Here is a 57,671-nt window from a genome sequence, read left to right on the forward strand (position 1 = left end):
GGCCCGGGCGGAGACCGGTGGCCGGACCGCGTGAGCTGAGCCCGAGGCCGTGGCCGGACCACGTAAACCGGGCCGCGGACCGGAGGCCGGGGCCGCTAGCCGGGCCGGGCCGGAAGCCGGCGGCATGGCGGCCCGGTATCCGGGCGGCCTGCGACCCAGTGGCCGAACCGGACGTCCGGCCCGGGCGGAGACCGGTGGCCGGACCGCGTGAGCTGAGCCCGAGGCCGTGGCCGGACCACGTAAACCGGGCCGCGGACCGGAGGCCGGGGCCGCGAGCCGGGCCGGGCCGGGCCGGGCCGGGTCATGGCGAGGCCGGGGGCGGGAGACGTGGGGCGGGGCTGAAGAGTGGGAGGAACCCGCCGTGCGGGGCCGTTTAGCACTGGTGGCACCCCGCGTGCGGGCGGCGCGCCGGGAGCCCCGGAACGGAACCCGCACGGACGATCAAAGCTCGCAAATACCCCGTAGGGAACGCACAGTTCGGGGTGTGACCCACCCGAGTACCCTCGCTCGCCCCGCTCTCACGGAGCCCGGCGACCGTGCCGTCCGCCCGTCCCGCGCCGCGCGCAGCCTGCCGTACGCCGCGATCACGGCGCTCGGGCTGTTCGCCGCCGCGCGCCTGGCCGGGCTCCTCGTGCTCGCCGGGACCGCCTGGGCCACCGGGGGGCACCCCGTCGCCCTGCTCGCGCGGTCCTGGGACTCGGCCTGGTATCTGGGGATCGCCGCGCACGGCTACGGCCGGACGCTCCACTTCCACCCCACGGTCGTCCACAGCGACCTCGCGTTCTTCCCGCTCTACCCGGCCCTCGTCCGGGCCGTCACCACGCTGACCCCGCTGACCGGGGGCTCGGCGGGCCTGCTGGTCTCCTGGCTCGCGGCGGCGGCCGCCGTGTGCGGCGTGTACGCGATCGGGGCCCGCCTGCACGGCCGCGCGGTCGGTACCGCGCTGGTACTGCTGTGGGGTCTGCTGCCGCACTCGGTGGTGCTGACGATGGCGTACACCGAGCCGGTGCTGACCGCGTTCGCCGCCTGGTCGCTGTACGCCGTGCTCGACCGGCGCTGGCTGTGGGCGGGCTCGCTGGCCGCGCTCGCGGGACTGGCCAGGCCGAACGGCTTCACGGTGGCCGCGGCGGTCCTCGCGGCGGCGGCGCACGAGATCTGGCGGAGCCGCGGAAAAGTTTCCCACAGGCTGTGGACGGGCGCCGCGCTCGCGCCGGTCGGCTGGGCCGGCTACGTGCTGTGGGTGGGACACCGCGAGGGCGACTGGCTCGGCGGCTACTTCCAGGTGCAGCGCCTGTGGGGCTCGCGCTTCGACCTCGGCGCGGGGTCGCTCCATTTCGTCAAGCACCTGCTACTGCACGGGGACCGGTTCGTGTTCCCCATGACGATGGTGATCGTCGCCGCGGCCGTCCTGCTGTACGCGCTGCTGATCGCGGACCGGGCGCCGCTGCCGCTGCTGGTCTACAGCGGCGTCCTGCTGCTGATCGCGCTGGGCGGCTCGGGGTTCTTCGAGTCGAAGCCGCGTTTCCTGCTTCCGGCGTTCCCGCTGCTGCTGCCGCTGGCGCGCGCGCTGGTGCGAACGGCGAGAGCCCGCCCCTGGCACGCGACCCTGGTGGTCGGTGCCCTGGCCGGGCTCTCGTTCGCCTACGGCGCGTATCTGGTCGTGATCGCGCACACCCCGCTCTAGGACCTGTCCCAGGGGCCGGTGCGCCGTGAGGAGCGCCGCTGCGAGGACGGGCCTACTCGTCTTCGGCTTCGCCGTCGTCCTCGGGCTTCTCCGCCTCGTTGATCTCCTGCTCCAGGCCGAGCTGCTCGACGAGCCACTTGTCGAACTCGATGGCGGCGCGCACCCAGCTGACCGTGGAGGACACGAAGTGCTCCAGGCTGACGCCGGTGCCGATCAGCATCTGCGCCTCACCGATCAGGCGGACGGTGCCGTCGTCGTGCGTGTGGCTGTAGACCTTGGGCCACAGGGTGCGGCGGTTCCAGTCGTCGATCGACTCGAGGAGCGCGTGCTTCTCGTCGAGCTGGTGCGGCCGGTCGTAGAACGTCCGCACCGAGAAGACCTGCTGGTCACCCTCGCCGCGGAACATGAAGTAGGTACGGAACTCCTCCCACGGCGCCGCGAGGTCACCCTCGTCGTCGACGACGTACTTCAGCTCCATCTGGTCAAGGAGCTGCTTCACGAGGTCCTGATCCGGGACCACGGGGCCCGCGGGGCCGCCGGACTGCGGCTCGGGCTGGCCCCCGAAGTTCGGAATCGAGGACGGGTCGATGCTCACCGTGTATTTCCCTTCGTACGGATGGTGCCATCCTCCCCCATGCGGGGAGGGGAGCGGCAACCCCTGACGGGGCCTGTCCGCCGGGGGCTGACAAGATCCGGTCACGTAGAGGCATCGGGCCTGGCGGGGACGGTCCGCACGGGCACGCCGGGAGTCGCCCGCACAGCGGTGGCATGAACACGCGAAGAACCCGCGGCGGGTGTGCCACGGGTCCTTCGCTCGCCGGGTTTCGGTACACCCGGTACGGGCACGGAGCTCCGGCACTCACACCAGGGGCTCCGGACTCCGGGTTACAGCGTCTTGCCCGTCGCCGGGCCCACGATCAGGCCGTCTCCGAAGGCGTCCACGCGGACCGTGTCGCCGTCCTTGACCTCGCCCGCCAGGATCTCCTTGGCCAGCCGGTCGCCGATGGCGGTCTGGACGAGGCGCCGCAGCGGGCGCGCTCCGTACGCCGGGTCGTTGCCCTCCGCCGCCAGCCAGGCCAGCGCCGCGTCGGTGACCTCCAGGGTGAGCCGGCGCTCGGCGAGCCGCTTCGCGAGGCGGTCGATCTGGAGCCTGGCGATGCGCTCCAGCTCCCCCTGGTCGAGCGCGGAGAAGACGACGAGGTCGTCCAGCCGGTTCAGGAACTCCGGCTTGAAGGAGGCTCGGACGACCTCCAGGACCTGCCGCTTCCGCTCCTCTTCCGAACTCATCGGATCGGCGAGGCTCTGCCCGCTCAGGAACTGGCTGCCCAGGTTCGAGGTGAGGATCAGGATGGTGTTGCGGAAGTCGACCGTCCGTCCCTGACCGTCCGTCAGCCGCCCGTCGTCCAGCACCTGGAGCAGGATGTCGAAGACCTCGGGGTGCGCCTTCTCCACCTCGTCGAGCAGGATCACGCTGTACGGGCGACGGCGTACGGCCTCGGTGAGCTGGCCGCCCTCCTCGTAGCCGATGTACCCGGGCGGCGCGCCGACCAGCCGGGCCACGCTGTGCTTCTCGCCGTACTCCGACATGTCGATGCGGATCATCGCCCGCTCGTCGTCGAAGAGGAAGTCGGCGAGCGCCTTGGCGAGTTCGGTCTTGCCGACGCCCGTCGGGCCGAGGAAGAGGAAGGAGCCGGTGGGCCGGTCCGGGTCGGCGATGCCGGCGCGGGTGCGGCGCACGGCGTCGGACACCGCCCCCACGGCCTCGGTCTGGCCGATCAGACGGCGGCCCAACTCCGCCTCCATGCGCAGGAGTTTCTGCGTCTCGCCCTCCAGGAGACGGCCGGCCGGGATGCCGGTCCAGGCGCCGACGACGTCCGCGATGTCGTCCGGCCCGACCTCCTCCTTGACCATGGTGCCCTTGGAGACCTCCTCCTCGGCCTGCGAGGCCTCCTCCAAGTCCCTTTCCAGGGTGGGGATCTCGCCGTAGAGCAGTTTGGAGGCGGTGTCGAAGTCGCCGTCGCGCTGAGCGCGTTCGGCCTGGCCGCGCAGCTCGTCGAGCTTCTCCTTCAGTTCACCGACGCGGTTGAGGGACTCCTTCTCCTTCTCCCAGCGGGCGGTGAGACCGCGCAGCTCCTCCTCCTTGTCGGCGAGGTCGCGGCGCAGCTTGTCCAGGCGCTCCCGGCTGGCGGCGTCCGTCTCCTTGCCGATCGCCAGCTCCTCCATCTTCAGCCGGTCGACGACCCGCTGGAGCTCGTCGATCTCGACCGGGGAGGAGTCGATCTCCATGCGGAGCCGTGAGGCCGCCTCGTCGACGAGGTCGATGGCCTTGTCGGGAAGGAAGCGGGAGGTGATGTAGCGGTCGGACAGGGTCGCGGCGGCCACCAGCGCCCTGTCGGCGATCTGGACCTTGTGGTGGGCCTCGTAGCGGCCCTTGAGACCGCGCAGGATGGCGATGGTGTCCTCGACGCTCGGCTCGGCGACCAGCACCTGCTGGAAGCGCCGCTCCAGCGCCGGGTCCTTCTCGATCCGCTCGCGGTACTCGTCGAGGGTGGTGGCGCCGACCATGCGCAGCTCACCGCGGGCGAGCATGGGCTTGAGCATGTTGCCGGCGTCCATGGCGGAGTCGCCGCCCGCGCCGGCGCCCACGACCGTGTGCAGTTCGTCGATGAAGGTGATGACCTGCCCGTCGGAGTCCTTGATCTCCGCGAGCACGGTCTTCAGGCGCTCCTCGAACTCGCCCCGGTACTTCGCACCGGCGACCATCGCACCGAGGTCCAGCGAGACGAGCCGCTTGTTCTTGAGGGACTCGGGTACGTCGCCCTTCACGATCCGCTGGGCGAGCCCCTCGACGACGGCGGTCTTGCCGACGCCGGGCTCGCCGATGAGGACGGGGTTGTTCTTCGTGCGGCGGGACAGGACCTGCACCACCCGGCGGATCTCGTGGTCCCGGCCGATGACGGGGTCGAGCTTGCCCTCACGTGCCGCGGCGGTGAAGTCCGTACCGAACTTTTCGAGTGCCTTGTACTGGCCCTCGGGATCCGGGGTCGTCACCCGGCGCCCTCCCCTGGTCTTCTGGAACGCGTCCAGCAGCTTTTTCGCACTGGCGCCCTGCTGGGAGAGTACGTCGGCGATCTGACCGCCCTTCGCGGCGATCCCGACGAGCAGGTGCTCGGTGGAGATGAACTCGTCGCCGAGCTCCTTGGCGCGCTCGGCGGCGTCGGCGATGACGGCGAGCGCCTCACGGTTGGGCTGCGGGGGCGCGACGGTGGAGCCGGTCACGCTGGGCAGGCCGGCGAGCACTCGCTCGGTGGCGGCGCGCACGGAGGCCTGATCGGCGTCCACGGCTGCCAGCAGATCGATGATGTTCTCGTTGTCCTGCCCCTCCAGCAGAGCGAGCAGCAGGTGGGCGGGGGTGAGGTCCGGGTGCCCCTCCTTCACGGCGCGGTTGCTGGCCGCGTTGATCGCGTCCCGGCTCCTGTTGGTCAGCTCGGCGTCCACGTTCGCGTTCTCCTCCTCCTGGCCTTCCTGACCGTTTCCTGACCCGGTCAACGTACACAAAGTTGAGTCTATTCCACTCAAGGCTGCAAGGGGAGGGAAATGGACAGCCACGAGGCGTAGATTCGGGCCTCATGGCTTCCTATCCGGTGGACCCGCGGCAGCCCGACGCCACCTACCTGAGCTTCTGGCGCGAGCGCCATCTGTGCACCCTGACCACCCTCCGGCCCGACGGCAGCCCGCACGTGGTGCCCGTCGGCGTTACATACGACCCCGAGGCCTCTCTCGCTCGGGTCATCACCAACAAGTCCAGCGCGAAGGTGGGCCACGTGCTCGCGGCGGGGCCGGACGGGGCGCGCGTGGCGGTCTGCCAGGTGGACGGCCCGCGCTGGGCGACGCTGGAGGGGCGGGCACGGGTCTCCACGGATCCGGCGCGCGTCGCGGAGGCGGTGCGGCGCTACGCGGAGCGGTACGAGCGCACGCCGTCGCCGAATCCGAACCGCGTGGTGATCGAGATCGAGCTCACGGCGGCGATGGGCCGCGGATGAGCCCGCGACCGGGCAGCCCGCGGCTGGTCTCAGCCCTTGCCGGGGATGGTCGAAACCCGGAGATTTCCCCGGAAACTGCAGCGGCGTCACCGTGTTCAGGTCACGGTGACGCCGCTGCGGGGGGAAGTACCTGCGCGATCTACTACGACGGGGGAATCGCGTCAGGCACTGCGGGGGGTGGCTGCGATGGTCTGGACGTCCGGAACGTCCGGTCCGGTCAACTGGTGGTCGCGCTGGTCGAGGTTCACAAAGATCATTCCGTAACGAATGGCGCACCTGACGGGCTGCGGCGCCCCCCGAGGCCGTCGCAGACACCGGTAGGCCCGTACGTCCTCGTCGTCGTCGCGGGTGACGACGACGGGCTCCCCGAACACGGTCACCATCAGCGAGTCGCCGCTGTAGGGGATGGCGGTGACCAGGTCGATGAAGTGCCAGCCGGATCGGTAGGCGGTGGCCATTTCTCGGCGGAAGGAGCGGTCGTCGGGAGGAATGGTCATGCTTCTGCGCCCGCGGAGATGACCGTCCAGCCGCTGTCCCCCGGAAGGGCCGCCGCCTCGACGTCGGTCCAGCCGCTGTCCGCGGGGACCTCCTCGACGTGGGTCCAGCCGCTGTCCCCTTGGACTGCCGCCTCGACAGCGGTCCAGCCGCTGTCCGCCACGGTCGCCTTCACGCTGGTCCAACCGCTGTCCGGGCCGGCCCACGTCCGGGCACCCCCGGCATCGAGACCCGAGCCTCCCAGGGCGCCGAACGCCACAGCGACAGAGAAGACTGCGGCAAGCACTGAACCAAGCAATCTCGCTCGCATAGTCGGCTTCGTCCTCACTTGATGGAATCTTCTCCCCCGTCGTCACAAGACGATGGCTCATTCAGGCACGTCAATGCCACAGGAGCGATGCATCATGTTCCTGCACGTTCAGGACCCTGGGGGGTGGAGATTTGACCACAAAGAACTCACAACCGACACATCCCCACGCTGTCACCACGTTGTGTGACGAAGGAGCACGCCTTTACGCCAGTGCGCTGCACTCCGGCCGCATCACTCGGATCGAAGTGGAAACAGCCCCTTGCCTCTTGGAGTTCGCACTGCTTCATCCCGATCCCGACGACGAGAAGTGGCTGCGGCCGGTTCCGCCGTCCGTCGCGCTCGCCCAGCGCCTGCAGCCCCTGGAACGGGAGATCCAGGAACGCCGGCGGCTGGCGATCGAACTGACCGACTCCTTCGATCCGTTCATCGCGATCAGCACGCAGAGCGCGGCGAGCATCCACGCGATCACCGTCCTGGAGGGCTTCGACCGGATCAACGCGGCGCTCAATTCGGCCACCGCCGAGTGCCAGACGGAGATGCTGACGATCCAGCCGGGCGGCGGCCGCCCCGCCGACGCCCTCATGCAGGCGCTGGAGCGGGACAGGCCGCTCACCGACCGCGGGGTGCGCATCCGCACGCTGTACCAGCACACGGCCAGACACAGCCAGGGAACGCTCGCCTATGTGGAGCGCATATCCGGCGGCAGGATCCAGGTCCGCACCCTTGAGGAACTCATCGAGCGGCTGATCATCTTCGACCGGACCGTCGCCTTCATACCGGCAAGCGACGACCGGCGGGTCGCCCTCGAACTCCGCCACCCCGGCCTGGTGCTGTACCTGAGCAAGGTCTTCGAGCAGCTTTGGCAGCGCGCGGTCCCGCTCACCGAGGACGTCCCGAACGACGTCGGCCCCAACGGCATCACCGGAGTCCAGCGTTCCATCGCCAAACTGCTCATCGAGGGGCATGTGGACGAGGCCATAGCCCGCCGCCTGGGCATGAACGTCCGTACCTGCCGGGCCCACATCGCCAAGCTGGCCTCCGCCCTCGGCAGCGGAAGCCGGGCTCAACTCGGCTTCCTGATAGCGCAGTCGGGACTCCTGGACCAGTCCGAGGGAGGGGAGTGACGCCTGCTGCCGTCAGGTCGCCCGACTCGCCTCCCCGGGCGGCGGAAGCCAGGAACGGCCCGCTCCTGTCGACGGTCGGCCCCTGTCGGCGATCGGCCCGCCCCAGTCGGCGGCCAACCCGCCTTCCTCAGCGGCCGGTCGGGGATCCTCGGTCGGGGACGGCGGTGGCTCCCGACGCCGCCTCCGCGACGGTGACCGCCTCGAGTTCGGGGGAACGCTGCGGCCCGTCCAGTCCCGCCTGGGCGATCCGCACGCCCAACTGCGTCCGGCTCGCCGCGCCCAGCGTCTCCGACAGCCGGGCGATGTGCGCCCGGCACGTCCGCACGCTGATGCCCAGGCGTTCCGCGACGACCGCGTCCTGGTGGCCCTCGGCCAGCAACGCCGCGATGGACCGCTCCCGGTGGGTGATGCCCTCGATGCCTGTCGAGGGCATCGGCGAGGTCAGCGGGATCGCCAGCCGCCACAGCCGCTCGAAGACCGTCACCAAGTAGTCCACCAGCGCCGGGTGGCGCAGCTCCAGCGCGATCGTGCGGTCCGAGTTCGCGGGGATGAAGGCGACCTTGCGGTCGAAGAGGATGAGCCGTTCGACGACCTCGTCGAGGGTCCGGGCCTCCGCCGCGTCGCCCATCAACTCCATGTAGTTCAGAAGCCCTTGGCCGTGCCGGGCCACATGGGTGTACAGATCGCGCATGCGCACCCCGCGGCGCCGCATCTCCAGCGCCCGGTGCAGGCCCTCGACGAGTTCGTCCTCGCGCCGGATACCGCCCGGCTGCACCGTCAGGACCTCGCTGGTGCACTCCTCGGTCGCCTTGTCCATGGCGGCGTGGATCCGCGGCAGCCCGTCGAGGACCCGGATCGCCACCCCTTCGGCCGGCGCCCGCACCCGGCCGCCGAGTCCCGCGTACCACTCGAAGGCCGACACCGCGTCGCCCACCCGCGCCTGGCTCGCGCTGACTTCCTCGTACACGCCCCGCAGCAGCCGGGTCATGACCTCCTGGGGCGAGGTCGGCACCAGCCAGCCCATGTCGTCCGGATCGGGGTGCAGCAGCGCCAGTTCCAGCAGGCAGGGCACCGACTCGGCGTCCTCGCGGGGCACCCGGCCACGCCGCACGGCCCGGGAGTACACCCGGTCGCCCGCATCGCACAGTCGGTCAGCGCCGTGCGGATGCCTGTCCGTCCCGTGCCCGGCCATCTCCCACCCCTGGCTCCAGCTCCAACCCCTGGCGTGAGCCCCGCGTCAGGGCGTCCTCCGCAGCGCAACTATGCGCGGACGCGTCCGGCATCGCAACAAGGCTGCGTCGCCGAGGGACGTCCGTTCGCCCCTTCTCATCCCCATAAATCATGATCTTCGCCGCACTCGTTGCAACAAGCTGAAGGGGGTGCCACCCGGACGTCCGGCACATCGCGGAACGGCCGCCGCGAGCACGCCGGCCCACCTCCCGGCCTCGGCCCCGAAGACGCAACTCCCGCCGCTTTTCGGGGACTTGCGGTGCGCGTACGGACTCGACGGAGGCGACGGCCGCGTCTCGGACGCGGAAGCTGAGGCTACGACGGATCGGCGGCCGTGACGGAAAGTTCTCGGGGCCCGTAGATCGCGTGAGCGGCGCCCGTGGCGAGCGCCCAGTAGCGGTCGCTGTAGGACCAGTGCCACCACTCGGTCGGGTAGTTGACTAGACCCACGGCGGTCAGCGCGCCGGCCAGCAGCCGGCGGTGGGCGCTCGCCGTGCCGCCGATGCCGTCAGCGGCGGTATAGCAGGCACCGCCGCTCTCCTCGGGGCTCGCGTTCACGCGCGTTCCCATGTCCAGTTCCCGGCCGTCGGCGTCGACGAGAGTGAGGTCGACGGCCGCGCCCGCGCTGTGCGGGGCGATCTCCGGCGGGGACACATAGCGGCTCGCCGCGTCACGCAGGCGCCCGGCGTCCCACTCGGGATGCTCCGCGCGCAGTCCGGCGGCGTACCGGTCGAAGTAGAGGCGCTGCAACGAGGGCGGACGGTACCCCTCGACGAACAGCAGCCGCATGCCGTCCGGCAGGAGGTCCCCCGCCGCCACGAGCCGGTTCAGCACCCCTTCGCGCAGGTGCGCGTACGCCCCGGTGTCGTCGCTCCTGCGGGCGTCGACGGGGAACGGGGCGGTCGTCCGTACGTCGAGGAGCGGCTCGCCGCAGTCCACGACGGGGATCGCGGCGATCTTCGGATCGGACATCAACACGATCGTGGGCATGGGGCGATCATGCCGCATGGGGGCGTACGGCCCCGGAGCGCGTCGTGGAGGCCGGGTGTGCGCCGGGCCGGGGCGAGCGGGTGCCGTGCGGTCAGGCGGCCGCACAGCCCCACTGAGAGGCCTCCCGCACCGCCCGCCACCCCGGCCAGGACACCGAGGACCGTGTCCGTCACGACGGGCGGCGCGGGCCGCGTCCGCCGGGCAGAAGCCGGCCGGGACGAACACCGCACGGACACCGCGCGGAAACCGGAACGGAAAGCGGAACGGAAACGGAGCGGCCCCGGGTGCGGTGCGCGCTCACGGCGCGCACCGCACCCGGGGCCGGAACCGTGCCGGTCCGTGCCCACCGCCCCGGTCCCGGGACGGCCGGGCGAACGTCCTACTTGATACCGAGTGAGTTGCAGGCCGCCCTGTAGGGCGCCGTGCAGATCTCCTTGACGGTGTAGATGCTGTCCTGGATGACCGTATTCCTGATGTTGTCCGTGGTGAGGTCCACCACGGGCACGAGCTGGGACGGGATGTCCTTGTTGCTGGGGCTGCTGACCTTGTCGCGGGTGAGCGCGTCGAACTCGATCGAGCGGCCCTGGACCCGGGCGACCGCCATCTCGGCGGCGGCGCTGGCCTCCTGCGGGTACGACTTGTACACGCTCATGAACTGGTCGCCCTTGATGATCCGCTGCACGGCGACGAGCTCGGAGTCCTGGCCGGTGACCGGGGGCACCTTGGTGACGCCCGCGGCCTTGAAGGCGTCGATGACCGCGCCCGCGATGCCGTCGTTGGCGGCGTAGACACCGGCGATGTTGCTCAGGCCGACGTTCTGGATGGACTTCTCCATGTTGACCTTGGCGTTTTCCGGCTTCCAGTCCGTGGTGTCGTACGACTTGGCGATGATCACCTTGTCCTGGAGCTCGGACTGGGCGCCGGCCTTGAACTGCGCCGCGTTCGGGTCGGTCGGCGAGCCGTTCATCATGATGATCTTCTTCGAGGCCGAGTTGGCGCCCAGCGCACCGACCAGGGCCTTGCCCTGGACCTCGCCGACCAGCTCGTTGTCGAAGGAGATGTACGCGTCGATCGGACCCTGGGCCAGGCGGTCGTAGGCGATGACCGGGATACCGGCCTCCTTCGCCTTGCTCACACCCTTCGCTATGGACACCGAGTCCACGGCGTCCACGAGGATGACGTCGACCTTGTCGTCGACCATCTGCTGGAGCTGGCGGAGCTGCTTGGCCGCGTCCGCCTCGGCGTTCTCGTAGACGACGGCGCCCTTGCCCTCGGTGAGCTTCCGGACCTGCTCCTTGATGATCGGGTAGTCGAACTTGTCGTAACGAGTGTTCTCCTTCTCAGGAAGGAGCAGGCCCACCTTGATGTCGTCGCCCTTCGTGGGGCTTGCCGAGGTGCCGCTCCCGCCGAGGCCCATGCCGCAGCCGGCGAGGGTGACGGCCATGACGGACGACGCAAGGGGTACGACGGTACGGCGGAGGCCGGTGTTACGAGTGTTCACATCAGGTGCCTTCCGGGCGAGGTTGCAGCATTGCGACCCAGGTGGCTGAAAGCCAACGCGGCGATCACCTCAGCGTCAAGGAGTAATCACTTAACGAGATGGCAACGGCGTTTCGTGTTCCACAAGTGAACACGACGGGAAAAGACTACGCCCATCCTTCCATCAATCCCCTCAGCTTCACCTTCTGTCATTCGCCCGTACAACCAACTCCCGTTCGCGGGAGACATGATCGCCGGCGGACTTTTACCCCCCGTTGACGATCGGGCGGACCGGAAGGAACGCATGGCCAGAGCCACCGGGCGCGGAGGGTGCCCTCCCCCCTGCCCTCGCGTTCGCCACCGCGGGCGGCCCGCCACCACGGCCGGCGCAGCCACCTCCACAGTGACCAACCGCACATCGCCCGTCCATAAACGGCAGTTCCATGCGAACACCGCACTCTCGGGCACACCGGGAAGGCGGACCGCGACTCCGCCGCCGACCGGAACGAGGGCTCCGGCGCATCCGCGTCGGACCCGCGGGCCCCCGAAAGAACATCTCGCCCATTCAGCCAAAAACGGTGAATCTCGCCATTCAGCCCGGAAAGCACAATCTGTGCATCCATTTGGCCAACTGGACAGTCAAGGCAAACAACACTTTCAACCGCAAACCCGTCAACTCCGTTGGCGCCGATCAGATCGAGCCACTTGTTCCCACGGGTTCTTCGGCGTCCTACGACACCGCCAGGGGCAGGGCCGAGGTCTCCTGGTCCAAGAACGCGGGACACGGACCTCGCGCGACAGCGCGTCCTCCGCCGCCGCAGGGCGCCACCACTTGGGGCGTGACGGACCGCCACGACCGCCAACCCGTACACCGACGCGCCCCTCCCGGTGACCGGCGATACCTGGTACGACGAGGTCCGCGCCCACGCCGAGCCCGGCAACGAGTCCGCGGGCACGACGGACCGCGCGGTGACCACCACCGACCGGAGGGCGCCCGCCGTGCCCCAGGGCCCGGCCGACACCGACTCCTCCTGGAGGGGCGGACAGCCGACCGGCCGGAGCGCGGTCCTGGGAGCGACCTCGTCATGAGGTGTCCCGGGCGACGTCCGAAAACGGCTCCTCCGGCAGCGTCGGCAGCACCGAACAGGTCCCGTACCGTGACGCCACGGCCGAGCAGGGCGTCACCTACTACTAAGGGGGTGACGGCTGGTCCAGGCGACGGCTGGAACCACCGGGTGACGGCCGTCCACGGCGACGGCACCGAGTCGGCGCCCGGCGCCGGTGACGGGGTCCCCGCGCACCGTGAACGCGCGAAGGGGCCCGGAGGTCGATGACCTCCGGGCCCCTTCGGGTGTCCGGGTCCTGCTCGGCGACCGGGTTCTCCACTCGGCCGACCGGGTTCTACTCGGCCGACCGCTTGGGACGCCACACCACCAGCGCGCTGGTCTGCTGGACCTCCTGGTACGGGACCAGGTCACGGCGGTAGGAGGCGTGCACGGCGGCCTCGCGCTGCTGCATGGCCGCCGCGGCGCCGTCGAGGGCCGACTCCAGCTCCACGACACGGGACTGGAGCGCGGCCACCTGGTTCTCCAGCTCGATGATGCGCTTGATGCCGGCCAGGTTGATGCCCTCGTCCTGCGACAGCTGCTGGACGGTGCGCAGCAGCTCGATGTCGCGGGCCGAGTAACGGCGGCCCCGGCCCGCCGTACGGTCGGGAGAGACCAGGCCGAGCCGGTCGTACTGACGCAGGGTCTGCGGGTGCAGTCCGGAGAGCTGGGCCGCCACCGAGATGACGTAGACCGGAGTCTCCTCGGTCAGTTCGTACGGGTTGCGTCGACGACCGGTCGTATCCATGGCTCCGTCATGCTCCCTTCGCGGCCTGGAACAGCTCCGCCCGCGGATCCTCACCCGCGGTCGCCTCGCGATACGCCTCCAGAGCGTCACGAGCCTTGCCGGACAGGTCCTGGGGAACCGTCACTTCGACGGTGACCAGGAGGTCGCCCCGCGTGCCGTCCTTGCGGACCGCGCCCCTGCCCCGGGCGCGCATGGTGCGTCCGTTGGGGGTGCCCGGCGGCAGTTTCAGGGTCACCGGGGGGCCGCCCAGCGTCGGCACCTTCACCTCGCCGCCCAGTGCCGCCTCCGTGAAGGTGACGGGGACGGTGACGGTGAGGTTGTCGTCCTTGCGGCCGAAGACGGGGTGGGCGTCCACATGGACCGTGACGTACAGGTCGCCGGACGGGCCGCCCCGCTCGCCGGGCGCGCCCTTGCCGCGCAGCCGGATCCGCTGGTTGTCGCTGACGCCCGCGGGGATCCGGACCTGCATGGTCCGGGACGACTTGGCACGGCCGCTGCCCTTGCAGATCTCGCAGGGGTTCTCCGAGATCAGTCCGCGGCCCTTGCAGTCCGGGCACGGGTCGGTGAGCGAGAAGCCACCGCCCGAGCCGCGGGCGACCTGACCGGTGCCGACGCACGTCGGGCACACGCGCGGTGTGCCGTTCGCGTCGCCGGTGCCCGAACATGCCTTGCAGGGCGCCTGCGAGGTCATGCGCAGCGGAACGGTCGCGCCGTCCACCGCCTCCGTGAAGGAGAGCGTCACCTCGGTGTCGATGTCCTGGCCGCGCCGGGGCTGCGTACGGGTGCCCGTGGTGGCGCCGCCGCGGTTGAACAGGCCCCCGAAGACGTCACCTATACCGCCGCCGAAGCCGCCGGCTCCTCCCGCTCCCTGGCCCTGGGCGCCGCCTCCGAAGAGGTCGCCCAGGTCGAAGTTGAAGTTGCCGCCGCCCGCTCCGGGACCCGGCCGGAAGCCACCGTTGCCGAAGAGGGCGCGTGCCTCGTCGTACTCCTTGCGCTTCTTGGGGTCGCCGAGCACGTCGTTCGCCTCGGAGATCTCCTTGAAGCGCTCCTCGGCCTTGGCGTTGCCCTTGTTGGCGTCCGGGTGGAACTCGCGGGCGAGCTTCCGGTACGCCTTCTTGATCTCGGCCTCGGTGGCGTCCTTGGGGACGCCGAGAACCTTGTAGAAGTCCTTCTCGATGAAGTCCTTGGTGCTCATCCTCGACGTCCCTCCTTCCTCGTCCGTTCAAGCTCAGCCCTCGTCCGGGCCACCGCTCTCCTTGTCATCGGCCGCCTCGGCCGATTCCTCGGCCTTGACCGTCTGCGCCCCGGGCTGCGGCTCGGCGACAGCCACCCGCGCGGGGCGGATGGTGCGCTCGCCGAAGCGATACCCCGGCTGCAGAATCGCCACGCACGTCGTCTCTGTGACGTCCGGCGCGTACGAGTGCATCAGGGCCTCGTGGATCGTCGGGTCGAAGGGCTCGCCCTCCTTGCCGAACTGCTGGAGCCCCATCTTCGCCGCGACGGTCTCGAGGGATTCGGCGACGGACTTGAATCCGCCGACGAGCTCGCCATGATCCCGCGCGCGGCCGATGTCGTCGAGTACGGGCAGGAGCTCGGTCAGGAGGCTCGCGACGGCGACCTCCCTGACCGCGATCCGGTCGCGCTCGACCCGGCGGCGGTAGTTCTGGAACTCGGCCTGAAGCCGCTGGAGGTCCGCGGTGCGCTCGGTCAGTGCCATGCGCGCCTGGTCCAGCTGGGCCGTCAGGCCGACCAACTGTGCTGCTGCGTCCCCGTCCGGGGCCGCCGCCCCCTCCGCAGAGGGGGTGGCGGACTGCGGCTCGGCGTCGTCAGAGGTGGCGCCGGAAGGGACGTCGGGCTGCTCTTCGTAGCCCGGGGTCTCCTCCGTCACGCGGCACCGTCCCGGCGGTCCTCGTCGACGATCTCTGCGTCGACGACATCGTCGTCGGCCTTCGGGGCCTCGGCGCCGTGGGCGTCGCCGCCCGCGGCCTGCGCGGCCTGGGCGTCGGCGTACATGGCCTGGCCCAGCTTCTGCGAGACCGCGGCGACCTTCTCGGTGGCGGTGCGGATCTCGGCGCTGTCCTCGCCCTTGAGCGCGGCCTTCAGCTCCTCGACGGACGCCTCAACCTCGGTCTTGATGTCGCCGGGGACCTTGTCCTCGTTGTCCTTGAGGAACTTCTCCGTCTGGTAGACGAGCTGCTCGCCCTGGTTGCGGGTCTCGGCGGCCTCGCGGCGGGCGTGGTCCTCGTCCGCGTACTTCTCGGCCTCCTGGCGCATCCGGTCGACCTCGTCCCTCGGCAGCGAGGAGCCGCCGGTGACGGTCATCTTCTGCTCCTTGCCCGTGCCGAGGTCCTTCGCGGTCACGTGCATGATGCCGTTGGCGTCGATGTCGAAGGCGACCTCGATCTGCGGGACACCGCGCGGGGCCGGCGGCAGACCGGTCAGCTCGAACATTCCGAGCTTCTTGTTGTACGCCGCGATCTCGCGCTCGCCCTGGTAGACCTGGATCTGCACGGACGGCTGGTTGTCCTCGGCCGTCGTGAAGATCTCGGAGCGCTTGGTCGGGATCGTGGTGTTGCGCTCGATGAGCTTGGTCATGATCCCTCCCTTGGTCTCGATACCGAGGGACAGCGGGGTCACGTCGAGGAGCAGGACGTCCTTGACCTCACCCTTGAGGACACCGGCCTGGAGGGCGGCGCCGATGGCGACGACCTCGTCCGGGTTGACACCCTTGTTGGCCTCGTTGCCACCGGTCAGCTCCTTGACGAGCTCGGCGACGGCGGGCATACGGGTGGAGCCACCGACGAGAACGACGTGGTCGATCTCGGACAGCTGGATACCGGCGTCCTTGATGACGTTGTGGAACGGCGTCTTGCAGCGCTCCAGAAGGTCGGCCGTCAGCTGCTGGAACTGGGCGCGCGTGAGCTTCTCGTCCAGGTGCAGCGGGCCCTCGGCGGAGGCCGTGATGTAGGGCAGGTTGATCGAGGTCTCGGTGGACGAGGACAGCTCGATCTTGGCCTTCTCGGCGGCCTCACGCAGACGCTGGAGCGCCATCTTGTCCTTGGCGAGGTCCACGCCGTGACCGGAGCGGAACTGCTGCACCAGGTAGTCGACGACGCGCTGGTCCCAGTCGTCACCACCGAGGTGGTTGTCACCGTTGGTGGCCTTCACCTCGACGACGCCGTCACCGATCTCCAGGAGGGACACGTCGAACGTGCCGCCACCGAGGTCGAAGACGAGGATCGTCTGGTCGTCCTTGTCGAGGCCGTACGCCAGCGCGGCGGCGGTCGGCTCGTTGACGATACGAAGGACGTTGAGACCGGCGATCTCACCGGCTTCCTTCGTCGCCTGACGCTCGGAGTCGTTGAAGTACGCCGGGACGGTGATGACCGCGTCGGCCACCTTCTCGCCCAGGTACGCCTCCGCGTCGCGCTTCAGCTTCTGCAGGATGAAGGCGCTCATCTGCTGCGGGTTGAAGCTCTTGCCGTCGAGCTCGATCTTCCAGTCCGTGCCCATGTGACGCTTCACCGAACGGATGGTCCGGTCCACGTTCGTGACCGCCTGGCGCTTGGCGACCTCGCCGACGAGCACCTCACCGTTCTTCGCGAAGGCGACGACGGACGGCGTGGTCCTGGCGCCTTCGGCGTTGGTGATGACGGTGGGCTCGCCGCCCTCCAGAACGCTGACGACTGAGTTAGTCGTGCCCAGGTCGATGCCGACCGCACGTGCCATTTCAATTCCTCCAACAATGACTTGAGTGGAACGGACTCAAGTGTGCACGACGTCCGCCTCCCGGTCAACAGACCTGAGTCGCAGGGGCTCAACTCTTATCCGCTCCTTACACGCATGGAGCCACTGACCTGCGGGTTTCTCGCAGAGTCAGTGAACCTTCACGGCACCCGGAGCCGCCGGACGAGGTCGTCCCGGCCGGCCCAGTACTCTCGGGGCGGGTCCCCCGGGGGCGGGGATCGCATGCGGATGGGGGCGGCGCGGGCGGGGTCCGGGACGTACGGCCGCCACGACGGCGACCACCGCCACGGCGCCGGCCGGCCACCACGCGGCTCCCGCCCCCAGCCACCCGAGATCGATGAGCAGTCCAACCAGCGCACCCGCGAACGCGGCGAGCCCCGTCACGACCATGACCCCCTGCCGGGTCAGCCCCGCCCGCCGCAGCCGGTGCACCAGATGGTCCGGCGCCGGGCGCAGCAGCGGCCGGCCCGCCCGCCGCCGCGACACGAGGACCAGGACGGCGTCGGCACTGGCCACGGCCGTCAGGGCGAACCCGGCGCCGAACCCGGGCCCGGCGGGCCCCTCCGCGTGCACTTGGACGACCGCCGAGGCCAGCACGAACCCGGCGAACAGCGACCCGCACCGCCCCGGCGCGATCCGGGCCGGCGGCCATCCGTGCATCAGGAAGCCGGTGAGGGCGGCGGCAAGCACACTGAGCAGCGCCGCGAGTCCGTCCATGACCTCGGCGGCCGCGCATCCGCTGAGCGCGAACGCGGTGATGACGCCGACCGTCCCCATCACTCCGTCGGCGTGGTCGAGCGAGCGGAAGGTCTGCGTGACGAGGACGATCCAGGCCACGGCCAGCAGCCCGGCCGGCATGCCGAGTTCGCCGTAGGGGACCGTCAGCGCGGCGGCGACGGCGACGCCGGCCACGCACACCACCGGGGGCGCGGGCAGCAGATCGGCGGCCAGGCCCAGCAGGGCGACCACGATTCCGGCGGCCAGCAGCCGTCCGGCCTCCGGCCCGAGCGGGGCGGCACCGGTCCAGTCCCCGGCCCAGCCGACGAACGCCGTCCCGCCCACCACAGCCACCCCGCCGAGCAGGGAAACCGGCCGCAGGGAAACCGGCCGCACCCTCCCGGGCGCCCGCGGTCTCGCCCGGGACGCGGGAAGCCCCGTCCCGTCGACCGCGCCGAAGCGCAGGGAGAACGACCGCAGCAGCGCGGCGAGCGCGGCGGTCAGGAGCAGAGCGGCGGTGGCGGCCGTGATTCCGTACAGCACGTCGCCAATTTAGGGGTAATTGTCACAGTATTGGGTGAATAACACGATCAGGTTTACGTGTCCTGTCGCCCCTGGGTGAACCGGCCCTTCTGCCCGCCCCCCGCACAGCCACTCAGGCTTCCCTCAGCGACGCAGATCACCGCACCTCTGGCTACAGTGCGGCGGAGGAAGTGGGTAGTCTCAGACGGACTGCATAAGTTACCGCTTAGTAATCACCTTCGAGGTCACCCTCGAAGCAACACCTCGCAGGCCCGAGGAGCCCCCGAATGCAACTCGCCGCGATCATTGTGTCGCTGGTCCTGACCGTGGTCGGCGTTGCGCTGATCGCGCGGGCCGTCGCGCAGATCTACCGGTTCATCAAGCTCGGCCAGGCCGTGCCCGCCGGCAGCCGCACCGACGACTGGAAGGCCCGCAGCGTCACGCTGGCCAAGGAGTTCGTCGGCCACACCCGTATGAACCGGTGGGGGATCATCGGCGTCGCGCACTGGTTCGTGGCCGTCGGCTTCCTGACCCTGGGCCTGACGATCGTCACGGCCTACGGCCAGCTGTTCAAGGCCGACTGGACGCTGCCGGTGCTCGGCGGCTGGCTCCCGTACGAGCTGTACACCGAGTTCATCGCGCTGTTCACGACGCTCGGCATCATCGTGCTGATCGCGGTCCGGCAGCTGAACCGGCCGTCCAAGCCGGGCCGCAAGTCGCGCTTCGCCGGCTCCAAGACGGGCCAGGCGTACTTCGTCGAGGCCGTGATCCTCGTCATCGGCCTCGCGATCATGACCCTGCGCGGCCTGGAAGGCGCGATCCACGGTGTCGACCACTACGAGGCCGCGTACTGGGCCTCGTACCCCCTGGTCGCCGCCTTCAAGGGCCTGAGCCTCGGAACGCTGCAGAACCTGGTCTACCTGACCGCCATGATCAAGCTCGGTGTCACCATGGGCTGGGCGATCACGGTCGGCCTGAACACCAACATGGGTGTCGCCTGGCACCGCTTCCTCGCCTTCCCGAACATCTGGTTCAAGCGCGACGCCAAGGGTGGGACCGCCCTCGGCGGGCTGCTCCCGATGACCAGCGACGGCAAGGCCATCGACTTCACCGACCCCGGTGAGGACGACGTCTTCGGTGTCTCCCAGGTCGAGCAGTTCTCCTGGAAGGGCCTGCTCGACTTCTCCACCTGCACCGAGTGCGGCCGCTGCCAGTCGCAGTGCCCCGCCTGGAACACCGGCAAGCCGCTCTCCCCCAAGCTCCTCATCATGTCGCTGCGCGACCACGCGCACGCCAAGGCCCCGTACCTGCTGGCCGGCGGCGGCAAGAACATGGAGGGCGAGGAGAAGGCGTCCGAGGAGCAGCTCAAGGACGTCCCCGCGGCCGCCCTGGCCGAGGCCGAGCGCCCCCTCATCGGCACCGCCGAAGAGAACGGCGTCATCGACCCGGACGTCCTGTGGTCCTGCACGACCTGCGGCGCCTGTGTCGAGCAGTGCCCGGTCGACATCGAGCACATCGACCACATCGTCGACATGCGCCGCTACCAGGTGATGATCGAGAGCGCGTTCCCGTCAGAGGCGGGCACGATGCTCAAGAACCTGGAGAAGAAGGGCAACCCCTGGGGGCTGGCCAAGAAGCAGCGGCTGGAGTGGACCAAGGAGGTCGACTTCGAGATCCCCGTCGTCGGCCGTGACATCGAGGACCTCAGCGAGGTCGAGTACCTGTACTGGGTCGGCTGCGCGGGCGCTCTGGAAGACCGCGCCAAGAAAACGACAAAGGCCTTCGCCGAGCTGCTGCACATGGCGGGCGTCAAGTTCGCGATCATGGGCGGCGACGAGAAGTGCACCGGTGACTCCGCCCGCCGCCTCGGCAACGAGCCCCTGTTCCAGGAGCTCGGCATGGAGAACGTCGCCGCGCTGAACATGGCGTTCGGCGAGGACGACGAGGACGAGTCGACCAAGAAGCCGAAGACGGCGAAGAAGATCGTCGCCACCTGCCCGCACTGCCTCAACACGATCGGCAACGAGTACCCGCAGCTCGGCGGCGACTACGAGGTCATCCACCACACCCAGCTGCTCCAGCACCTCATCGACGAGGGCAAGCTGCTGCCGGTGACCCCGGTGGAAGGGCTCATCACCTACCACGACCCCTGCTACCTGGGCCGCCACAACAAGATCTACACGCCCCCGCGCGAGATCATGTCCGCCGTCCCGGGCCTGCGCCAGCAGGAGATGCACCGCCACAAGGAACGCGGCTTCTGCTGCGGCGCCGGTGGCGCGCGGATGTGGATGGAGGAGCGGATCGGCAAGCGCATCAACAACGAGCGTGTCGACGAGGCTCTGTCGCTGAACCCGGACATCGTCTCCACCGCCTGCCCGTTCTGCCTCGTCATGCTGACCGACTCGGTCAACGGCAAGAAGAACGACGGCAAGGCCAAGGAGTCCATCCAGGTCGTCGACGTCGCCCAGCTTCTCCTCGACTCCGTCAGGACCCCGGTCGAGGAAGAGCCCCCGGCGGGCGCGGCCGAGTCGGAGAGCGAGCCGGAGCCGGAGCCGGTGAAGTAGCCGACACAGCCGCCTGACCCGGTTTTTCGGGTACGGCCGACCGGCCTGATCCGATCGGTACGACCGACACCCCCGCGCTCTCCGGAGCGCGGGGGTGTCGCCGTATCCGGAACGCCCACATCACTGCTCACTGCTCATTCGTTCTCCACGGGGCGGGCGAGGTGAGCGATGCGGGGGCGCACACGCAGGGCATGTACGACGACAGCCCTCGGCTGTCGCCTCCTGCTCGCTCGTACCGCGACGGACTGAGCGAACCCATGGTCGGCGGACTGAGCGAACTCGTCGTCGGCGGACCGGAGTTGCACGTCCTCCGGGGCCATACGTCCGAAATCGCCGCGCCCGGAGCGGTGACCGTGAAGCCGCCCGTCGAGGGCACCACCCGCGTCCTGGGCGTCGCCGACTTCAAGGGGGACGGCCCGGACGGGCCCGGCGGGCTCAGTGGGCGCAACGGTCTCAGCAGCCTCGCCGCCCTCGACGGCCTCAGACACCCGGCGGTCGCAACGGTCGCAGCGGTCGCAGCGGTCGCAGAAAATATCCGAACTCTCGTACAACCCTCAACCACTATCAGCGGTCTCCTGTTCACCGACCGGTCGGTGAACTGCCGCACAACTCCAGGCAAACACAGACGGACGGCCTCCATCTACAGGGGATGCGCGCCCAGCATCCCCGCATGCCGCAGGAGAATCCCGCATGCCCAAGCGTCACCCGCACCACGTGCGACTCGCCCTCGCGACGGCAACGGCTGCCGCCCTGACGGGCGGTCTGCTCACCTTCTCGGCAGCGACCGCGACCGCCGCGGACTCCGCCACGGTCCCGCAGGCCGACTTCAACGGCGACCACATCGGCGACGTGGCCCTCTCGGCGCACGACGCCTCCGTCAGCGGCCACGCGGGCGCCGGCCAGATCGTCGCCCTCTACGGCACGGCCACCGGCGTATCGTCCGCCAAGCGCTCCACGATCAGCCAGAACACCACCGGTGTCCCCGGCACCGCCGAGGCCGGGGACGGCTTCGGCGGTGAGACTGCGTACGCCGACTTCAACGGCGACGGATACGACGACCTCGCCGTCGCCTCCCCGTGGGAGAAGGTCGGCACCGACACCAACGGCGGCGGCCTCGCGATCCTCTGGGGCTCCGCGAACGGCCTCACCGGCAAGAGCGCCGACGTCCCGGACCCGGCTCCCTCCTCGCACGACTTCTGGGGCAAGGACCTGGCCGCCGGCGACTTCGACGGCGATGGAAAGGCCGACCTGGCCATCGGCAGCTCGTCGAGCACGATCTACGTCTACAAGGGTGGCTTCAGCACGGCGGGCGCCCCCGGCGGCCGTACGACGATCAAGCCCCCGATCCAGTCGGGCACCAACGACAAGCCCTTCGGCCCGCTCAGCCTGACCGCGGGCGATGTCAACGGCGACGGCAGGACCGACCTGATCGTCGACGGCTTCGAGACGCGGACCGCGGTCGGCTGGAACACCAACTACTTCGTGCCCGGCACGGCGAGCGGTCTGAGCGTCGCGTCCGCGCGGGCCCTCAAGTCCGGCGTGATCACCGCCGTCGGTGACATCAACGGCGACGGCTTCGGCGACATCGTCAGCGGCGCGGGCTGGGACTCCCTCACGGACGAGGGCCTGGAGCTCCCGGACGCCGCCACCGGTGGCCAGGTGAACATCACTTACGGATCCGCCTCCGGCCCGGCCGGCACGTCCAGGATCAACCAGAACACCGGCAACGTCCCCGGCGCCGCGGAGAAGGGTGACGACTTCGGCTACGAGCTGGACATGGGGGACGTCAACGGCGACGGCTACCAGGACCTGGTCGTCTCCGCCCCGAACGAGGACATCGACGGCGTCTCCAACACCGGCATGGTCACCGTCCTGTACGGCTCCGCCTCCGGCGTCAACGTCGGCTCCGGCGCCCAGGCGTTCGCGCAGAACACGGCGGGCGTCCCCGGCAACGACGAGAAGAACGACATGTTCGGCACGGACGTCAAGCTCGACGACGTCACCGGTGACGGCAAGGCCGACCTGCTCGTCGGCTCGTACGAGAACGGTGGCGACGGCCAGGTCACCTACCTGCCCTCCAACGGCAGCGCGATCACCACTACCGGCTCCCGTTACATCTCGCCGAGCACGTCGGGCGTCTCGACGTCGGGCACCCCGCAGTTCGGCGCCATCTTCGCCGACTGACCAGCCGCCGCTCGCCTCGAAGAGGCCGTCCGTGCCCCCGGGCGGCCTCCTCCCGCACGCCGGGCCCGTACCGCTCGCGGGCCCGGCGTGCCCCTCACCTGCTGGTCCGGGGTCCCGCCCGCCCCCGCGTTCGGTCACACGTTCGCTCCCGTAGGGGCCACCCGGAGTGCCCCTTAGGGGATGTCACAGCTCGGCCCCAATGGCGGGCCCGTTGCCCCGGGCCGGGCACGTCACTCTTCGGGACCAGGTACGTTCGATAACGTGGCTGGATTCAGGATCGGACGCGGCGGCCGGAACAACCGTGCCCCGCAAGGGCGACCGCAACAACAACCGTCGTACGGACAGGCCCCCCAGGGACGCGGGCAGCAGTCCCCCCAGGGAGGCGGGCAACAGCCGTACGGCTATCCGCCCGCGCCGCCGCAGCCGCAGTACGGGGGACAGCAGCCGTACGGCGGACAGCAGGGCGGTCAGCCCTACCGCGGCGGGCAGCAGGACGGCTGGCCCCAGGGCGGCGGAAACGGCGGCGGACACGGCGAGCCGGAGTACTTCGGCGACGGTCACCCCCAGCAGGGCCCGGACCCGTACGCCGCGAACAGCCCCGGCCACACCCAGGCCTTCTCGATCGGCGAGGACCCGTACAACCAGGGCGAGACCTACCGGGCGGGCCAGGCAGCCGCTCCGCCGGTCGGCCCGCGGCTGCACTGGAAGGACCTGCTCAAGGGCATAGTGACTGCCCCCAACCGGACCTTCCTCCAGATGCGCGACTACACGATGTGGGCCCCGGCCCTGATCGTGACGTTCCTCTACGGCCTGCTGGCGGTCTTCGGCTTCGACGGCGCCCGTCAGGACGCCATCAGCGCGACCCTCTCCAACGCCGTCCCGATCGTCCTGACGACCGCTGTCGCCCTCGTCCTCAGCACGTTCGTCCTGGGCGTGGTCACCCACTCCCTGGCCCGCCAGCTCGGCGGCGACGGCGCCTGGCAGCCCACGGTCGGCCTCTCCATGCTGATCATGTCCATCACGGACACCCCGCGGCTGCTCTTCGCGATGTTCCTGGGCGGCGACGCGTCCTTCGTCAAGCTCCTGGGCTGGATCACCTGGGTCGCCGCGGGCGCTCTGCTGACCCTGATGGTCGGCAAGTCCCACGACCTCCCGTGGCCGAAGGCCCTCGCCGCGTCATCCATTCAGCTGATCGCGATCCTGTCGATCATCAAGCTGGGCACGTTCTAGAGGCCTACGCGCTCCCCGCACACAGGAACCCACGCGCCCGAGAGGGGCTCCCGGCACACCGCCGGGAGCCCCTCTCGCGCTCCCACATGCTCCCGTACCCGCAGGCTCCCGCCGCCGGAGGCGATCGGATCACGGGCTCGCAGGTCGGACGGACCGGACCGGGTCGAACAGGCCGGACAACAGGTCAGACCTGTCAGAGCGCGTCCTTCGACGGAGTGATCGGCTCGCCGGCCCTGCGCACCGGAGGCAGCACGCTCCACGGGAAGTTGATCCACTCGTCGGTCCGCTTCCACACGTACTCGCATTTCACGAGCGACTGGGTCTTCTCGTAGATCACGGCGCTGCGGACCTCGGCGACCTCGTCGACGCAGAAGTCGTGCACGAGTTTGAGCGTCTTGCCCGTGTCGGCGACGTCGTCGGTGATCAGGACCTTCTTGTCGGAGAAGTCGATCGCGTTGGGGACGGGAGCGAGCATGACCGGCATCTCCAACGTCGTCCCCACCCCCGTGTAGAACTCGACGTTCACAAGATGGATGTTCTTGCAGTCGAGGGCGTAGGCGAGCCCGCCCGCGACGAAGACGCCGCCGCGGGCGATGGAGAGCACGATGTCCGGCTCGTACCCGTCGTCGGCGATGGTCTGGGCGAGTTCGCGTACGGCGACGCCGAACCCTTCGTAGCTGAGGTTCTCGCGCGCGGGAGCCATCGCTGATCGCCTCAGACCTGGGTGCGGTGGAAGTTCAGGAAGGACCGTGAGGCAGTCGGTCCGCGCTGGCCCTGGTACCGGGAGCCGTACCGGTCGCTGCCGTACGGGAACTCGGCGGCCGAGCTGAGCTGGAACATGCAGAGCTGCCCGATCTTCATGCCCGGCCACAGCTTGATCGGCAGAGTCGCGAGGTTGGACAGCTCAAGGGTGACGTGCCCGGAGAACCCGGGGTCGATGAACCCGGCGGTGGAGTGGGTGACCAGCCCCAGCCGTCCCAGCGAACTCTTGCCTTCGAGCCGCGAGGCGAGGTCGTCGGGCAGCGAGATGACCTCGTACGTACTGGCGAGGACGAACTCTCCGGGATGGAGGATGAACGGCTCGTCGCCCTCGGGCTCGACGAGCCGCGTGAGGTCCGCCTGCTCGACCGCGGGGTCGATGTGGGGGTAGCGGTGGTTCTCGAACACCCGGAAGTAGCGGTCGAGCCGCACGTCGATGCTCGACGGCTGCACCATGGATTCGTCGTAGGGATCGATCCGGACCCGCCCGGCGTCGATCTCGGCCCGGATGTCCTTGTCAGAGAGAAGCACGCCCTGAGGATACGCAAGGCGCGCGGAGCCACCACAATCGTGACGACACCGCGCGCCCGTACTACACATTCACCACTACGACGCCGCTACGTTTCCGTCGCTACTGCGACGCCACCGCCACGACGCTGTAGCGACGGCGTCCGCTACCACTGACTACTGCTCCGTCAACGCTTTCTCCAAGGCGACCGGCACCACACTGCGGAGCCGGGCACACCGTGGACACCGGAGCAGCCGGCCGGGGCCGAGCCGCTCGGCCTGCTGCATCGGGAACGAAGCGGTGCTGAACACGTGCCCCTCGGCACAACGGACGACGGTGCGCTCCATCAAGTCCCAGAGTCCCTTCCCCAAGAGCTGCGTCAGGCTGATGCCCTGACAACGAAAGCCACATTACGGGATGAAAGGGACGGCTCTCCAGGCGGCACTCCGACCCCGCCCGGACCCACTTCAACGCCCCCACCGTACGCCCCAACTCCGGCCCCCCGCAGCCGCATCCGCCCTCGAAAACGCGAGCGCGCCTCACGGCTTCGACGCCGGGGACCGGGCATGAGGTAGAGTGAGCGAGCATTCGGCACCGGCCCAACCGGCGTCTTACGCGGGTGTAGTTTAGTGGTAGAACATCAGCTTCCCAAGCTGAGAGTGCGAGTTCGATTCTCGTCACCCGCTCCATGACAGAGGCCCAGGTCATCGACCCGGGCCTTTTTGCTGTCCGCTGTGATCACTCGCCGCGTGCCAGATCCATGCCAGAACACTGATCGTCTGGATCATCGGTGTTCTCTCCTGGTGCGGCCACTACTGGCACGGCAGCAGCTTCCTGTACTTCCTGACGTGCCCTGCGGACGGTCGCGTCGAGTCCGGCAGTAGCTTCCTGCTGTCGATCGTCGTCGGAGTGCTGATAGATCAGCGCCGCCTTCTGGGAGGACTGGCCGGCCCGCACCATCGTGTCCTTGAGCGTCGCACCGCAGCGCGTGGACAGAGTGTGACCGATGTGGCGGAGATCGTAAACCGGAAGCCCTCGGGCATGCCGACCAACGCACGTGCTCTCCTCCACTTCTTGCCGAAGGTGCTGCGCCGGAAGGGAGCTCCCTTCTCCCCGACGAAGATCAGACCGTCAGGCCCGGCCTCGGCGTACGACTCCAGATGCCAGCGCAGCTCGCGGCGGAGGAACGCTGGAAAGACGACCGCCCGGGAGCCGGCCACGGACTTGGTGTCGCCCTGCACGCGCCGCCCGTTCATCCGTTCCGGCTCGGCGAGGCGAACTCGAATGCGCAGGGTGTCGAGGTCGACGTCTCGACGACGGCGGCCGGCCAACTCTTCCGGCCGCATCGGGCCGTAGGCGCCGAGGTAGACCATGAGGCGCCATCGCATCCCGACGGCACAGGCGAGAGCGTCGACCTGGGGGACGGTCGCAATGGGCCGCTCGACTGCCTTCTCCACCTGTAGAAAAGGAGGGCGAACGGCCATGAGGGGCCTTTCACCCTCCTCCCCTTACAGAGAGCCCTAGAAAGCGATGTGAGGACTCGTCAGGGCTGCCCCGAAGTAGCCCTTCACGCCGCGAACGGTGATGCCGGCGCTCTTGCCGCACAAGCTGGCGGAACCTCTGAGGACGGGGCCGGTGGTCGAGCCGCGGGCGATCCACAGGCAACCGTCACTGTTCTCCGTGGGAATGCCGACGACCGTCTCGGCCTTGCCGTCCTTGTTGAGGTCTGCGAGGTGGACCGACGCTCCGAACTGGTCGCCAGCCTCAGCGGTGCCGGGCACGTCGGCTGTGTTCTGGGTGTATCCGACTGCCTTGGTCGTGGTCAGACCTGTGGCGGAGCCGCGCAGCAAGACGGCCGAGCCGGCCATCTCGTGCGTGCCGAGGCCCTCACTGGGGACACCGACGAGGACATCGGCGTAGCCGTCGGCGTTGACGTCGCCGACGCTCAGCGACCGGCCGAAAAGATCGCCGTCCTCCGCCGTGCCGGGAACCCCCGCCGTGTCCTGGTGGAAGACCTTCGGCCGCTGGTCGGCGGTGATGCCTTGTGCACTTCCGTAGAGAACCTGGATCTCGCCGCCGCGGTGCGCGGCACCGGGCATGTTCATCGTGGAGTCGTCGTCCGCGATGGCGGTGACGAGGTCACCGTAGCCGTCGCCGTTGACGTCGCCGATCTGGCCGGCGTGGCCGTCGGCGAACGGCAGTTTCGTGGGCCAGGTCGTCATGGGATCGTCGCCGATCGGGCCGTTGTCGACGAGCACGGATCCGCGGATGTCGTCGTCCGAGGGGCCGGGCAGCCAGAACCGTTCTGCCCTGCCGTCGCCGTTCACGTCGCCCATCACCAGACTGCGGGCGTTGACGCGCCATTCCCGGTAGTGGGTGGCGGCCTTGCCGGTGCGGGTGAAGGGGCCTGTGTAGGAGGCCGACTCGCAGCGCGAACCGATGCCCACTTCCGGGGCACCGTCCCCGTTCATGTCTCCCGTGGCCAGGGACATCCCGAATCCGCAATAGGTCATACCGTCCCCGAACCCGGAGGGCGGGGAGATGCTTGCGCCGCCCTGAAGGCCATGGGACCCACCCCACACAACGGTCACGGAGCCCCGGGACTTCTTGCCGTCGACGTCTTCATGGGGCGTACCGACGAGCAGATCCGCGTACCCGTCCCGGTCCAGGTCGGCGCTGGCAACTGCCGAGCCGAACAGATCCCCGTCCTCGGGTGCACCGGGGATCCCGGCAGTCGCCTGCGTGATCACAGCCCGACGCGTGGCACTCACGGATGACGCCGCCCCGTACAGAACGACCACGGCACCGGCTGCCTCCACCGATCCATTGGCGGACTCGGGAGCGCCCACGACCAGGTCGCGATAGCCGTCACCGTTGAAGTCGTCCTGGACAGCGGCGGTGTTGGCCCCCTTGTAAGGAGCGGTCGCCGAGGCCGTCGCCGGAGTGAGAGTGACGGCGAAGAGGGGGGCGAGCACGACCATGGCCGTGACTGCTCTGTGCAACTGAACTCCTCATGCGGGACGACACAAACGACAGGGAGGCGAGAGCTACATAAGTTAGAGCTCACTCGCCTCACTGGACTCACGAGAGCGCCGCAAGGTTGTACGCGACTCCCAACAGATCGAGGGGCTCAGCCGAGCCGGTACGTGCCTTCAAGTTCCTGCCGATCGGCAGGAAGGAGAACATCCGTGACCTGCAAAGCCTGCCCGGCAACATCGCATGCAACGACCAACACGCTGAGCGCCGGCTCCCCTTGCGGCATCGCCAAGAGGTCGGCCTCTTCCTGACTGGGCAGTTCGGGCCGAGCCGCGTTCCGTTATGTGGTCGAAGCGCACCTTCTTGCGCGCTTCCAGGTGTGCACGCTGACCCTCACGCAGGGGGGGCGGGACGGAAAGTTCGGTCCCTTCGACCAGGCCGGCCGGGAAACAGCAACCACCGCGACCGTAGTCAAGCGGTATCGGTCCCAGATGCCCAAGTGACCGGCCCAGCAGACTTCAACAACCAGCCTGCCCATAGTTCGCATCGAGGCGATCAGTCCGCGTCAGAGTCCGCGCGGCCTACAGAGCGGAACACGGTCTCGTACTCCCCCGCTTGCACCAGATGATCCACAACTCTCGCCACCGATGCCGTCCTCGACGCCTTCGAGAGCGAGCTTCCCGGGCTGGGTGAGGCAGACGACGCACAGATCTTCGGCGTCGTGGAACGCGTCGTCCTGGCCCTGAACGCCGTGAACGAAGCCCACAACGAAAGCGCCTACGAAACCGACGAGCGCGAGCAACTGTGCGAGTTCATCGACCAATCGCTCACCGAGCACGGCATCGACATCGTCGCACTGACCGCCCGGCATGGACTCGGCCGCTACCAGATCACGGACAAGTGGCGGAAGTGGTAACGCCGCTCGCTGACGCTGCCCGCTGGGCATCCGCTTCCTTACACAGCACCGCTCCCGCACCACATGCGCACCAAATCGAGCGGGGAACAGCGGGGAATCACGGTGAAAGCGGCTAGACCCGACGGCACCGCGGCCGTTCGCCCAGGTCGGCGCACGAACGTGCCGCAAATGCCCGCAGCTTCCCAAGTTGAGAGTGCGAGTTCGATTCTCGTCACCCGCTCCATGAGAAACCCCCAGGTCGACGACCTGGGGGTCCCTTGTTGTCCGGGCCGGTTCAGGTGTGGGGTTACTTGGTCAGCCGACGGGCGAAGTAGCGGTTTTTGGCCGTCAGTCCGACGGTCTTGGGGCCGATGGAGACGACCTGGTTCGTGGTCAGGCCCTTGCTGCCGGACCCGAAGTACCAAAGGTTGCCCTCGTAGTTGTTCTCACCGTCCGTGCCGGCGGCGAGTTCACTTCGTCCGTCACCGTTCATGTCGATCAGGGAAACCCGCGAGCCGAACATGTCGTAGGACTCGTTGGCACCCGGTACTCCGGCCGTGTTCTGGTGCCAGGACACGGCACCGGTTGCGGTCAGTCCCTTGGACGAGCCGCGCAGCACGGTCACCGCGCCGGTGAAGCGGACCCCCGAGATGCTTTCCTGCATCACTCCGATCGCAACGTCGGCGTAGCCGTCGCCGTCGACGTCGCCGGTGTCCAGGTCGTAGCCGAACCGGTCGGCCTTCTCGCCGGTGCCGGGCACACCGGCGGTGTCCTGGCTGATGCGCGCCGGCTTGCGGGTGGTGCTCACGCCCCCCGGGCTGCCGTACTGGACGATGACCGAACCGCCCACGACGCCCTTGGGCTGGTAGCCCTCCAGCCCGGCGCCCAGGACGACGTCGGCGTAGCCGTCGCCGTCGACGTCCGCGAGGCTCCCCGAGTTGACCATGGTGGAGAAGTCCTTGGCGGGGCCGAAGCCGTTCTTCGAGCCGAGCACCAGGGAAGCGTCAGCGGTGCCGTTACGTCTTCCCACGGAAAGCAGGTCGGACACGTGGTCGCCGTTGGCGTCCCCGGCCGCCAGACTGTCGGGCGTGATCCCGGTGTCCACGAGGCTGGTCGAGGCGGACGTGCCGTCTCGGCCGAACGGACCCCGGGACAGTCTGGTCTCCGTGTCGAGGTAGTCCGTGTTCGTGGAGGTGACGAGGTCGTCCTGGCCATCGCCGTCGAAGTCGCCCACGAGCACCAGACCGGGGGAGAAGGAGAGGGGTGTGCGGCCGGACAGTCCCCTGGGTCCGCCCCAGAAGATCGCCCCCGCCGGGGCCTCGTAATAGACGCCCACCACCAGGTCGTCGTAGCCGTCGCCGTCCAGGTCCCCCGCCGCAGTCGAATCACCGAAACCGATGTACGCGCCTGCGTCGTTGGGCCCCGGATTGCCGGACAGCACCTGGTGCCGGGAGGCGCTGAGACCTGTCTTCGTCCCGTACATGACCGCGACGTAGCCGTTCGCCGAGACGGCCAGGTCGCCGTAGCCGTCCCCGTTGAAGTCGGCCGACTTGCCGGCCGCCGACGCCTTGGGGCCCGGCACGGCACCGGCAGGACCACCCGCGCCCAGGACAGCCGTGCCCACCGCCATGGCCGTGGCGGTGGCCAGCACGGCCAGTTTCCGAACTCTGCGCATACGTCCGCCCTTTCGCTCCGCATCAGCCCAGAGACATCTGCCGTTCAGATCAGGGCTGCGCCGCAGGAGACCGCCAAAGAGAACGAACGGTTGTACGGCGGGGTGAAATCGGCGACCGGAGCCCTGAAGCCGCGCCACCGGCTGAACCGTCCCTCTGCCGGAAGCCACCCTCATCCAGCACACGCTGGTCCTCAGCGACACCCACCCCCACACCGTCACCAGCCGCCATGACCGCGCCCGCGCTCACCGAAAAGCTGAAGCCGTACAGCACGGAAGTACAGCAACCCCAGCAACCATCGACCTGCGGTTTCGCAGTGCGAGTCGGAACCTTTCCGCGCCATAGGACCTCATCTCGTCCTTCCCTCAGCAAGCCTGAACTCCGATGCGCGCACGGCGAACCATGCGCGTCGAACGCAGCCGGCCCGAGCGGCCAACGCCGCAGGAACCATCTGGAACCACCCCGGCGCGAGTGGTGCCCGGTCGGCCTCACCGACGCGAGCGGCGGCACTCCACTCCGTTGGGGGACGTCGGCTCCGGCGGGCCACCGCGGTGGGCGCGCGCCAGCGCCGGGGGGATGGGCGGGATCGGGTCGAGCGGCTCGGTTTCGCCCGCTGCTCGCTCGGTTGTCCGTGAATCCCCCCGGGATTGTCTTTGATCGGTAACGGACGCATCCCGTGGCCGCCTTCTCTCGTCCTGCCAGATGGTTGCGAGGTGACCAAGGAATCGGCGAGGAACTGCGGGAAAGCGGGGCGGACATGGCACGGCACGGCGGTGGGCAGGGCTGGTACGGCAAGGTGGTCGGGGCGGCGCTCGGGGTGGCGTTGCTCGGCGCCGGTGCCTCACTGTGGACCGCGCAGGCCGAGGCCGTGGGCGGTTCGTCGCCGAAGGCGGCCGCGTCGGCCACGCCGGGCAGTGGCGTCAAGGCGGTCGCGGTGACCATCGCGCATGCCTCGGACAAGGGGGCGCGTGGCGTCAACATCACCATCGATGACGGCCCCGACCCCGTGTGGACCCCTCAAGTGCTCGACGTGCTGCGGGAGTACGGGGTGAAGGCCACGTTCTGCATGGTGGGGACGCAGGCGCAGGCCCACCCCGACCTCGTGAAGAAGGTGGTCGAGGCCGGACACCGGCTGTGCGACCACTCGGTGTCGCACGACACCACCATGGACACCAAGCCCCAGGCGTACCAGTCGCGGCAGATACTCGACGCCCAACGCATGATCACCGAGGCGTCCGGGGGCGTACGGCCGATGTACTACCGGGCGCCCGGCGGTGCCTTCACCCCCTACAGCCGCAAGCTGGCCGCCTCCCGGGGCATGCGCCCGCTGGGCTGGAACGTGGACTCCAAGGACTTCGAGCGGCCGGGCACGGACGCCATCGTCGCCACCGTCGAGCGGGAGCTGCCCAACGGGCCGACGCTCCTCTTCCACGACGCCGGCGGTGACCGCTCCCAGACCGTCGCAGCCCTGCGCCGCATCCTCCCCCGGCTCAAGGAGCAGGGCTACTCCTTCGGCTTCCCGGTTCGCTGAACCCGGCCCTGGCCGTTGCCGGCGTTCGAACCGCGGCCTACGCCCTCGCGGGACCGAAGGGTGCCCCCGGCGACGGTCGGCGAGTCCGGATGGGTTCCCTCGCCCGTGCCGTAACGAGACGACTCGGTCGGGTTGTTCGTGCTGATCACGATCAATAGGTGCAACCTGGCGCGGAGTTGTCGTCGCAGGATCCCCTTCCGGCGGGCCCGACCAGCGACTTTGCTCCGTTTCGAAGAAGGGTCGCCCATGCCCCCGCGCTGCGCGGCAGGTCGGCCCCGCTGTCATGAACTGGCAAAACAATAGGGCGCTCGTCCATCGCGGCCCTCGGCCCCTTGCCGACCCTCTTCCGCAAGAGGATGATCTTGGCAGCCAAGGAGGCACGATGCTGCGGTTGATGGACTGGTCGGTGGTCGCCCTGGGGTGCGCGCTGGTGGTCGGAAGTCTCGGTAGCCGTTGGTGGGAGCGCGTCAAGGCGTCAAAGGGAGAGGGCCCCGACCAGGGCATGCGCCTCTTCTCGGCTTGGCTCCCCCTCCTCATGGGCCTGGCGATGATCTCCGCCAGGCTGCCGGCGCTGTTGCACGCATCCCACCCGGTCGTGGAACTCGTCGACGCGCTGACGTTCGTGATCGTGGTGACGGTACTGGTCTTCGCCGTCCGGTCGGCACGGCGCATCTTCCGGGCGCGCGGCAGCGCGTGAGTGCCGCGTGAGCGCCCGCGTGAGCGCTCAGACCGTGGCCTCTCTCGGGGCCCGAAGGCCCCGACCGGGCTAAGAGGCCCGCCGTCCCGGTGGGTCACTCACCGTGTGCCGGGTGCGTGCCGGGACGTATGCGGATGCCCCCTTGTCGTAGGGGTCGTCCAGGGGCCGCGACTGAACCTCTCCGAGCGGTGCGCGTATGCGTATGCGTATGCGTATGGCTGTGCGTGTGCGTCACCGTGGCCGCGATCAGGAGGAACAGGCCGACCAGAGTGGCGGGGACGGCGGCCGTCAGCCAGTACGGGCCGTTGTCGGGGCCGACGGTCAGCAGAAGGACCGCTGTGGCCACCGCGGTGGCGAGTCCGGCGCCGACGAGGGCGGCGAAGGCGGTGCGGCCGCTCCGGGGGTGGCCGGTACCGGCGAGAGGCCCGCTCCACCGCAGCTGTTCCCAGTGGTGGGCCGCCTCCTCGGCCTCGTGTCGGCGTCGCAGGGCCGCACGCGTCCAGAAGCCGAACATGGCAGCCGTACCCGCCGCGGCGGCGACGGCGGGGATCCACCACGCCTCGGTCACCAGGAACAGGACGGCGATGACTCCGATCGTGACCCAGGCGCTCACACAGGCCGCGGCCGCGTCGCGGCGGGAACGAGGCCGGTCGGCTCCCGCGCGCAGATCGGCGAGGGCCGGGACGTACCAGACACTGCCGGACACGGTCAGCAGGGCGGCGCCCAGCGCCAGAACGGGCTGCGCCATGCCTCAGCTCACCGCCTCGGCCGCGGCGATCTCCGGGTGGTGCAGGTCGAACGCCGGGGACTCGGACCGGATCCGCGGCAGCGAGGTGAAGTTGTGCCGCGGCGGCGGGCACGAGGTCGCCCACTCCAGCGAACGGCCGTAGCCCCACGGGTCGTCGACCTCGACCTTCTTGCCGTACTTGGCCGTCTTCCACACGTTGTAGAGGAACGGCAGGATCGACAGGCCCAGCAGGAACGACCCGATCGTGGAAAGGGTGTTGAGGGCCGTGAAGCCGTCGGAGGCGAGGTAGTCGGCGTAGCGGCGGGGCATGCCCTCGACACCCAGCCAGTGCTGGACGAGGAAGGTGAGGTGGAAGCCGACGGTGAGGGTCCAGAAGGTGATCTTGCCGAGGCGCTCGTCGAGCATCTTGCCGGTCATCTTCGGCCACCAGAAGTGGAATCCGGCGAACATCGCGTAGACGACCGTGCCGAAGACCGTGTAGTGGAAGTGCGCCACGACGAAGTACGAGTCGGAGACATGGAAGTCCAGCGGCGGCGAAGCCAGGATGACCCCGGTCAGACCGCCGAAGACGAACGTGACCAGGAAGCCCGTGGTCCACAGCATCGGTGTCTCGAAGGACAGACTGCCCTTCCACATGGTGCCGATCCAGTTGAAGAACTTCACCCCCGTCGGTACCGCGATCAACATGGTCATGAAGGCGAAGAAGGGCAGCAGGACACCACCGGTGACATACATGTGGTGTGCCCACACCGTCACCGACAGGCCCGCGATGGCGATGGTGGCGCCGACCAGGCCCATGTAGCCGAACATCGGCTTGCGGGAGAAGACCGGGATCACCTCGGAGACGATGCCGAAGAACGGCAGGGCGAGGACGTACACCTCCGGGTGGCCGAAGAACCAGAACAGGTGCTGCCAGAGCAGCGCGCCGCCGTTCGCCGGGTCGAAGACATGACTGCCGAACTTCCGGTCGCATTCGAGCGCGAACAGTGCCGCCGCCAGCACCGGGAAGATGATCAGGACCAGGACGCCGGTCAGCAGCACGTTCCAGGTGAAGATCGACATGCGGAACATGGTCAGACCCGGGGCGCGCATGCAGATGATGGTGGTGATGAAGTTGACCGCGCCGAGGATGCTGCCGAAGCCCGACAGCGCGACGCCCATGATCCACATGTCGGCGCCGAGCCCCGGTGAGTGGACGGCGTCGGACAGCGGCGCGTACAGGAACCACCCGAAGTCGGCAGCACCGCCCGGGGTGAGGAAGCCGAAGGCCGCGATCGACGAGCCGAACAGGAACAGCCAGTAGGCCAGCATGTTCAGCCGGGGAAAGGCCACGTCCGGCGCGCCGATCTGGAGCGGCATGATCCAGTTGGCGAAGCCGGTGAACAGCGGCATCGCGAACATGAGCAGCATGATCGAGCCGTGCATCGTGAACGCCTGGTTGAACTGCTCGTTCGACATGATCTGCAGTCCGGGCCGGGCCAGTTCGGCACGCATCAGCAGTGCCATCACGCCGCCGACGCCGAAGAACACGAACGCGGTGACGAGGTACATCGTCCCGATCTTCTTGTGATCGGTGGTCGTCAGCCAGTCCACCCACGACGAGCGGGCGGTCCTCTCTCCGGTCCGTCCCGCCACCTCGTCGGCCGCGTGTGCCTCGGCTACGGCATGTGCCTCGTCGGCCGCGCGTGCCTCGGCTACGGCATGTGCCTCGTCGGCCGCGGAGACCGCGGCGCTCGGTCGCACGGTATCCACCTGGTGTATCTGTGCCTCGTCCACCGGACGACTCCCTCCCCTTCTCCTCATGCTCCGCCCATGGCGTACGTCCCGCTCATGGCGTCGACGAGCCGGAAAGTGCCTGCGTACGGGGGTGGACGCGGCGGCGCTTCCCGGCCGCCGCCTCATGATCAATGCCGGGGTACGGGGGCCCGATAGGGCCGAACAGCCCTTGGACGGCCCTGTTTGGAGGGCCCAACGGCCCCCCTCCGTCCCGTGGTGTGACCGGCGGCGGACGGGCACTGTGCGGTTCACGCCGGCGGGCATCGCCGACGAGCGCGGATGGCCGCTTCCGCCGCCACCGGGTCCGGCAACGGCCGAGCGGCAGGGCGAGAGGCGGGCGAACAGCGCGAAACGGGGCGTGCCGGTGCGGCGGTGCGCTCCGGTGTCCGTACGACCATGGCACTCAGGGCCGTTCGGCCCTATCGGTCCCGGGAAGCGAAGTGATCTTCTGGCGCCGCGGCCGGGTGCCCCCGCCTCCACAACTCCCGTTCCCCGTACGGGAAAGGGGCCGGAGCACTCGGCACGCGCCAAGAACGGCTCCGGCCGGTACGGACCGCACCGGCCACGCACAGGTTTCCGAGAACCAGTCGGTCCCAGGGAGGCTCAGTTGCGGCGCAGCATCGTCACGATGTTCATGGTGTTGGCGATCGTCGGCACGATCGGCTCACTCGCGTACCCGGTGTTCTACTCGTACCCCCACCGTTTCGACGCCGTGAAGGCCGCCATAGCCGACCCCGGCCCGGCGGTGAACACACCCTGGGGACCACTGACCGTCGCCGATCGGGACCTCGTGGTGCGGGTGGAGCTCGAAGGGCTGTGGGAGATACCCGCGGGCCGACAGGCGGTCAAGCTGGCCCCCACGAAGGCGATCAAGGAGGCGGGCGACCATCTGGTGGCCGGCCACACCGACCTCGACAAGCGCGTTCGCAGCGTCGCGGCAGACCTCGCCATCGCGCTGCCGACGCAGCCGACCGCGGAGCAGCAGGGCTGGCTCGCGGAGCTGTCGGCCGCCCAGGGCGAGGGCTATCGGCGGGAGTTCGCGAATCTGCTGCGTGACGAGCACGGCAGAATCTTCCAGGCGCTCGCGCAGGTGCGCAGCAGCACCCGCAACACGCTGGTACGGGAGCTGGCCACGGCCACCAACCGGACCGAGCTGGACCACATCTCGGTGCTGGAGAAGACCGGATACGTCGACTTCGACGCCATCGCGCACGAGGCGACGGCCTCTCCGGCCGCGATCCCGACAGGGTTTCCGGCGCCGTCGTCGCCGTGAGCACCAGCGGCCCCGGGGCACGGCCCGTGCGGCCGGTCAGGTGCCCGTCACCCGCTCGGCCAGGTGCCCGTCACCCGCTCGGCCAAGTGCCGGTCACCTGCTCGGCCAGGTGCCGGTCACCTGTTCAGCTTGGTGCGTTGCCCCTGGTCCGGGCGGCTTGTCGGATGGCAGTGCGCTCCGCTGTGCCGGCGCCCGACGCGCCGTCCCCTGTCGGCGCCACCCGCGAACAGGACACCCCGCCCTTCGCGGCGACAACGGCGACGACCGCCACGCCGACCCGGAACACCGCGACCGCGGCGAGGCCAGGGGGCCTGTAGCGAGTGCCGCGGCCGCGCGGGCGGCTCAGTGCCCGAGCGAGCAGTTCCCCCAGGCGGTGGCCAGGGCGTCGGGAATCGCCGGGATGTCTGCGCAGCCGTGCGGCCCGGCGGGGAAGCCGTCGCTCGCGACATAGACCCAGCCACCGCCACCGGAGCTGCGGAAGTACTTGATGGCACTGCCCTCGTCCTGCATACCCACGAGTTCCGGCTGCGTGGCACCCGCGGTGAGGCCGAAACGGGTGGCGGCGTATCGGACGGTGCCGCACTGGCCGTAGAAGAACACGTGCGGCACCGGCTCGATGTGCGTGAAATGGGTGACGTCGTGCCGGTACACCCGGGTCACGGCGGCCTTCACCGCGTCGCCGGCGGCCAGGTTGCGGCAGCCGGCAACGGCCGTGGGCGGGTGGCTGGTCGCGGCAGGGGCCTGATCCGTGGCCCGAGCCGGGGTGGCGGAGCCGTGCGACGGCGTGGGCGGGCCGGCGGGACTCGACGAGGGTGACGCGGCCGGTGCCGGGGCGTCCGCCTGTACGGCTGCTCCGGCCGAGGCGTCCGCAGAGGAGCTGGGGGTACCCGCGGCGGAACCCGCGCCCGCCGAGCTCTGGCACCCCGTCAGCAGCATGACCCCGCCCGCCAGCGCGATCGCCGACGTACGTATGAGACCGGGCATGACTCATCCTTTTCTCGACGACTTCTCCCGGCCGACTCCTCGCGACCGACGAAGTCATGGTCACGGCCTGCGTGACCACGGCATACGGCCGCAGTGCACCCGGCCGCGGGTTCTGCCTCACAGGACAGCGCGGGACCGCCCGGGAGTTGCAGGGAGAGGCATACGGGATGGTCTCGATTCCGCATACGTGCGTCGCGCCGATGGCCCTCCCCGCCGTACAGGCGGTCCCGCCGGTGCCCTCCCCGCCGTACGGGTGATCCCGCCGGTGCTTCTTCCTGCCGCACGGGCCGTCCCGACGGTGACCGACACCGGTGCGCGATGCGGAGTAGGGTGCCGTCACCGTGCCGCGTGGCGCACTCGTGGCGCTCGTGCCGGGCGGCGACGGCGCGGGTTCGGTTTTCGTCACTTTTCCCGAACTCCGTCGCATGATCCCGGGGCAGAAACGCTGCGCCCCGGGCGAGCCAATATCTGTGGCGGCGACGTAAGAAATCGACAACGGACGCGATGAGAATTTCTTGATCGACAGGCGACGCGAAGTTATCCGCCGCGCACAATCGATCGTGCCGTGCTACTGTCGATAGCAGTTGCAGTTGTGGTTCCCAAAAACTTGTGAGCATCCACCCTGTTCTTGCAGGGTGGAGTTCTTTTGTATCCGGTCATTTCCGGCGGGGTAATCATCACGGCGACACGGAGTCGGCACTGTGCGGACTCCGAGCACCGTCCCAAAGGAGAATTGACATGGCTACTGGCACCGTGAAGTGGTTCAACGCTGAAAAGGGCTTCGGCTTCATCGAGCAGGACGGCGGCGGCGCGGACGTCTTCGCCCACTACTCGAACATCGCCGCGCAGGGCTTCCGTGAGCTCCAGGAAGGCCAGAAGGTGTCCTTCGACATCGCGCAGGGCCAGAAGGGCCCGACGGCGGAGAACATCGTTCCCGCCTGACACCCGCATGCACGGCGCAGCTGGGGCCCGCACCTTGGGGTGCGGGCCCCAGCTCGCCGCGTTTTCGGCGCAGACGCCCCGGCGGTCCGCGGTGGGTTCGACCCGCGACCGCGCTTCCGGGAGTTCAGGATCGGATCAGGGTCCACGGCGGCCCGCCCGCCCGGGTCCACGGCCCTCGGTACGGGAAGCTCCCCCGATACGGGAAGCTCCACCCGCCGCTCGGGAAGCGAACGCTTCGGAGCGGCGCCCGCGCCCGGACCTTTCGGCCCTTTTCCTGACCTCTGCCGCCGATCTCGCACCCGGGCCACACCTGGTCCACCTGGTCCGCTCCTCGTCTGCTCCTGGTCTACGTCGGTCTGTTCCCGTTCCCGGCTCGCTCCGGGTCTGCGTAGGGGCCACGTAAGGACGACGTATGGTCCGCGTAAGGTCACGTCCGGTCCGCTCCTGTGTTCTGTCGCACGTCGTCCGATGCCTCCAGGTCGCTTCCCGTTCGTTTCTCTTCGCTTCCCTTCGCTTTCCTTCATTCCCATCCATTCCGCTTCACCCTCTTCACCATCTTCATTCATCTTTTTCCGGGATCGCGCCGCCCGTTCGGCAGCACATCCCGTGAGAGTTCTCACCGATCCGATTCGGTGCTGAATTTAATTCGGCTCGTTCTCGCGATTCTCTGCGCTGCTCATTCGCTGCGGGAATTCCTTGATACGCGCCCGATCAAGGAAGGTTCCGCATGAACCGCACGCGCACCAACGATCGCTACTCCCGCACCCGCACAGAGGGCGCCGGCTCCAAGAGGAGTGGCGGCAGCCGATTCGGAGCGCCGTCCTCGGGCCGTTCCGGCGCCCCCAGCCGGTCGAAGGGCTACGGACGCCAACAGTCCTCTCCGCAGGGAGAGTTCGCGGTGCCGGTGACGATCACGCCCGCTCTGCCGCCCGTGGAGGCGTTCGCCGACCTCGCCCTGCCGGAGCAGTTGCTCGCGGCGCTCGGCCACGAGGGCGTCAGCGTCCCGTTCCCGATCCAGGGCGCGACCCTGCCGAACTCCCTCGCGGGCCGTGACGTACTCGGCCGCGGCCGCACCGGCTCGGGCAAGACCCTGGCCTTCGGCCTCGCGCTGCTGGCCCGTACCGCCGGTCAGCGCGCCGAGCCCAGGCAGCCGCTGGCCCTGGTCCTCGTGCCCACCCGGGAGCTGGCCCAGCAGGTCACCGACGCGCTCACCCCGTACGCCCGTTCCCTGCGCCTGCGGATGGCCACCGTCGTCGGCGGGATGTCGATCGGCCGCCAGGCCGGCGCCCTGCGCGGCGGGGCCGAGGTCGTCGTCGCGACGCCGGGCAGGCTCAAGGACCTCATCGAGCGAGGCGACTGCCGACTGAACCAGGTCGCCATCACCGTCCTGGACGAGGCCGACCAGATGGCCGACATGGGCTTCATGCCGCAGGTCACGGCGCTGCTCGACCAGGTGCGTCCGGAAGGGCAGCGGATGCTCTTCTCCGCCACCCTGGACCGCAACGTCGATCTCCTGGTCCGCCGCTACCTCTCCGACCCGGTGGTCCATTCCGTCGACCCGTCCGCGGGCGCTGTCACGACGATGGAGCACCACGTCCTCCACGTGCAGGCCTCGGACAAGAGCCGGACGACCACCGAGATCGCGGCGCGCGAAGGCCGGGTGATCATGTTCCTGGACACCAAGCACGCGGTGGACCGGCTGACCGATCACCTGCTGAGCAGCGGCGTCCGCGCCGCGGCCCTGCACGGCGGCAAGTCCCAGCCGCAGCGCACGCGGACCCTGGCCCAGTTCAAGACGGGGCACGTGACGGTCCTGGTGGCGACCAATGTCGCGGCACGCGGCATCCATGTCGACCAGCTGGACCTCGTGGTCAACGTCGATCCCCCGACCGACCCCAAGGACTACCTGCACCGCGGCGGCCGTACGGCCCGTGCCGGCGAGTCCGGCAGCGTGGTGACCCTGGTGATGCCCAACCAGCGTCGCGAGATGAGCCGGTTGATGGTCGCCGCCGGCATCACCCCGCAGACCAGCCAAGTGCGTTCAGGGGAAGCGGAGTTGACTCGCATCACCGGCGCCCAGGCGCCTTCGGGCGTGCCGGTCGTCATCCGCGCGCCGGTGACGGAGCGTCCCCGCCGCAGCGCCTCGGGCTCCTCCCGGGGCCGGCGTGGCCGTCCCGGCCAGGGCCGCTCCGCCGGCACGACGACGCATCGCCCGGCCCAGCAGTAGTAGTCCAGGCTGACGCACGACGCCTGACCGCTGACGCGCGACGGCCGACGTCAGGGGCCTGGCGTCAGGCGCCCGACAGCCGAGACCCGACGCCTGTCAGCAGACGGCTGAGCCGACATCCGTTGGCTGAGACCTGAGACCTGAGACCTGACGGCTGACGGCTGACGGCTCAGGACCGCAACACGCTGGTCGCCGGTGACTTGATCACCGGCGACCGGTCACCGGTCGCTGGTCGCCAGTCGCCGCTTGCCGGTCGCGGTGACATGTTGCCGGTCGCGGTGACATGTTGCTGGTTGCCGGTCGCTTGTTGCCGGTCGCAGGTCACGGTCACCATTCGCCGTGGCGGTTGCCGGTCGCAGGTCACGGTCACCGTTCGCCGTGGCGGTTGCCGGTCGCAGGTCGAAGGTCACCGTCAACCCCTTGTTGTTACCCGGTCGAAGGTCGCCGTTAGCTGGTTGCCGTTGGCCGGTCGCAGGTCGCCGTTAACCGGTTAACGGCAACCGACTGCTGGCCGCCGTTCACCAGTCGCCCGTCAGCATCTGCTGGTGACCAGCCGTCGTTCACTGGCCACCAGCGGATACTGACGCCAGTCACTCTTCACCGTTCGCCACGCTCACCCCCGCACTCACCCCGCAGGAGGCCTCCTTTGGCGCTCGTTCAGATGCAGCCGCATTCCGCCGGACCCGCCCTGGCCGTCGTGGCCGACCTGAGGCACTCCTCCGGGCTGCGGGTGCGGGGCGACATGACCGTCGAGGTGGCGCTGTCCGTCATGGCGGGCGCCCGCGTCGGGTTCCTCCTCGTCTGCGACGCGGACGACCAGTGCACGGGCTCGGTCACCGAGGCCCAGCTCCTGGTCGTCCGCGACGGCTCCGCGTACACGGATCGGGTCCGCGTACGTGACGTCCTCGACCCCCGCCGCACCCCGGGCGCTCTCGCCCTCTTCAACTGAGCGTCCCGCCGTCCCCGGCCGGTCCGCTCGGCCCGGCTCGCCGCTCGGGCCCCTTTTTCCCGCTATCTGTGAGGCATCATGCGCTGTGTCATCGCCCGCTTCCCGTTCGATCTCACCAAGAGTGGTGTGCTGGAGTCGATGAAGGGGATCAAGCCCGAGCCGATCACGGGTGAGTCCGTGATCATCGGCCGCTGCCACTACCCCGTCAAGCAGGTGGGCGAGGTCATCACCCGCCAGGACCGCCGCGACTTCACGGGCGGCGAAGTGACCCGGGCCATGGCCCGTCTCGGCTTCACCTGCCGTACCCCTGAGGTGGCCACGCCCCCGCCCGTCCTCAGCCCGCTCCAGAACGCCTCGGCTCTGCTCGGCAGCCCCGACCCGCTCGAGCTCTGAGGAGCTCCGCCGATAACAGCACAGCCATGAGGGCCCCGCCGACACGGTCGGCGGGGCCCTCATCGCGTTTCACTGGTCGGAGTAGCTGAAGTCGCCCACGGTCCAGGCGCCGACGTCCTCGATCGCGACGCGGTACATCCCGCCGGTGTCGGGAATCCCGACGCTGCCCTGAAGGATGCGGGCGAGATGGAAGTGCAGATGGGTCGGCTCCCCGGCGCGCTCACTCCGGGCCGCCCTCCGGTCGGGGGCGAAGATGTCGGAGAACGGGCCGAGACGGTCCGAGTCCTTCAGGACCTCCGACACCCGCTCCCGCCACACGGCCTCCGGGGCCAGCCGACCGGTGATGACGGCACCGCCGACGACCACGGTCAACGACATCTGCGTGCTGTGCCCGGACTCCACCATGGCGGAGATGTCAACGAGGAGCTCGTCAGGGTTCGACATGGAAGTCCATTCTATTCAGCGGTCCCGCCGGTCGCCGGGTTGGTCGCTGCGTGCCGCAGAATATCTGGGCCCCTAGCACCTCAAAATCTGTCTTTGTCACGGTAGACATCGGGCGGTGGCGTGACTAGGGTTTCTTGTACAGACCTCGTCGGGCCGCGGGAGTTCGCTTCCGGTCCGGCCAGTGAGGGACTCAGCGGAAGAACGGAGGAGGAAGACGCCATCAGGATCGCCCGGCCGAGAGCATCCCGGTCCGGGTACCGCAAGAACCCGGAATGGACGGTGGTTCCCGGTCACGCCCACACGATCCCCGCTCACCCGCCCCTCGCTCGGGCCCGGTAGCGGAAACAGACGGTCGGCTCCGCAGTAGAGCCGGCAGATGGTGTTCAATTTCCTTCGGGGCCCTGGTGCCGTACGGCAGCGGGGCCCCTCGACGCGTGCCACAACGAGGTGAAATGACAGCGGACACTCCACTCAGTGGTCGTCTCGACGACGACGACTACCCCGCGTACACGATGGGCAGGGCCGCCGAGATGCTCGGCACCACAGCGGGCTTCCTCCGAGCCATCGGTGAGGCACGCCTGATCACTCCGCTCCGCTCGGAGGGCGGCCACCGCCGCTACTCCCGCTATCAGCTGAGGATCGCCGCCCGCGCGCGGGAACTCGTCGACCGGGGAACCCCGATCGAGGCCGCTTGTCGCATCGTCATCCTTGAGGACCAGCTCGAAGAAGCTCAGCGCATCAACGCCGAGTACCGGCGCGCCGCGCAGACGGCACCGGAGGGATCCAGCGCCGGCTGACCGCGTCCGCGGGCGGGCCGACCCACGCGCCCGCGCTGAATCCACACCCCGGTCGACCCCCCCGATCGATACCCACGGGTCGAGTGCGTCCGCGACCGGGAACAGGATCGCGTTGACACCCGGGGTCGCCCGGCGTTGACTGACAGCCCGGTGTGCGACCCATGCCTCTCGGGTGACCGTGGCGGCCGTGATCACCGCAGTGACGCCCCTTCCGGAACGCCCGATCCGACCGTCACCACCCGATCGTCACGACACGACCGTCACGACACGACGTCACACCAGATCGGCACGACACGATCGTTGCGACATGATCGTCGCCACCCGATCTCTCTACGCGCCCCGCCGGTACGACGTACAGGAAGTGGCCCACGATGATGTACGACCAGACACGCGCCCAGCAGCCCCCGGACAGGCAACCCGGTTCCGCCGGGCGTCGCACGCCCGGCCCGGAGCCACTGCTCGGGGCGGACGAGCGGGCCGAACTCACCCAGCGGCTCCACCACGCCCTCAACACCTTCGCGCACAGCCCGCGTGAGGCGCTGGAGGAGGCCGAGACCGCGTTCGACGAGGCCGCGGCCCACCTCATGAGCGCGCTCACGGAACGGCGGCGCACCCTCCACGAGGGCTGGCACGGCCAGGACCCCGAGACCCAGTCCGACGAACTCCGGCACGCGCTGCGGCAGTACCGCGAGATCACCCAACGGCTGCTCCGCATGTGAGCCCGCGCCGCCACGCCCCGAGCCGGAACCCGGCCGACGCCGGAGGCGCCGTCGTCCCAGGTCCTGCCGTCGTCCCAGGTCCTGCCGTCGACCCAGGTCTTACGGAGCGGTGACGTGGTGGGCGTGGTGATGCCGACGGACGGGGTGGCCGTTCTAGCGTTCGTGTCATGCGTGTACTGGTTACCGGCGGGGCCGGGTTCATCGGAGGTCGGGTCGTCGCGGCGCTGCGCGCGCGGGGCCACGAGGCGACTGTGTTCGACCTTCGGGACGGACACGACGTGCGGGACGCCGAGGCCGTCGCCGAAGCGCTGAACGGCATGGACGCGGTGTGCCATCAGGCCGCGATGGTGGGCCTCGGCGTCGGGTTCGGCGACGCGGTCGAATACGTGTCGCGCAACGACCTCGGTACGGCCGTCCTGCTCGCCGGGATGGCGGACGCGGGGGTACGGCGGCTCGTGCTCGCCGGGTCGATGGTCGTGTACGGGGAGGGGCGGTACGCGTGCGAGTGGCACGGGGTGGTGCGGCCGGGGCCGCGGGCCGTCGCCGATCTGGACGCGGGGCACTTCGAGCCGCGGTGCCCGCGCTGCGGTGAGGAACTGACGCCGGGTCTGGTGGGCGAGGACGCGCCCGTAGACCCGCGCAATGTGTACGCGACGACCAAGCTGGCCCAGGAGCATCTCGCGGCGGCCTGGGCGCGCTCGACGGACGGCGTGGCGGTGTCGCTGCGCTATCACAACGTCTACGGCCCCGGGATGCCCCGCGACACCCCGTACGCGGGCGTCGCCTCCTTCTTCCGGTCCGCGCTCGCCCGCGGTGAGGCCCCGCGGGTCTTCGAGGACGGCGGACAGCGGCGGGACTTCGTCCACGTGGGAGATGTGGCCGCCGCCAACGTGGCCGCCCTGGAGGCGAGTTCGCGGGACGGCGCCCTCACTGTCTACAACACCGGCAGCGGTGAGCCCCGTACGGTCGGAGAGATGGCGCGGGCCCTGGCGGACGCCTACGGCGGGCCCGAGCCGGTCGTCACCGGGGAGTACCGGCTCGGGGACGTACGGCACATCACCGCGGACTCGGCCCGGCTGCGCGCCGAGCTGGGGTGGAAGGCGGAGATCGGATTCACCGAGGGAATGCGGGAGTTCGCGACGGCGCCACTGCGCGGGGACTAGGACTTCCGGGAGCGGGACTTCCGGGAGCGGGACTTCCGGGAGTAGGACTTCCGGGAGCGGGACTTCCGGGAGTAGGACTTCCGGGAGCGGGACTTCCGGGAGCGAATCCCCTGCCAGGCCCCTTGGTGGCGGACGCCCCGGCCGGAATCTCAGGGAACGAACGCCCCGGCCGAAAGACCGGGGCGTCCTTCACGCCCCGGCCATCGGGAGGGTGACCTCGAAGCGGCAGCCGCCGGGGACGTTGTGGACGGCGGCCATGCCCCGGTGGGCCTCGACGATGCCGCGGACGATGGCGAGGCCGAGGCCCGCGCCGGCGGGTGGTGTACGGGCGTGGGTGCCGCGCCAGCCGGTGTCGAAGACGCGCGGGAGGTCCTCCTCGGGAATGCCTCCGCAGCCGTCGGTGACGGACAGGACGACGCCCACGTCCGAGCGTTCGGCGGCGACCGCGACCGTGCCGTCGGCGGGCGTACGGCGGATCGCGTTGACGAGGAGATTGCCGAGCACGCGGCTCATCTCCTTGCCGTCCACCTCGACCGGCACCTGCTCGATGCGGTTCCCGACCAGACGCACGCCGTGCTCGCGGGCCAGCGGATCCGCTCCCGCGAGGGCGTCACCGACGAGGTCGTACACCGAGATGCGGGAGGGGGACAGGGCGAGGGCGCCCGCGTGGATCCGGGAGAGTTCGAAGAGGTCGCCGACCATGTCGTTGAGGCGTTCGACCTCCGTACGGATCTGGCGCAGATAGCGGTTCGGGTCCGCCGCCACACCGTCCTCCAGCGCCTCGGACATCGCGCGCAGCCCGGCGAGCGGGGTGCGCAGGTCGTGCGAGATCCAGGCGACGAGCTCGCGGCGCGAGGTCTCCAGGGCGCGTTCGCGGTCGCGGGACTCGGCCAGCTTGCGGCTGGTGGCAGCCAACTCGCGGCTGAGGGCGGAGAGTTCGGCGGTCGCCGGGCCCTCGGGGGCCGCGAAGTCGCCGCCGTCGCCGAAGGAGCGGGCGGCGAGGGTCAGCGCCCGACTGCGGGCCACGACCCAGCGGCCCAGCAGGAGCGCGGTGGCCAGGGAGACGACGGCCGCCATGGCGACGACCGTCGTGACCACGCTCAGGTCGTGCGGGGAGAGGAACATCGCCCAGGCCACCGCCAGCGTTCCCGCGAGCATCGCGCAGACGGCCACGGCGGCGACGACCGCGACGGACGCGGTGAGCGAGCGGCTCCTGAGCAGCCGGAGCGCGCCCGCCCCGAGCAGGCCGGCCGCTGCGGCACCCAGGAAGGCGAACAGGGCCATGACGAGTATGTCGTTCACGAGCGGGCCTCTTCCTCGGGTGCTTCCTCAGGTGCTTCCTCGGGCGTGGGGTGGGTCCGTCCGGCGTCGGCGGGCCGGGCCGCCGCTTCCGTGTCGTCGAAGCGGTAGCCCACGCCCCACACCGTCTGGATCAGGCGGGGGCGTGCGGGATCGTCCTCGACCTTGCCACGCAGCCGGCGTACGTGGACGGTGACCGTCGACAGGTCGCCGAAGTCCCAGCCCCACACCTCGCGCATCAGGTCCTCGCGGGCGTACGCCCGGCCGGGGTGCCGGAGGAAGAAAGCCAGGAGGTCGAACTCGCGCAGGGTGAGGGCGAGTTCGGTGCCGTTCTTGGTGACCCGCCGGGCCGACGGGTCGATGGTGAGACCGGCGGCGCGCAGCGGGCGCGCGGTGGCCACCGGACGGGTCCTGCGCAGGACGGACTCGACCCGCAGGACCAGTTCCCGCGGGCTGAACGGCTTGGTGACGTAGTCGTCGGCCCCGACCTCCAGGCCGAGGATCCGGTCGTCCTCGTCGCCGCGTGCGGTGAGCATGATGACCGGCACGGGCCCCTGGGCGCGCAGTCGGCGGCACACCTCCAGGCCGTCCATGCCCGGCAGCATCAGGTCGAGCACCACCAGGTCGGGCCGGTGCGCGGCGGCCCGGGCGAGCGCGGCGGGGCCGTCCGCGGCGCGGTCCACGAGGTACCCGGCGCGGTCGAGGTACCCGGAGACGACCTCGGCCACGGTCGGGTCGTCGTCCACGACCAGGACCCGGGTGGTCGCCGTGCAAGGGGGCTCGGCGGTCTCTCCGAGAGGACTCGCGGCGGGCCCCGGGTGGGCGTTCGGAGCAATCCCCTGGCGGGTGTTCGGGGCAGTCCCCGCGCGGGTGTTCGGAGCAATCCCCTGATGAGTATTCGGAGCAGTCCCCGGGTGAGTATTCGGAGCAGTCCCCGGGTGAGGGCTCGCGACCGGTCCCGGCCCCCCGTTCACGCTCGGGGCAGGTCCGGCACCTGGGGATTCGTGCGGTTGATGCATGAATCCAGCGTCCCACCCGGTCCGGTCCGGTGTGGCTCGTCGAGACCGACGTCCGAGTTTCGTAAGGACATGAAGTCCGGTATATCCCTTTCGCGTTCGTAAGGTGAAACCCGTGACGACCTTTCCCGTACCGGACCCGGACGTCGACCTGGTCCTTCCCTGTCTGAACGAGGCCGGCGCCCTGCCCTGGGTGCTCTCCCGGATCCCGCCCGGCTGGCGCGCGCTGGTCGTGGACAACGGTTCCACCGACGGTTCCGCGGAACTGGCCCGCGCGCTCGGCGCCACCGTCGTACGCGAGGAGCGCCGCGGGTTCGGCGCCGCCTGCCACGCCGGGCTCACCGCCGCCACCGCGGACATCGTCTGCTTCTGCGACTGCGACGGTTCCCTCGACCCGGCCCTGCTCCTGCCGTTCGTCGCCGAGGTCCGGGCCGGCGAGGCCGACCTCGTGCTCGGCCGGCGCCGCCCGCAGGAGCGCGGCGCCTGGCCCGCGCACGCCCGTGCGGGCAACATCGCGCTGGCTCGGATGCTCCGGCGCCGCACCGGCCTGCGGCTGCACGACCTCGGTCCGCTGCGCGCGGCCCGCCGCGAGGCGCTGCTCGGACTCGGGCTCACCGACCGGCGCAGCGGCTATCCGCTCCAGATGGTCGTCCGCGCCGCCGATGCCGGCTGGCGCGTCGCCGAGCACGACGTGCCGTATCTGGCCCGCACCGGTGTCTCCAAGGTCACCGGCACGTGGCGCGGCACCTGGCAGGCGGTACGGGACATGCGCCGCGTACTGGCCGAACCCCCCACGCCCGTCCGGATTCCCGCCCTGACCCCGTCCCCCGGCGGGGCCCACTCCCCAGCCGAAGCACAGACGGCGGCCCAGCCCGGAGCCCGGACCCAGACGGCGCCCCGGACCGGAGCCCAGGCCGGAGTTCAGGCCGGAGTTCAGGCCGGAGCCCAGGCCGGAGCCCAGGCCGGAGTTCAGGTCCCGGCACCGGCACCGGCACCGACGTCGGCCCTCGCGCCGTCCCGAGGAGGAACCGTCCAGTGAGCGTCACCCTGCTCGTCATCGCCAAGGAACCGCGTCCTGGACGGGTGAAGACCCGGCTCACACCGCCGTTCACTCCCCGGGAAGCGGCGACGCTCGCCGAGGCGGCCCTCGTGGACACCCTGCGCGCGGTGGCGGCGACGCCCGCGCGGCGCCGGGTCCTCGTGCTCGAAGGGACGCCCGGCCCCTGGCTTCCGGCCGGCTTCGACGTCGTACGACAGTGCGCCGGCACTCTGGACGAGCGGCTGGCCGCGGCGTTCGCGGGCTGCGACGGGCCCGCGCTGCTCATCGGCATGGACACGCCCCAGGTGACGCCCGCCCTGCTCACGGTGGACTTCGCGGACTGCGACGCGTACTTCGGGCCGGCCGAGGACGGCGGCTTCTGGGCACTGGGCCTCGCCGAACCCGACCCGGAGCTCCTGCGGGGGGTACCGATGTCGACGCACACGACGGGTGCCGCGCAGCGGGAACGTCTCGTCGGGGCCGGGCTGCGAGTACGGGATCTGCCCCGCCTGCGGGACGTCGACACGGCCGCGGACGCGACGGCGGTCGCGACGGCCGCGCCCGAAGGGGTCTTCGCGGCGGAGCTGGCCCGGCTCGGCGCGGTGGCCGCACCGGTCGCCGGACAAGGTCCCCGACCGTCCGTGGGCGGCACGACCGGGCCTGTCCCGGAGCCGATCCCCGGACAGACCTCGGGAGCAACGGCCGACCAGGCCTCGGGATTCATCGCCGGACTCAAGGCCGTGCAAGCCGCCGGAATCCCGGCCGGAATCGGCACCGGCGGGGACACCGGCCCGGTCGCCGGGCGGCGGGGTGCCGCACGATGAGCGGCGCACGCGGGACGACCTCGCGGGGTGTGAGCGCGGCACGGAGCGCCGTGCCCGTCGCGGAGACCGGGAGCGGGACCGGAAGAGGAGCCCTGGCCGGGCGGGCCGCGCGGTCCTGGGCCGCCGATCCCTATGCCGACGCGCTGGGCGCCGGTCGGGGGCCGCTGTTCCTGCGGCGGACGGACGGCTGGCTGCTCCCCCTGGAGGTGGAACGCTGGTGCGCCCGCGCCGACGCGGTGGACCTGCAGGTACTGGCGTACTGCGAGGGCGCCGTGCTCGACGTGGGGTGCGGGCCGGGCCGACTGGTCGCGGAACTCGCGGCGCGGGGACGCCCCGCACTCGGCATCGACGTCAGCGAGGCCGCCGTCGCCCGCACGGTACGACTCGGCGGGCAGGCGCTGCACCGGTCCGTCTTCGAGCCGCTGCCCGGCGAGGGCCGCTGGGGCACCGCCCTGCTCGTCGACGGCAACATCGGCATCGGCGGCGACCCGGCCGCCCTCCTGCGTCGCACGGCCGAGCTTCTCGCCCCCGGTGGCCTGCTGATCGCCGAGACCGTGGCGGGCGCGGACGTCGACGAACGCGTCGACGTCCGCATCGTCCGCGCCGCGCACACCGACGACGACACCGCGGACGACAGTGCGTCCGAGACCGGGGGCGAGGGCGGGAGCGACGACGAGGGCGGTGACCAGGGCGCGTCGGGCCACCGGGGCGCCTTCCCGTGGGCCCGGCTCGGCACCCCGGCCCTGCTCCGGCACGCGGCGCGAGGGGGATGGCACGCCGACGCTCAGTGGTCGGCGGGCGGACGTTCCTTCGTGGCCCTGCGCAACGGGCCGCGGCGGGACGCCCGGAGGGACCGCAGGACGAGCAGCAGCGCGGAACCCGCGAACAGCACCGCCGTGATCAGCAGCCAGTGGGCCAGGAAGTCGTCGGCCGGCAGGGCGGTCGCCGACCGGTAGCGGTCGGCGACCTGCCCGCTGATCAGCGGGAACCACACCAGCAGCAGCAGACCGGAGAGGGCCGCCGGAACACGGACGTACATCGTCCGGTCCCGGTGGCCGGTCGCGTCCAGCGCCTCCGAGACAGCCCGGTCCGCACAGGCGTACAACGGCACCAGCACCAGGTCGTGCAGCACCGCAGCGCCCACGAACCAGAGTGCCACCCGGGACCAGTCTGCCGCGAGCAGCCGCACCCCCGCGTAGGCGGCGAGCGCGAACGAGCAGGCCAGCAGGAGGATTTGGAAGGGGCTGCCGATCAGGTCCCGGCCGATGCGCGGGCGCGGGCGCGTCGCCGGGCGCAGCGCCTGAAGCCGTCGTCGCAGCCCAAGTCGCCGCGGGTCAAGGCGCCGCAGCTCAAGTCGCCGCAGGTCAAAACGTCGCATCACAGGTCTCCGAACGTCATCCGGGCCACCCATTTGGTGTTCAGCACACCGGGCGCGGCCGGAACGATGACCCGCGCCGGGTAGCCGTGATCGGGGGTCAGGGCCTCGCCGTTCACGAACAGCGCGAGCAGGGAACGCGGATCACGCACCTGGTTGTCCCGCAGGGCGGCCACCCGGAACGCCCCGTGCCGCTGCAAGGACTCCACGAGTACGTCGGGGGCCGCGTCCCTCTCGTAGCCGACGAGCCCCGCCAGGTCCCGGAGCCGCACGCCCCGCCACCACTGGTCCGATGTCGACCAGCCCTCGACGCAGGCGATGGGCAACGCGGCGCTGAACAGGGGGAGTGCCTGGAGTTCGGTGCGGCTCAGCCGGACCGTCCGGCCCTTCCCCGTGACGACCAGGCGCCAGGCCTCTTCGCTGGTCTCCGTGGCGGTGATGCCGCGTGACGCGGCCGTCTTGTTGATCTGGAAGCCGCCTGGTCCGGAGCCCGGTTCCGCGCCGCCGTGCGGGGCCAGCAGCGCCGTGGCGCGCAGCGGCCCGTCGAAGCCGTGGCCCGCCGAGGTGGCGACCAGGAGCACGGACCCGCCTCCGACGAATCCGAGGGCCCCGCGCCGCGAGACCGTGGGAGGCAGCGGGTCCGGGGACACCAACTCGTCCTCTGGCCGCGCCGGTTCACCCGCCCCGGGCAGGCCGCTCGCCCGATCCGCCGATGCGCCCGCCGGCCCCGGCCCCGGACGAGGACTGAGACCGGGACCGGGACCGCGGATGTGACGCAGGTTGCGGAGAGCCGTCGGCACCCGCAGTACCGCGTGCGTCACGAACGCCGCGATGAACACCCAGGCTCCGTAGAAGTGCAGCGTGTAGAAGGAGCCGGGGAAGACGTAGTCGAGCTGGATGTTCAGCACGCCGGTGGTGAACTCGAAGAGCGCGCCCCCGACCAGCAGCAGCAGCGAGAGCCGCTCCAGGGCGTGGGCGAGCGAGCGGGCCGGCGGCAGCGCGAACAGTTTCGGTACGACCGACCACAGTTTCGCCAGCAGGACGGGGATCAGCGCGATGCCGAGCGTGACGTGGACGCCCTGGGTGAGGCGGTACAGCCAGACCGGACCGGTCGGCCAGGAGAAGAGGTAGAACCCGAGGATCCCCTTGTCGGGGGTCTTGTCGTTCACCGGCGAGAGGTTCGGGTTGTAGGCCGCGTACGACAGGAGCCCGGTCACGAACAGCACCGTGATCCCGACGAGCAGCACCACGCCGAGCACGGAGGTGAACCAGGGACCGCGCAGCGGGCTGCGCCAGAACGCGGGTGACGAGGGAGACCGTGGCATGCCCCGACCGTAGGCCGGGGGCACCCCCCGAACGGGTTCTCAAACCATGACGAAACTCTGACGTCCACCTCTGTGGCCCCGTTGGTCGGAGCCTCCCGGCCTAGCGTGCAGGGGTGAACCGCGATCTCCCGCGCGATCTGCCTCGCGACCGCCCCGACGACCCTTCCCGGGCTCTCCCCCCGGCTCCTCCCCTGCCACTTCCCCGGGGCCTGTCACAGATCCTGTCCCGGGCTTGGGACCGGGCCCTGTCCCGGGCCCGGCTCCCCGACCTCTCCCGCGCGCTGCTGAGCGACCGGCCCCGGGCCGTCGTCCGTGACCTGGCCGCCGCCGTGGCCGCCGCGCTGCTCGTCCTGACGGCGGTGGTCGTCGGCTATGTCATCGAGCACCGCGACGGCACGCTGTTCGTCAGCGCCGCGCCGCTGTACGGGCGCTGGGGGCCGCATGCCGGCCCCGGCACCGCAGCCGCGATCGCCGTGGCCGTCGCGGTCGTGGCGTACGGACCTCTCCTCGCCGCCCGACTGCCCTGGCGGTGGCTGCTCCTCGCCGTGTGGGGCACGACGACGGTGTGGACGTTCTCCCTCGCACTGATCGACGGCTGGGAGCGGGGCGTGGCCCGGCGCCTCACCACACGGTACGAATATCTCCAGGTCATCTCGCCGGTCGACCGCTTCCACGACATCCCGGCCGCCCTGCGGGACTTCACCCACCACATCCTGCTGCACTCCCCCGACCACTGGCCCGCGCACATCGCCGGACATCCGCCCGCGGCCACCCTCACCTTCGTCCTCCTCGACCGGATCGGGCTGGGCGGCGGAGCCTGGGCGGGCGTCTGGTGCATCACGGTCGGCGCGACGGCCGGGGTGGCGGTGCTCGTCACCGTGCGCGTCCTGGCCGGGGAGGCTCTCGCGCGGCGCGCCGCGCCCTTCCTCGCCCTCGCCCCCGCGGCCGTGTGGATGGGCACCTCGGCGGACGGCTACTTCGCGGCCGTCGCCGCCTGGGCCCTCGCCCTGCTCGCCCTCGCGGTCACGGGACACCGGCCGCGGACGACCGGCCTCGCCTCCGGTCTCCTCCTCGGCCTCACCGCGTATCTCTCGTACGGGCTGACCCTGATCTGCGTGATCGCCTGTGCCGTCCTACTGCTCGGGCACCGCTCCAGGCTCCGCCCGGTCCCGTACGCCCTGGCCGGACTCAGCGTCGTACCAATGGTGTTCACCCTGCTCGGCTTCAACTGGTTCGAGGCGTACCGCCTGTTGGTAGTCCGCTACTACGAAGGGGCGGGTGGCATCCGGCCGTACGGCTACTGGATCTGGGCGAATCTCGCCTGCACGGTGCTGATCGCGGGACCGGCGACCGTGGCGGGTCTGCGCAGGGCGGGGGCGGCGGTCGTACGGATCGGAGCGGCGCCGCTACAGCTCCGGACCGCACCCGCACCCGCACCGGAGGACCGGCCTCCCGCACCCGGGCCACCGACCCCGGCCCCGGAGGAATCCCCGCGGCTCGCCGTCCTCGTCATCGGGGCGCTGCTCGCCCTCCTCGTCGCCGATCTCTCCGGCATGAGCAAGGCGGAGACCGAACGCATCTGGCTGCCGTTCGTGATGTGGATGCTCCCGGCGGGGGCGTTCCTCCCCCGGCCCCGCGCCTGGCTCATCGCCCAGGCCGCCCTGGCCCTTCTCCTCAACCACCTTCTGCTGACGGGCTGGTGATCGTCCGGGCCGGCTCCGGATGCTCCGGGACCGGCCCGAGGGCGGATCGTCAGGCCACATCGACGAAGTCGCCCGTGGCCGTGGCCGTGCCCGCCGTGGACGCGCCGCCGAAGATGCCGCTGCCCACCCGAACGGGTGAGGCGGGCCCCGGACCGGGCGGCAACCGGTGTCCGCCCGAACGGGCGAGGAGGAGCTGGAACCGACGAAGACCGGTGTCCACCCGGACGGGTGAGAAGGGCCGCGGGCCCGTGAGGGCCGAGGCTCACCCGGACGGGTCACCCGCCGCGCGCCGCCGGTCACCCGCACGGAGGCTGGCCCCATCGCTTACGACCCATGAAGCAGGGAGGGGGTCCGATGAGCTCGATGGACATGCCCGCGGACGCGCCACGGGCGCGGCACCGCGGACTGCAAGGGCAACATCGTGATGCACCTGACCGCCCTGCGGGCGCTCGGCGACGACATCCCGGTCGGCCTGAAGTTCGTCGCCGAGGGGTCGGAGGAACAGGGCACGGGCGGTCTGGAGAGTTACGTGTCCCAGCACACGGAGCAGTTCCTCGCCGACGCGGTCCTGGTGTGCGACACCGGCAACGCGGAGGTCGGCACGGGCACCGCCACCGTCACCCTGCGCGGCCTCGTCAACGTCGTCGTCACCGTCGAAACGCTCGCCGGAGAGGTGCACTCGGGCATGTTCGGCGGCCCCGCCCCGGATGCGCTCGCCGCGCTGATCCAGATGCTCGCCACCCTGCGCGACCCGGCCACCGGCGCGACCCGTATCAACGACCTTGACTGTGAAGGCGGTTGGGAGGGGGTCGGCTACGACGAGGCGCAGTTCCGCGCGGACGCCGGAGTGCTGGACGGAGTCCGTCTCACCGGCACCGGCACGGTCGCCGACCGGCTGTGGGCCCGCCCCGCCGTCACCGTCCTCGGCATCGACTGCCCTCCGGTGGTCGGCTCCGCCGCCGCGGTACCGCCCACCGCACGGGCCCGGGTGAGCCTGCGCGTCCCGCCCGGCACGAACCCGGTGGCGGCCCGCGCGGCCCTCACCCGGCACCTCACCGAGGCCGCGCCCTGGGGATCCCGGGTCAGCGTCGAGGACGAGAGCACCGGCGCCCCCTTCCGGGCGGCCACCGACGGCCCCGCCTACACCGCGCTCGGCCGCGCCATGAACGAGGTCTACGGCAAACCCATGGCCTTCCTCGGCCAGGGCGGCTCCATCCCGCTGTGCAACGTCCTCGCCGAGACCTATCCCCGCGCCGAGATCATCCTCATGGGTGTGGAGGAACCCCGCTGCCTCATCCACGCGCCCAACGAGAGCGTCGACCCCTCCGAGATCGAGCACATGGCGCAGGTCGAGGCGCTCTTCCTGCGCGCCTACGCGGCGGCGGGGGGCCGCGGCCGCTGATCCCGGCACGACCCCTCCCCACGGGATCGCGGCCGTCGCCGTACGGCCGGGATCCCGCCCTTCCGTCCTGCGCGCGACTCCCTCAACCGCCTTGCGCGGAAGCCTTTTTGATCGCCTCGCGGATACGGAAGTACGTGCCGCAGCGGCACACGTTCTCGATGCGGTCGATGTCCGCGTCCGTGGGGTCCGACGTCCTCTCGAGCAGGGCCGCGGCGGCCATGATCTGGCCCGGCTGGCAGAAGCCGCACTGGGAGACGTCGCAGTCGAGCCAGGCCTGCTGGACGGGGTGCAGGGTGTCGCCGTCGGCGAGGCCCTCGATGGTGGTGACCTCGCGGTTCACGCAGTCCGCGACCGGGACGACACAGGGCTGGATCTCCGCCCCGTCCAGATGGCTGGTGCAGGCCCGGCAGACACCGACACCGCAGCCGTACTTGGGCCCGGTCACGTCCAGCAGATCGCGCAGCACCCACAGCAGGGGCATGTCCGCCGGTGCCTCCACGGTGACCTGCTTGCCGTTGAGGACGAAGGAGTAGGACGGCATCAGCACTCTCTCCGGAGCGGCATCGGTACCTGCACCTCTAACGGGTCTCGGAAGGGGATCGGACAGATTCTCGGAAGGGGTCGGAAGGGGTCGGAACGAGATCTCGGAAGTTGTCAGAAGTTGATCGGGAAGCGGCGGGGGCGGATCCCCGTCGCACGGGCGTAGGCGTTGGCCACCGCGCCGGCCGCCGCCGGGACACCGAGTTCACCGGCCCCTCCGGGGTCTCCTCCGGAGGGCATGATGTGCGCCTCGAAGTGCAGCGGGGCGTGCCGCTGACGGGCCCAGCGGAAGTCGGCGAAGCTGCCCTCGCGGACGGCGCCCGCGTCGAGGTGCAGGCCGGCCGTGAGCACCGTGGAGATTCCGTCGATCGCGGTGCCCATGAGCTGGGCCTCGAGTCCGCGCGGGTTGACGGCCGTTCCGACGTCGGCGGCCATCACGACCTTGGTGACCCGCGGATTCTTCGGGTCGACGGCGTCGATCTCGACCAGGCAGGCCACGCAGGAGCCGTACTCCTCGTGCACGGCCACGCCCTGCGCGTGCCCGTCCGGCATGGTCCGGCCCCAGTGTCCGGCCTCCGCCGCCCGGTCGAGCACGGCCCTGACCGCCTTGCCGCGCAGTGTGGTCCGCCGGAACGCCACCGGGTCCCGGCCGAGGCTCCGGGCGATGTCGTCGACGACGATCTCCTCCGCGGTGCGCACGGTCCCGGAGTCCACGGAACGCCAGGCGCCCAGCGGCATGGCGAGGCCCACCGATCCCGAATCGCCGGACACGCGGCCGAAGTTGTAGAGCCCGCTGTCGCTGGGCAGCGGTCCGCCGGCCCGGGCGCCCGTGGTGGTGACACCGCCCTGCGCGGTGACGCCCGGCTTCTCGTACGACTCGCTCACCGACGCCGTCATGTGGGTGAACGCCACCACCCGGCCGCCCGTGTGGCTGGCCCGGATGCGATGGTGGCTGGCCGGGCGCATCCGGCCGTGCCGCATGTCGTCGTTACGGCTCCACATCAGCTTCACCGGACGGCGGGCCGCCTTGGAGACGAGGGCCGCCTCGACGGCGGCGTCGTAGGTGAGCCGGCGCCCGAACGACCCTCCGCCGCGCAGGACATGGACCCGGACCTTCGAGGCGGGCAGCCCGGTCACCGAGGCGATCGTGGCGCGCGCGTCCATCGGCGTCTGGGAGGAGAACCAGATCTCGGCACTGTGCGCCCGTACGTCCGCGACCGCGGTCAGCACCTCCATCGGGGCGTGCCCGACGAACGCGAACTCGAACTCGCCGCCCACCTGCAGGGTGCCGAGCAGCGGAGTGCCGAGCGGCGGGACCGCGGCCCGCAGCCGGGCTCGTACCGCCGCGTCGGACAGGGCCGCGAGCGGGCCCGGCGACCAGGTGATCCGCAGGGCGTCCCGGGCCTTGAAGGCGTGGTGGAAGGTGTCCGCCACGACCGCGACCCCTCCCTCGATCCTGACGACGGCGTGGACGCCGGGCAGCGCGCGGGCCACCCGGTCGTCGAGCGAGCGGACCTTCCC

47 protein-coding genes, 1 tRNA gene and 3 pseudogenes (1 of these 51 cut by a window edge) are annotated in these 57,671 nt (G+C 70.4%); 24 read left to right on the forward strand and 27 right to left on the reverse strand.

Going from position 1 to position 57,671, the window contains the following annotated elements; all coding sequences use genetic code 11:
- The first annotated feature begins 484 nt into the window (after positions 1-484).
- Positions 485-1,684, forward strand: coding sequence for a hypothetical protein (locus tag ACFYR3_RS03970; RefSeq protein WP_355846474.1), 1,200 nt, complete (start codon positions 485-487; stop codon positions 1,682-1,684).
- 52 nt (positions 1,685-1,736) lie between these two features.
- Here ACFYR3_RS03970 and ACFYR3_RS03975 read toward each other — a convergent pair whose 3' ends face one another.
- Together ACFYR3_RS03975 and clpB are read right to left on the reverse strand one after the other, a co-directional pair.
- Complete coding sequence (locus tag ACFYR3_RS03975) at positions 1,737-2,279, reverse strand: YbjN domain-containing protein (RefSeq protein WP_355846477.1); 543 nt, start codon at positions 2,277-2,279, stop codon at positions 1,737-1,739.
- 290 nt (positions 2,280-2,569) lie between these two features.
- Entirely contained in the window at positions 2,570-5,182 is a 2,613-nt protein-coding gene (gene clpB, locus ACFYR3_RS03980; RefSeq protein ID WP_355846798.1) for an ATP-dependent chaperone ClpB, read from the reverse strand.
- A gap of 131 nt (positions 5,183-5,313) precedes the next feature.
- On the opposite strand from clpB, the gene ACFYR3_RS03985 reads away from it, so the two are divergent.
- Entirely contained in the window at positions 5,314-5,727 is a 414-nt protein-coding gene (locus ACFYR3_RS03985) for a TIGR03618 family F420-dependent PPOX class oxidoreductase (RefSeq protein WP_355846480.1), read from the forward strand.
- Between the two features lie 161 nt (positions 5,728-5,888).
- On the opposite strand, the gene ACFYR3_RS03990 is transcribed toward ACFYR3_RS03985, so the two are convergent.
- Both ACFYR3_RS03990 and ACFYR3_RS03995 read right to left on the reverse strand, forming a co-directional pair.
- Positions 5,889-6,224, reverse strand: coding sequence for a hypothetical protein (locus ACFYR3_RS03990; RefSeq protein WP_355846483.1), 336 nt, complete (start codon positions 6,222-6,224; stop codon positions 5,889-5,891).
- Positions 6,221-6,481 (reverse strand): hypothetical protein, encoded by a 261-nt coding sequence (locus tag ACFYR3_RS03995; RefSeq protein ID WP_356786756.1) that lies wholly within the window; start codon positions 6,479-6,481, stop codon positions 6,221-6,223. The genes ACFYR3_RS03990 and ACFYR3_RS03995 overlap by 4 nt, the downstream gene beginning before the upstream one ends.
- A gap of 182 nt (positions 6,482-6,663) precedes the next feature.
- On the opposite strand from ACFYR3_RS03995, the gene ACFYR3_RS04000 reads away from it, so the two are divergent.
- Positions 6,664-7,656 (forward strand): helix-turn-helix transcriptional regulator, encoded by a 993-nt coding sequence (locus tag ACFYR3_RS04000; RefSeq protein WP_355846489.1) that lies wholly within the window; start codon positions 6,664-6,666, stop codon positions 7,654-7,656.
- 127 nt (positions 7,657-7,783) lie between these two features.
- On the opposite strand, the gene ACFYR3_RS04005 is transcribed toward ACFYR3_RS04000, so the two are convergent.
- From ACFYR3_RS04005 to ACFYR3_RS04015, 3 genes are all read right to left on the reverse strand, one after another.
- Positions 7,784-8,848, reverse strand: a complete 1,065-nt coding sequence (locus ACFYR3_RS04005) for a helix-turn-helix transcriptional regulator (RefSeq protein WP_355846492.1) — start codon at positions 8,846-8,848, stop codon at positions 7,784-7,786.
- 353 nt (positions 8,849-9,201) lie between these two features.
- A complete protein-coding gene (locus ACFYR3_RS04010) occupies positions 9,202-9,876 on the reverse strand; it encodes a M15 family metallopeptidase (protein WP_389281373.1) in 675 nt (224 codons plus the stop codon).
- 379 nt (positions 9,877-10,255) lie between these two features.
- Entirely contained in the window at positions 10,256-11,377 is a 1,122-nt protein-coding gene (locus ACFYR3_RS04015) for a substrate-binding domain-containing protein (RefSeq protein ID WP_355846497.1), read from the reverse strand.
- A gap of 866 nt (positions 11,378-12,243) precedes the next feature.
- On the opposite strand from ACFYR3_RS04015, the gene ACFYR3_RS04020 reads away from it, so the two are divergent.
- Entirely contained in the window at positions 12,244-12,444 is a 201-nt protein-coding gene (locus ACFYR3_RS04020) for a hypothetical protein (RefSeq protein WP_389281375.1), read from the forward strand.
- Between the two features lie 312 nt (positions 12,445-12,756).
- Here the strand turns inward: ACFYR3_RS04020 and ACFYR3_RS04025 are convergent, their stop codons facing one another.
- The 5 genes from ACFYR3_RS04025 to ACFYR3_RS04045 all read right to left on the reverse strand — a co-directional run bounded on the left by ACFYR3_RS04025 (position 12,757) and on the right by ACFYR3_RS04045 (position 18,216).
- Positions 12,757-13,209: a heat shock protein transcriptional repressor HspR gene (locus ACFYR3_RS04025; protein WP_355846503.1), complete on the reverse strand. Its 453-nt coding sequence runs from the start codon at positions 13,207-13,209 to the stop codon at positions 12,757-12,759.
- A gap of 7 nt (positions 13,210-13,216) precedes the next feature.
- Positions 13,217-14,404 carry a molecular chaperone DnaJ gene (gene dnaJ / locus ACFYR3_RS04030; RefSeq protein ID WP_355846506.1) on the reverse strand — a complete coding sequence of 396 codons (1,188 nt, stop codon included), beginning with the start codon at positions 14,402-14,404 and terminating at the stop codon, positions 13,217-13,219.
- A 33-nt stretch (positions 14,405-14,437) separates the two neighbouring features.
- Entirely contained in the window at positions 14,438-15,097 is a 660-nt protein-coding gene (gene grpE, locus ACFYR3_RS04035) for a nucleotide exchange factor GrpE (RefSeq protein WP_355846509.1), read from the reverse strand.
- Positions 15,094-16,938 carry a molecular chaperone DnaK gene (dnaK, locus tag ACFYR3_RS04040; protein WP_355846512.1) on the reverse strand — a complete coding sequence of 615 codons (1,845 nt, stop codon included), beginning with the start codon at positions 16,936-16,938 and terminating at the stop codon, positions 15,094-15,096. The genes grpE and dnaK overlap by 4 nt, the downstream gene beginning before the upstream one ends.
- Positions 16,939-17,085: 147 nt before the next feature.
- Positions 17,086-18,216 (reverse strand): MraY family glycosyltransferase, encoded by a 1,131-nt coding sequence (locus ACFYR3_RS04045; RefSeq protein ID WP_389281378.1) that lies wholly within the window; start codon positions 18,214-18,216, stop codon positions 17,086-17,088.
- 266 nt (positions 18,217-18,482) lie between these two features.
- On the opposite strand from ACFYR3_RS04045, the gene ACFYR3_RS04050 reads away from it, so the two are divergent.
- The 3 genes from ACFYR3_RS04050 (at position 18,483) to ACFYR3_RS04060 (ending at position 24,173) form a co-directional block, all read left to right on the forward strand.
- Positions 18,483-20,759, forward strand: coding sequence for a (Fe-S)-binding protein (locus ACFYR3_RS04050; protein ID WP_355846517.1), 2,277 nt, complete (start codon positions 18,483-18,485; stop codon positions 20,757-20,759).
- 690 nt (positions 20,760-21,449) lie between these two features.
- Complete coding sequence (locus ACFYR3_RS04055; protein ID WP_355846519.1) at positions 21,450-22,943, forward strand: VCBS repeat-containing protein; 1,494 nt, start codon at positions 21,450-21,452, stop codon at positions 22,941-22,943.
- Positions 22,944-23,123: 180 nt separating this feature from the next.
- Positions 23,124-24,173 carry a Yip1 family protein gene (locus ACFYR3_RS04060; protein ID WP_355846521.1) on the forward strand — a complete coding sequence of 350 codons (1,050 nt, stop codon included), beginning with the start codon at positions 23,124-23,126 and terminating at the stop codon, positions 24,171-24,173.
- A gap of 193 nt (positions 24,174-24,366) precedes the next feature.
- On the opposite strand, the gene ACFYR3_RS04065 is transcribed toward ACFYR3_RS04060, so the two are convergent.
- Both ACFYR3_RS04065 and dcd read right to left on the reverse strand, forming a co-directional pair.
- The gene (locus ACFYR3_RS04065) at positions 24,367-24,876 is read right to left on the reverse strand and encodes a phosphoribosyltransferase (RefSeq protein ID WP_355846524.1); all 510 of its coding nucleotides are present in this window, start codon (positions 24,874-24,876) and stop codon (positions 24,367-24,369) included.
- A gap of 11 nt (positions 24,877-24,887) precedes the next feature.
- Positions 24,888-25,463: a dCTP deaminase gene (gene dcd, locus ACFYR3_RS04070; protein WP_355846527.1), complete on the reverse strand. Its 576-nt coding sequence runs from the start codon at positions 25,461-25,463 to the stop codon at positions 24,888-24,890.
- 592 nt (positions 25,464-26,055) lie between these two features.
- Here dcd and ACFYR3_RS04075 point away from each other — a divergent pair.
- A tRNA-Gly gene (locus ACFYR3_RS04075) sits at positions 26,056-26,129 on the forward strand.
- A gap of 49 nt (positions 26,130-26,178) precedes the next feature.
- Here ACFYR3_RS04075 and ACFYR3_RS04080 read toward each other — a convergent pair.
- The 3 genes and pseudogenes from ACFYR3_RS04080 to ACFYR3_RS04090 all read right to left on the reverse strand — a co-directional run.
- A pseudogene (locus tag ACFYR3_RS04080) lies at positions 26,179-26,894 on the reverse strand (tyrosine-type recombinase/integrase); the annotation flags it as partial.
- A 66-nt stretch (positions 26,895-26,960) separates the two neighbouring features.
- Positions 26,961-28,442: an FG-GAP repeat protein gene (locus tag ACFYR3_RS04085; protein ID WP_389281381.1), complete on the reverse strand. Its 1,482-nt coding sequence runs from the start codon at positions 28,440-28,442 to the stop codon at positions 26,961-26,963.
- Between the two features lie 128 nt (positions 28,443-28,570).
- Positions 28,571-28,702, reverse strand: a complete 132-nt coding sequence (locus ACFYR3_RS04090) for a hypothetical protein (protein WP_355846801.1) — start codon at positions 28,700-28,702, stop codon at positions 28,571-28,573.
- A 435-nt stretch (positions 28,703-29,137) separates the two neighbouring features.
- Between ACFYR3_RS04090 and ACFYR3_RS04095 the strand changes: the two genes are divergently transcribed.
- Complete coding sequence (locus ACFYR3_RS04095) at positions 29,138-29,332, forward strand: hypothetical protein (RefSeq protein ID WP_355846532.1); 195 nt, start codon at positions 29,138-29,140, stop codon at positions 29,330-29,332.
- A 286-nt stretch (positions 29,333-29,618) separates the two neighbouring features.
- Here ACFYR3_RS04095 and ACFYR3_RS04100 read toward each other — a convergent pair whose 3' ends face one another.
- Positions 29,619-30,986, reverse strand: coding sequence for an FG-GAP repeat protein (locus ACFYR3_RS04100; protein ID WP_389281383.1), 1,368 nt, complete (start codon positions 30,984-30,986; stop codon positions 29,619-29,621).
- Between the two features lie 755 nt (positions 30,987-31,741).
- Between ACFYR3_RS04100 and ACFYR3_RS04105 the strand changes: the two genes are divergently transcribed.
- Positions 31,742-32,515 carry a polysaccharide deacetylase family protein gene (locus tag ACFYR3_RS04105; RefSeq protein WP_355846538.1) on the forward strand — a complete coding sequence of 258 codons (774 nt, stop codon included), beginning with the start codon at positions 31,742-31,744 and terminating at the stop codon, positions 32,513-32,515.
- Positions 32,516-32,897: 382 nt separating this feature from the next.
- Complete coding sequence (locus ACFYR3_RS04110) at positions 32,898-33,212, forward strand: hypothetical protein (RefSeq protein WP_355846541.1); 315 nt, start codon at positions 32,898-32,900, stop codon at positions 33,210-33,212.
- A 94-nt stretch (positions 33,213-33,306) separates the two neighbouring features.
- Here the strand turns inward: ACFYR3_RS04110 and ACFYR3_RS04115 are convergent, their stop codons facing one another.
- Positions 33,307-33,960, reverse strand: a complete 654-nt coding sequence (locus ACFYR3_RS04115; protein ID WP_389281386.1) for a hypothetical protein — start codon at positions 33,958-33,960, stop codon at positions 33,307-33,309.
- Between the two features lie 3 nt (positions 33,961-33,963).
- Entirely contained in the window at positions 33,964-35,736 is a 1,773-nt protein-coding gene (gene ctaD, locus ACFYR3_RS04120) for a cytochrome c oxidase subunit I (RefSeq protein WP_389281388.1), read from the reverse strand.
- 607 nt (positions 35,737-36,343) lie between these two features.
- Between ctaD and ACFYR3_RS04125 the strand changes: the two genes are divergently transcribed.
- Positions 36,344-37,009, forward strand: coding sequence for a DUF4142 domain-containing protein (locus tag ACFYR3_RS04125; protein ID WP_389281390.1), 666 nt, complete (start codon positions 36,344-36,346; stop codon positions 37,007-37,009).
- Between the two features lie 342 nt (positions 37,010-37,351).
- Here the strand turns inward: ACFYR3_RS04125 and ACFYR3_RS04130 are convergent, their stop codons facing one another.
- Complete coding sequence (locus ACFYR3_RS04130; protein WP_355846553.1) at positions 37,352-37,993, reverse strand: hypothetical protein; 642 nt, start codon at positions 37,991-37,993, stop codon at positions 37,352-37,354.
- A 738-nt stretch (positions 37,994-38,731) separates the two neighbouring features.
- Here ACFYR3_RS04130 and ACFYR3_RS04135 point away from each other — a divergent pair.
- The 4 genes from ACFYR3_RS04135 to ACFYR3_RS04150 all read left to right on the forward strand — a co-directional run bounded on the left by ACFYR3_RS04135 (position 38,732) and on the right by ACFYR3_RS04150 (position 42,504).
- Complete coding sequence (locus ACFYR3_RS04135) at positions 38,732-38,935, forward strand: cold-shock protein (RefSeq protein WP_030224351.1); 204 nt, start codon at positions 38,732-38,734, stop codon at positions 38,933-38,935.
- A gap of 727 nt (positions 38,936-39,662) precedes the next feature.
- On the forward strand, positions 39,663-41,162 hold the full coding sequence (locus tag ACFYR3_RS04140) for a DEAD/DEAH box helicase (RefSeq protein ID WP_355846557.1): 1,500 nt from the start codon (positions 39,663-39,665) through the stop codon (positions 41,160-41,162).
- A gap of 646 nt (positions 41,163-41,808) precedes the next feature.
- On the forward strand, positions 41,809-42,111 hold the full coding sequence (locus ACFYR3_RS04145; RefSeq protein WP_389281392.1) for a hypothetical protein: 303 nt from the start codon (positions 41,809-41,811) through the stop codon (positions 42,109-42,111).
- A 78-nt stretch (positions 42,112-42,189) separates the two neighbouring features.
- Complete coding sequence (locus ACFYR3_RS04150) at positions 42,190-42,504, forward strand: SCO5918 family protein (RefSeq protein ID WP_355846563.1); 315 nt, start codon at positions 42,190-42,192, stop codon at positions 42,502-42,504.
- Between the two features lie 69 nt (positions 42,505-42,573).
- On the opposite strand, the gene ACFYR3_RS04155 is transcribed toward ACFYR3_RS04150, so the two are convergent.
- Positions 42,574-42,948 (reverse strand): hypothetical protein, encoded by a 375-nt coding sequence (locus ACFYR3_RS04155; protein ID WP_355846566.1) that lies wholly within the window; start codon positions 42,946-42,948, stop codon positions 42,574-42,576.
- Between the two features lie 452 nt (positions 42,949-43,400).
- On the opposite strand from ACFYR3_RS04155, the gene ACFYR3_RS04160 reads away from it, so the two are divergent.
- The 3 genes from ACFYR3_RS04160 to ACFYR3_RS04170 all read left to right on the forward strand — a co-directional run bounded on the left by ACFYR3_RS04160 (position 43,401) and on the right by ACFYR3_RS04170 (position 45,627).
- On the forward strand, positions 43,401-43,745 hold the full coding sequence (locus ACFYR3_RS04160) for a MerR family transcriptional regulator (protein ID WP_355846568.1): 345 nt from the start codon (positions 43,401-43,403) through the stop codon (positions 43,743-43,745).
- Positions 43,746-44,119: 374 nt separating this feature from the next.
- Positions 44,120-44,464 carry a hypothetical protein gene (locus ACFYR3_RS04165; protein ID WP_355846804.1) on the forward strand — a complete coding sequence of 115 codons (345 nt, stop codon included), beginning with the start codon at positions 44,120-44,122 and terminating at the stop codon, positions 44,462-44,464.
- A 167-nt stretch (positions 44,465-44,631) separates the two neighbouring features.
- Positions 44,632-45,627, forward strand: a complete 996-nt coding sequence (locus ACFYR3_RS04170; protein WP_389281395.1) for an NAD-dependent epimerase/dehydratase family protein — start codon at positions 44,632-44,634, stop codon at positions 45,625-45,627.
- Between the two features lie 189 nt (positions 45,628-45,816).
- On the opposite strand, the gene ACFYR3_RS04175 is transcribed toward ACFYR3_RS04170, so the two are convergent.
- Positions 45,817-46,911 (reverse strand): sensor histidine kinase, encoded by a 1,095-nt coding sequence (locus ACFYR3_RS04175; protein ID WP_389281602.1) that lies wholly within the window; start codon positions 46,909-46,911, stop codon positions 45,817-45,819.
- 14 nt (positions 46,912-46,925) lie between these two features.
- On the reverse strand, positions 46,926-47,672 hold the full coding sequence (locus ACFYR3_RS04180; RefSeq protein ID WP_389281397.1) for a response regulator: 747 nt from the start codon (positions 47,670-47,672) through the stop codon (positions 46,926-46,928).
- Positions 47,673-48,048: 376 nt separating this feature from the next.
- On the opposite strand from ACFYR3_RS04180, the pseudogene ACFYR3_RS04185 reads away from it, so the two are divergent.
- The 3 genes and pseudogenes from ACFYR3_RS04185 to ACFYR3_RS04195 form a co-directional block, all read left to right on the forward strand.
- Positions 48,049-48,780 (forward strand): annotated as a pseudogene (locus ACFYR3_RS04185) (glycosyltransferase family 2 protein); the annotation flags it as partial.
- 197 nt (positions 48,781-48,977) lie between these two features.
- Positions 48,978-49,586 (forward strand): annotated as a pseudogene (locus tag ACFYR3_RS04190) (DUF2064 domain-containing protein); the annotation flags it as partial.
- Positions 49,587-49,801: 215 nt separating this feature from the next.
- A complete protein-coding gene (locus ACFYR3_RS04195) occupies positions 49,802-50,761 on the forward strand; it encodes a methyltransferase domain-containing protein (protein WP_355846576.1) in 960 nt (319 codons plus the stop codon).
- A gap of 421 nt (positions 50,762-51,182) precedes the next feature.
- Here ACFYR3_RS04195 and ACFYR3_RS04200 read toward each other — a convergent pair whose 3' ends face one another.
- The gene (locus tag ACFYR3_RS04200) at positions 51,183-52,505 is read right to left on the reverse strand and encodes a molybdopterin-dependent oxidoreductase (RefSeq protein ID WP_389281399.1); all 1,323 of its coding nucleotides are present in this window, start codon (positions 52,503-52,505) and stop codon (positions 51,183-51,185) included.
- 281 nt (positions 52,506-52,786) lie between these two features.
- On the opposite strand from ACFYR3_RS04200, the gene ACFYR3_RS04205 reads away from it, so the two are divergent.
- Both ACFYR3_RS04205 and ACFYR3_RS04210 read left to right on the forward strand, forming a co-directional pair.
- Positions 52,787-54,208, forward strand: a complete 1,422-nt coding sequence (locus tag ACFYR3_RS04205; protein WP_389281604.1) for a hypothetical protein — start codon at positions 52,787-52,789, stop codon at positions 54,206-54,208.
- Between the two features lie 424 nt (positions 54,209-54,632).
- Positions 54,633-55,610 carry a M20/M25/M40 family metallo-hydrolase gene (locus tag ACFYR3_RS04210; RefSeq protein WP_389281606.1) on the forward strand — a complete coding sequence of 326 codons (978 nt, stop codon included), beginning with the start codon at positions 54,633-54,635 and terminating at the stop codon, positions 55,608-55,610.
- Between the two features lie 82 nt (positions 55,611-55,692).
- Here the strand turns inward: ACFYR3_RS04210 and ACFYR3_RS04215 are convergent, their stop codons facing one another.
- Both ACFYR3_RS04215 and ACFYR3_RS04220 read right to left on the reverse strand, forming a co-directional pair.
- Entirely contained in the window at positions 55,693-56,151 is a 459-nt protein-coding gene (locus ACFYR3_RS04215; protein ID WP_355846582.1) for a (2Fe-2S)-binding protein, read from the reverse strand.
- Positions 56,152-56,264: 113 nt separating this feature from the next.
- A protein-coding gene (locus ACFYR3_RS04220; RefSeq protein WP_389281608.1) for a molybdopterin cofactor-binding domain-containing protein crosses the window boundary here: on the reverse strand, positions 56,265-57,671 show its 3' portion. 678 nt of this gene lie beyond the right edge of the window; the window shows 1,407 of its 2,085 coding nt (coding positions 679-2,085); the start codon falls outside the window, past its right edge — the gene reads right to left on this strand; its stop codon occupies positions 56,265-56,267.

Origin of the sequence: Streptomyces sp. NPDC005784 (genome assembly GCF_042871525.1) — a bacterium.
In the GTDB taxonomy this organism is placed as follows: domain Bacteria; phylum Actinomycetota; class Actinomycetes; order Streptomycetales; family Streptomycetaceae; genus Streptomyces.

Coding starts and splice junctions, on each gene's coding strand:
- ACFYR3_RS03985 (WP_355846480.1), top strand. CDS start 5,314: ATGGCTTCCTATCCGGTGGACCCGCGGCAGCCCGACGCCACCTACCTG.
- ACFYR3_RS03990 (WP_355846483.1), bottom strand. CDS start 6,224: ATGACCATTCCTCCCGACGACCGCTCCTTCCGCCGAGAAATGGCCACC.
- ACFYR3_RS04005 (WP_355846492.1), bottom strand. CDS start 8,848: ATGGCCGGGCACGGGACGGACAGGCATCCGCACGGCGCTGACCGACTG.
- ACFYR3_RS04010 (WP_389281373.1), bottom strand. CDS start 9,876: ATGCCCACGATCGTGTTGATGTCCGATCCGAAGATCGCCGCGATCCCC.
- ACFYR3_RS04025 (WP_355846503.1), bottom strand. CDS start 13,209: ATGGATACGACCGGTCGTCGACGCAACCCGTACGAACTGACCGAGGAG.
- dnaJ (WP_355846506.1), bottom strand. CDS start 14,404: ATGAGCACCAAGGACTTCATCGAGAAGGACTTCTACAAGGTTCTCGGC.
- dnaK (WP_355846512.1), bottom strand. CDS start 16,938: ATGGCACGTGCGGTCGGCATCGACCTGGGCACGACTAACTCAGTCGTC.
- ACFYR3_RS04050 (WP_355846517.1), top strand. CDS start 18,483: ATGCAACTCGCCGCGATCATTGTGTCGCTGGTCCTGACCGTGGTCGGC.
- ACFYR3_RS04055 (WP_355846519.1), top strand. CDS start 21,450: ATGCCCAAGCGTCACCCGCACCACGTGCGACTCGCCCTCGCGACGGCA.
- ACFYR3_RS04060 (WP_355846521.1), top strand. CDS start 23,124: ATGTCACAGCTCGGCCCCAATGGCGGGCCCGTTGCCCCGGGCCGGGCA.
- ACFYR3_RS04065 (WP_355846524.1), bottom strand. CDS start 24,876: ATGGCTCCCGCGCGCGAGAACCTCAGCTACGAAGGGTTCGGCGTCGCC.
- ACFYR3_RS04090 (WP_355846801.1), bottom strand. CDS start 28,702: ATGCCGCAAGGGGAGCCGGCGCTCAGCGTGTTGGTCGTTGCATGCGAT.
- ACFYR3_RS04100 (WP_389281383.1), bottom strand. CDS start 30,986: ATGCGCAGAGTTCGGAAACTGGCCGTGCTGGCCACCGCCACGGCCATG.
- ACFYR3_RS04105 (WP_355846538.1), top strand. CDS start 31,742: ATGGCACGGCACGGCGGTGGGCAGGGCTGGTACGGCAAGGTGGTCGGG.
- ACFYR3_RS04110 (WP_355846541.1), top strand. CDS start 32,898: ATGCTGCGGTTGATGGACTGGTCGGTGGTCGCCCTGGGGTGCGCGCTG.
- ACFYR3_RS04115 (WP_389281386.1), bottom strand. CDS start 33,960: ATGGCGCAGCCCGTTCTGGCGCTGGGCGCCGCCCTGCTGACCGTGTCC.
- ACFYR3_RS04130 (WP_355846553.1), bottom strand. CDS start 37,993: ATGCCCGGTCTCATACGTACGTCGGCGATCGCGCTGGCGGGCGGGGTC.
- ACFYR3_RS04135 (WP_030224351.1), top strand. CDS start 38,732: ATGGCTACTGGCACCGTGAAGTGGTTCAACGCTGAAAAGGGCTTCGGC.
- ACFYR3_RS04140 (WP_355846557.1), top strand. CDS start 39,663: ATGAACCGCACGCGCACCAACGATCGCTACTCCCGCACCCGCACAGAG.
- ACFYR3_RS04150 (WP_355846563.1), top strand. CDS start 42,190: ATGCGCTGTGTCATCGCCCGCTTCCCGTTCGATCTCACCAAGAGTGGT.
- ACFYR3_RS04155 (WP_355846566.1), bottom strand. CDS start 42,948: ATGTCGAACCCTGACGAGCTCCTCGTTGACATCTCCGCCATGGTGGAG.
- ACFYR3_RS04160 (WP_355846568.1), top strand. CDS start 43,401: ATGACAGCGGACACTCCACTCAGTGGTCGTCTCGACGACGACGACTAC.
- ACFYR3_RS04165 (WP_355846804.1), top strand. CDS start 44,120: ATGTACGACCAGACACGCGCCCAGCAGCCCCCGGACAGGCAACCCGGT.
- ACFYR3_RS04170 (WP_389281395.1), top strand. CDS start 44,632: ATGCGTGTACTGGTTACCGGCGGGGCCGGGTTCATCGGAGGTCGGGTC.
- ACFYR3_RS04175 (WP_389281602.1), bottom strand. CDS start 46,911: ATGGCCCTGTTCGCCTTCCTGGGTGCCGCAGCGGCCGGCCTGCTCGGG.
- ACFYR3_RS04195 (WP_355846576.1), top strand. CDS start 49,802: ATGAGCGGCGCACGCGGGACGACCTCGCGGGGTGTGAGCGCGGCACGG.
- ACFYR3_RS04200 (WP_389281399.1), bottom strand. CDS start 52,505: ATGCCACGGTCTCCCTCGTCACCCGCGTTCTGGCGCAGCCCGCTGCGC.
- ACFYR3_RS04210 (WP_389281606.1), top strand. CDS start 54,633: ATGCACCTGACCGCCCTGCGGGCGCTCGGCGACGACATCCCGGTCGGC.
- ACFYR3_RS04215 (WP_355846582.1), bottom strand. CDS start 56,151: ATGCCGTCCTACTCCTTCGTCCTCAACGGCAAGCAGGTCACCGTGGAG.